This window comes from Pseudomonas rossensis, assembly GCF_039888995.1.
Taxonomy (GTDB): Bacteria; Pseudomonadota; Gammaproteobacteria; order Pseudomonadales; family Pseudomonadaceae; genus Aquipseudomonas; species Aquipseudomonas rossensis.
This window is the reverse complement of record NZ_JBBWCB010000048.1, coordinates 1-42,490: the sequence shown is the minus strand read 5'-3', so window position 1 is coordinate 42,490 and position 42,490 is coordinate 1. Positions and strand designations below refer to the sequence as shown.

General features: G+C 58.7%; 42 protein-coding genes and 1 pseudogene. 19 read left to right on the top strand and 24 right to left on the bottom strand.

The window, feature by feature from the left end; translation table 11 throughout:
* The 3 genes from WLY71_RS15025 to WLY71_RS15015 all read right to left on the bottom strand — a co-directional run.
* A partial coding sequence (locus WLY71_RS15025) for a LysE family translocator (protein ID WP_347804164.1) occupies positions 1-408 on the bottom strand: 408 nt, incomplete at its 3' end.
* A 252-nt stretch (positions 409-660) separates the two neighbouring features.
* Entirely contained in the window at positions 661-1,242 is a 582-nt protein-coding gene (locus WLY71_RS15020; protein ID WP_347804163.1) for a mechanosensitive ion channel domain-containing protein, read from the bottom strand.
* Entirely contained in the window at positions 1,242-3,152 is a 1,911-nt protein-coding gene (locus tag WLY71_RS15015; protein WP_347804162.1) for an ATP-binding cassette domain-containing protein, read from the bottom strand. Before WLY71_RS15015 ends, WLY71_RS15020 begins: the two co-directional genes overlap by 1 nt.
* A 50-nt stretch (positions 3,153-3,202) precedes the next feature.
* Between WLY71_RS15015 and WLY71_RS15010 the strand changes: the two genes are divergently transcribed.
* Complete coding sequence (locus WLY71_RS15010) at positions 3,203-3,667, top strand: TIGR02444 family protein (protein WP_347804161.1); 465 nt, start codon at positions 3,203-3,205, stop codon at positions 3,665-3,667.
* On the opposite strand, the gene WLY71_RS15005 is transcribed toward WLY71_RS15010, so the two are convergent.
* Positions 3,664-4,740 carry an AlgP family protein gene (locus tag WLY71_RS15005; protein WP_347804160.1) on the bottom strand — a complete coding sequence of 359 codons (1,077 nt, stop codon included), beginning with the start codon at positions 4,738-4,740 and terminating at the stop codon, positions 3,664-3,666. The genes WLY71_RS15010 and WLY71_RS15005 overlap by 4 nt on opposite strands.
* A 192-nt stretch (positions 4,741-4,932) precedes the next feature.
* Between WLY71_RS15005 and WLY71_RS15000 the strand changes: the two genes are divergently transcribed.
* Positions 4,933-5,598: an FKBP-type peptidyl-prolyl cis-trans isomerase gene (locus tag WLY71_RS15000; protein ID WP_149631204.1), complete on the top strand. Its 666-nt coding sequence runs from the start codon at positions 4,933-4,935 to the stop codon at positions 5,596-5,598.
* 62 nt (positions 5,599-5,660) lie between these two features.
* Here the strand turns inward: WLY71_RS15000 and WLY71_RS14995 are convergent, their stop codons facing one another.
* The 8 genes and pseudogenes from WLY71_RS14995 to WLY71_RS31355 form a co-directional block, all read right to left on the bottom strand.
* Positions 5,661-6,119 carry an Rsd/AlgQ family anti-sigma factor gene (locus WLY71_RS14995; protein WP_033053386.1) on the bottom strand — a complete coding sequence of 153 codons (459 nt, stop codon included), beginning with the start codon at positions 6,117-6,119 and terminating at the stop codon, positions 5,661-5,663.
* A 178-nt stretch (positions 6,120-6,297) separates the two neighbouring features.
* Positions 6,298-6,849, bottom strand: a complete 552-nt coding sequence (locus tag WLY71_RS14990; protein WP_347804159.1) for a disulfide bond formation protein B — start codon at positions 6,847-6,849, stop codon at positions 6,298-6,300.
* A gap of 344 nt (positions 6,850-7,193) precedes the next feature.
* A complete protein-coding gene (locus WLY71_RS14985; RefSeq protein ID WP_309676540.1) occupies positions 7,194-8,432 on the bottom strand; it encodes a heme biosynthesis protein HemY in 1,239 nt (412 codons plus the stop codon).
* A complete protein-coding gene (locus WLY71_RS14980) occupies positions 8,429-9,580 on the bottom strand; it encodes a uroporphyrinogen-III C-methyltransferase (protein WP_347804158.1) in 1,152 nt (383 codons plus the stop codon). Before WLY71_RS14980 ends, WLY71_RS14985 begins: the two co-directional genes overlap by 4 nt.
* A 16-nt stretch (positions 9,581-9,596) precedes the next feature.
* Positions 9,597-10,364: a uroporphyrinogen-III synthase gene (locus tag WLY71_RS14975; protein WP_347804157.1), complete on the bottom strand. Its 768-nt coding sequence runs from the start codon at positions 10,362-10,364 to the stop codon at positions 9,597-9,599.
* On the bottom strand, positions 10,361-11,302 hold the full coding sequence (gene hemC, locus WLY71_RS14970; RefSeq protein ID WP_129440084.1) for a hydroxymethylbilane synthase: 942 nt from the start codon (positions 11,300-11,302) through the stop codon (positions 10,361-10,363). Before hemC ends, WLY71_RS14975 begins: the two co-directional genes overlap by 4 nt.
* Before the next feature lie 137 nt (positions 11,303-11,439).
* On the bottom strand, positions 11,440-12,186 hold the full coding sequence (locus WLY71_RS14965) for a LytR/AlgR family response regulator transcription factor (protein WP_283182153.1): 747 nt from the start codon (positions 12,184-12,186) through the stop codon (positions 11,440-11,442).
* Positions 12,183-12,299, bottom strand: a pseudogene (locus tag WLY71_RS31355) (sensor histidine kinase); the annotation flags it as partial. The pseudogene WLY71_RS31355 and the gene WLY71_RS14965, both read right to left, overlap by 4 nt.
* A 346-nt stretch (positions 12,300-12,645) precedes the next feature.
* Between WLY71_RS31355 and argH the strand changes: the two are divergent.
* Positions 12,646-14,040, top strand: a complete 1,395-nt coding sequence (argH, locus tag WLY71_RS14960; RefSeq protein ID WP_347804156.1) for an argininosuccinate lyase — start codon at positions 12,646-12,648, stop codon at positions 14,038-14,040.
* Between the two features lie 119 nt (positions 14,041-14,159).
* Here the strand turns inward: argH and WLY71_RS14955 are convergent, their stop codons facing one another.
* The gene (locus WLY71_RS14955; RefSeq protein WP_347804155.1) at positions 14,160-14,819 is read right to left on the bottom strand and encodes a glutathione S-transferase family protein; all 660 of its coding nucleotides are present in this window, start codon (positions 14,817-14,819) and stop codon (positions 14,160-14,162) included.
* Positions 14,820-14,943: 124 nt separating this feature from the next.
* Here WLY71_RS14955 and WLY71_RS14950 point away from each other — a divergent pair, with 124 nt between their 5' ends.
* The 3 genes from WLY71_RS14950 to WLY71_RS14940 all read left to right on the top strand — a co-directional run bounded on the left by WLY71_RS14950 (position 14,944) and on the right by WLY71_RS14940 (position 18,755).
* Positions 14,944-15,240, top strand: coding sequence for a hypothetical protein (locus WLY71_RS14950; RefSeq protein ID WP_347804154.1), 297 nt, complete (start codon positions 14,944-14,946; stop codon positions 15,238-15,240).
* A gap of 216 nt (positions 15,241-15,456) precedes the next feature.
* On the top strand, positions 15,457-15,702 hold the full coding sequence (locus WLY71_RS14945) for a TIGR02647 family protein (RefSeq protein WP_008150272.1): 246 nt from the start codon (positions 15,457-15,459) through the stop codon (positions 15,700-15,702).
* Positions 15,703-15,908: 206 nt separating this feature from the next.
* Entirely contained in the window at positions 15,909-18,755 is a 2,847-nt protein-coding gene (locus WLY71_RS14940; protein ID WP_347804153.1) for a class I adenylate cyclase, read from the top strand.
* A 7-nt stretch (positions 18,756-18,762) separates the two neighbouring features.
* Here the strand turns inward: WLY71_RS14940 and rnk are convergent, their stop codons facing one another.
* Entirely contained in the window at positions 18,763-19,173 is a 411-nt protein-coding gene (gene rnk / locus WLY71_RS14935; RefSeq protein WP_309676548.1) for a nucleoside diphosphate kinase regulator, read from the bottom strand.
* A 741-nt stretch (positions 19,174-19,914) separates the two neighbouring features.
* Here rnk and WLY71_RS14930 point away from each other — a divergent pair.
* The 3 genes from WLY71_RS14930 to WLY71_RS14920 are packed head-to-tail and all read left to right on the top strand — an operon-like array spanning position 19,915 to position 24,130.
* The gene (locus WLY71_RS14930; RefSeq protein WP_347804152.1) at positions 19,915-20,769 is read left to right on the top strand and encodes a hypothetical protein; all 855 of its coding nucleotides are present in this window, start codon (positions 19,915-19,917) and stop codon (positions 20,767-20,769) included.
* Positions 20,766-21,890, top strand: coding sequence for an AAA family ATPase (locus WLY71_RS14925; protein ID WP_347804151.1), 1,125 nt, complete (start codon positions 20,766-20,768; stop codon positions 21,888-21,890). The genes WLY71_RS14930 and WLY71_RS14925 overlap by 4 nt, the downstream gene beginning before the upstream one ends.
* A complete protein-coding gene (locus WLY71_RS14920) occupies positions 21,887-24,130 on the top strand; it encodes an alpha-ketoglutarate-dependent dioxygenase AlkB (RefSeq protein ID WP_347804150.1) in 2,244 nt (747 codons plus the stop codon). The genes WLY71_RS14925 and WLY71_RS14920 overlap by 4 nt, the downstream gene beginning before the upstream one ends.
* A 222-nt stretch (positions 24,131-24,352) precedes the next feature.
* Here WLY71_RS14920 and WLY71_RS14915 read toward each other — a convergent pair whose 3' ends face one another.
* The gene (locus tag WLY71_RS14915) at positions 24,353-24,577 is read right to left on the bottom strand and encodes a DUF1289 domain-containing protein (protein ID WP_347804149.1); all 225 of its coding nucleotides are present in this window, start codon (positions 24,575-24,577) and stop codon (positions 24,353-24,355) included.
* 4 nt (positions 24,578-24,581) lie between these two features.
* Entirely contained in the window at positions 24,582-24,914 is a 333-nt protein-coding gene (gene cyaY, locus WLY71_RS14910) for an iron donor protein CyaY (protein ID WP_046045086.1), read from the bottom strand.
* 239 nt (positions 24,915-25,153) lie between these two features.
* Between cyaY and lptM the strand changes: the two genes are divergently transcribed.
* From lptM to WLY71_RS14880, 6 genes are read left to right on the top strand one after another with little or no spacing between them, the layout of a single operon-like run.
* Entirely contained in the window at positions 25,154-25,327 is a 174-nt protein-coding gene (gene lptM, locus WLY71_RS14905; RefSeq protein ID WP_075946461.1) for an LPS translocon maturation chaperone LptM, read from the top strand.
* Between the two features lie 9 nt (positions 25,328-25,336).
* Complete coding sequence (gene lysA / locus WLY71_RS14900; protein WP_347804148.1) at positions 25,337-26,584, top strand: diaminopimelate decarboxylase; 1,248 nt, start codon at positions 25,337-25,339, stop codon at positions 26,582-26,584.
* Positions 26,585-26,588: 4 nt separating this feature from the next.
* Entirely contained in the window at positions 26,589-27,419 is an 831-nt protein-coding gene (gene dapF / locus WLY71_RS14895) for a diaminopimelate epimerase (RefSeq protein WP_347804147.1), read from the top strand.
* A gap of 13 nt (positions 27,420-27,432) precedes the next feature.
* Positions 27,433-28,158, top strand: a complete 726-nt coding sequence (locus WLY71_RS14890; RefSeq protein WP_129440062.1) for a DUF484 family protein — start codon at positions 27,433-27,435, stop codon at positions 28,156-28,158.
* 2 nt (positions 28,159-28,160) lie between these two features.
* Positions 28,161-29,060 carry a tyrosine recombinase XerC gene (gene xerC / locus WLY71_RS14885; protein WP_347804146.1) on the top strand — a complete coding sequence of 300 codons (900 nt, stop codon included), beginning with the start codon at positions 28,161-28,163 and terminating at the stop codon, positions 29,058-29,060.
* Positions 29,057-29,764 (top strand): HAD family hydrolase, encoded by a 708-nt coding sequence (locus WLY71_RS14880; RefSeq protein WP_347804145.1) that lies wholly within the window; start codon positions 29,057-29,059, stop codon positions 29,762-29,764. Before xerC ends, WLY71_RS14880 begins: the two co-directional genes overlap by 4 nt.
* A gap of 185 nt (positions 29,765-29,949) precedes the next feature.
* Here the strand turns inward: WLY71_RS14880 and sutA are convergent, their stop codons facing one another.
* The 4 genes from sutA to glnK form a co-directional block, all read right to left on the bottom strand.
* Positions 29,950-30,270: a transcriptional regulator SutA gene (gene sutA, locus WLY71_RS14875; RefSeq protein WP_223429536.1), complete on the bottom strand. Its 321-nt coding sequence runs from the start codon at positions 30,268-30,270 to the stop codon at positions 29,950-29,952.
* A gap of 102 nt (positions 30,271-30,372) precedes the next feature.
* The gene (locus tag WLY71_RS14870) at positions 30,373-30,798 is read right to left on the bottom strand and encodes a secondary thiamine-phosphate synthase enzyme YjbQ (protein WP_007989493.1); all 426 of its coding nucleotides are present in this window, start codon (positions 30,796-30,798) and stop codon (positions 30,373-30,375) included.
* A 215-nt stretch (positions 30,799-31,013) separates the two neighbouring features.
* On the bottom strand, positions 31,014-32,351 hold the full coding sequence (locus WLY71_RS14865; RefSeq protein WP_347804144.1) for an ammonium transporter: 1,338 nt from the start codon (positions 32,349-32,351) through the stop codon (positions 31,014-31,016).
* 35 nt (positions 32,352-32,386) lie between these two features.
* Complete coding sequence (gene glnK, locus WLY71_RS14860; protein ID WP_002555808.1) at positions 32,387-32,725, bottom strand: P-II family nitrogen regulator; 339 nt, start codon at positions 32,723-32,725, stop codon at positions 32,387-32,389.
* A 418-nt stretch (positions 32,726-33,143) separates the two neighbouring features.
* Between glnK and WLY71_RS14855 the strand changes: the two genes are divergently transcribed.
* Both WLY71_RS14855 and WLY71_RS14850 read left to right on the top strand, forming a co-directional pair.
* Positions 33,144-33,404 carry an accessory factor UbiK family protein gene (locus WLY71_RS14855; protein ID WP_123365066.1) on the top strand — a complete coding sequence of 87 codons (261 nt, stop codon included), beginning with the start codon at positions 33,144-33,146 and terminating at the stop codon, positions 33,402-33,404.
* Between the two features lie 409 nt (positions 33,405-33,813).
* On the top strand, positions 33,814-34,335 hold the full coding sequence (locus WLY71_RS14850) for a BRO-N domain-containing protein (protein ID WP_347804143.1): 522 nt from the start codon (positions 33,814-33,816) through the stop codon (positions 34,333-34,335).
* An 11-nt stretch (positions 34,336-34,346) separates the two neighbouring features.
* On the opposite strand, the gene WLY71_RS14845 is transcribed toward WLY71_RS14850, so the two are convergent.
* On the bottom strand, positions 34,347-34,610 hold the full coding sequence (locus tag WLY71_RS14845; protein ID WP_347804165.1) for a HigA family addiction module antitoxin: 264 nt from the start codon (positions 34,608-34,610) through the stop codon (positions 34,347-34,349).
* 423 nt (positions 34,611-35,033) lie between these two features.
* Here WLY71_RS14845 and WLY71_RS14840 point away from each other — a divergent pair, with 423 nt between their 5' ends.
* A complete protein-coding gene (locus tag WLY71_RS14840) occupies positions 35,034-36,527 on the top strand; it encodes a YifB family Mg chelatase-like AAA ATPase (protein WP_347804142.1) in 1,494 nt (497 codons plus the stop codon).
* A gap of 6 nt (positions 36,528-36,533) precedes the next feature.
* Here the strand turns inward: WLY71_RS14840 and WLY71_RS14835 are convergent, their stop codons facing one another.
* From WLY71_RS14835 to WLY71_RS14825, 3 genes are all read right to left on the bottom strand, one after another.
* Positions 36,534-37,748, bottom strand: a complete 1,215-nt coding sequence (locus WLY71_RS14835; RefSeq protein ID WP_347804141.1) for an aldose 1-epimerase family protein — start codon at positions 37,746-37,748, stop codon at positions 36,534-36,536.
* Positions 37,749-37,859: 111 nt separating this feature from the next.
* Positions 37,860-39,836, bottom strand: a complete 1,977-nt coding sequence (locus WLY71_RS14830; protein WP_347804140.1) for a methyl-accepting chemotaxis protein — start codon at positions 39,834-39,836, stop codon at positions 37,860-37,862.
* Between the two features lie 183 nt (positions 39,837-40,019).
* Positions 40,020-40,940: a LysR substrate-binding domain-containing protein gene (locus tag WLY71_RS14825; RefSeq protein WP_347804139.1), complete on the bottom strand. Its 921-nt coding sequence runs from the start codon at positions 40,938-40,940 to the stop codon at positions 40,020-40,022.
* Between the two features lie 159 nt (positions 40,941-41,099).
* Here WLY71_RS14825 and WLY71_RS14820 point away from each other — a divergent pair.
* Positions 41,100-42,490, top strand: a 1,391-nt coding sequence (locus WLY71_RS14820) for a NorM family multidrug efflux MATE transporter (RefSeq protein WP_347804138.1), incomplete at its 3' end; no start/stop codon positions are given.

Sequence of the window (42,490 nt, the reverse complement as noted above, 5' to 3'; positions counted from 1 at the left end):
CGGCAGCACCGCGAGCATGAACACCAACGCCTTGGGGTTGCTGACGTTCACCAGGAACCCCCGGAACACCAGCGCCATCGGCTTGCCGATTTGCCGGACGGCAGCGTCGTCGCTCATGTCATTGGGCAGCGCGCGCCATTGCTTGACCGCCAGGTAAACCAGATAGGCCACGCCAAACCATTTGATCGCGTAGAAAGCGGTGGCCGACGCCGCGAGGATTGCACCGACACCGGCGGCGACAATCGCAATCTGTAACGCCAGACCCAGTTGCAGGCCCAGGGCGTTCCAATAACCGCGCCAGAATCCGTATCGCAGACCGCTGGACATCGACGCAATGGCGCCGGCACCGGGAGAGAGACTGATCACCCAGCAGGCGGCAAAAAACGCCAGCCATGTTTGAAGCACCATCGCACACCTCGACTCAGACTCGTGACAGACGTCTAAGCTAATGCGGCTTTGGGCCGATGACTACCGATTTTTTGCGGGACAGGGCGTCGGCCGACCAGCGTTTACAGCATTAAGGCCCCTTCGCGAGCAAGTCGAATCGTCGCACCGCCGCTCCCACAGTGGATCAGTGTTGTTCACAAATATTGTGTTCACTGAAGACCCAGTGTGGGAGCGAGCTTGCTCGCGATAGCGGTCTGTCAGGCAACAGAAGTCTTACTTTTCAAAACCGCTGGAAGGGAATACATCGCTGCCGCGCCAGCGTCGAACCGAGCGCTGGAAGAACAGGCTATTGGGCACTTGCACCATGGCGCTGCCGGTGCCGAGCTCTTCGGCTTCGATCAGCGTGGTAAAGAGCAGATTGATCGCAACGACCCGGCCTTTGACGCCGGGCTTGTCGGTGGTGTCCACCAACTCGACCACGTCGCCGAGGCGGAACGGGCCGACGGTGAAGATCAGGATTGCGCACAACAGATTCGAGAGCACGCTCCACATGGCGAAGAACGCCACTGCCGCTACCGCGACAAACCCGGACAACGCGGTCCAGAGCACCGTCGCCGACACCCCGAGGCGTTCCAGCACGAAGATCAGCGCGCTGCCCATGATCAGCCAGCGCAGACCACCGCGCAGCGGCATCAGCAATTGTGGCGGAAACGGATAACGCTCACCCAGGCGAGTCAGGCACTTGGCGACGCAGCGCTGGGCAACATATCCCGCCAACAGAATCAGCAGGATCTGCACGAAGAGCCAGATCGGCTCGATCCACACAGCAGGCAATGGCAGCTTGAAGGCTTCCATCAGGACAGCGCCTCCAGCTCCGCCTGCATGCTTTCGAGCAGTTCCAGCGCTTCCATCCAGGCTTCTTCCAGCTCGGCTTCACGGACCTTCAGCTTGGCCTGTTCGGCCAGCAGATCACGCAAATCGTTCTTGCGCGCGGGCTCGTAAATGTCGCTGTCGCCGAGGCTGGTATCGATCTTCGCCAGTTTCTCGTGCAGCTTGCCCAGCTCGGCTTCGAGCTTGTCAGCCTCGCGCTTGTGCGGTGCCAGTTGCTGACGTAACGCGGCCGCCGCCTGGCGCTGGGCCTTCTTGTCGGTCTTGTCCGGATTGACCGGCGTATTGCTGACCGGGGCGTTGCGCTGACGGTAGTCCACCAGCCAACGGGTGTAGTCTTCCAGGTCGCCGTCGAACTCCTCGACCTTGCCGTCCGCCACCAGATAGAAATTGTCGGTGGTGCTTTTGAGCAAATGGCGATCGTGGGAGACCACCAGTACCGCGCCACTGAATTCCTGTAGGGCCATGGTCAGCGCCAGGCGCATTTCCAGGTCCAGGTGGTTGGTCGGTTCGTCGAGCAGCAGCAGGTTCGGCCGGCCCCAGGCGATCAACGCCAGCGCCAGACGGGCCTTTTCGCCACCGGAGAAGTTCAGCACCGGCTCATCGATCCGCGCACCGCGGAAGTCGAAACCACCGAGGAAGTCGCGCAGCGTCTGCTCGCGCTCGGTCGGCGCCAGGCGCTGCATGTGCAGCAACGGGCTGGCCTTGGAGTCGAGCGAATCCAGCTGATGCTGGGCGAAGTAACCGACGACGGTGTTCTCGCCACGGGTCAGTCGACCGGACAACGGCTCGAGTTCACCGGCGAGGTTTTTGATCAGGGTCGATTTACCGGCGCCGTTCGGGCCGAGCAAACCGATCCGTGCACCGGGGGTCAGTTGCAGCTTGACCTTCTCCAGCACGGCTCGCTCGCCGTAACCCAGTCGGGCGTCGGAGAGGTCAATCAACGGGCTGGAGATTTTCACTGATTCGCGGAAAACGAAATCGAATGGCGAATCGACGTGGGCGGCGGACAGTTCTTCCATCCGTTCCAGCGCCTTGATCCGGCTCTGGGCCTGACGGGCCTTGGTGGCCTGGGCCTTGAAACGGGCGATGTAGCTTTCCATGTGCGCACGTTGCGCCTGCTGCTTCTCGTAAGCCTGCTGTTGCTGGGCCAGACGCTCGGCACGGGCGCGTTCGAAGGCGCTGTAACCACCGCGATACAGGGTGATCTTGCGCTGATCGACGTGGGCCACGTGATCGACCACTGCATCGAGGAAGTCCCGGTCGTGGGAAATCAGCATCAAGGTGCCAGGATAGCTTTTGAGCCATTCTTCGAGCCAGATGATGGCGTCGAGGTCCAAGTGGTTGGTCGGTTCGTCGAGCAACAACAAGTCCGAGGGGCACATCAAAGCCTGCGCCAGGTTCAGACGCATCCGCCAACCACCAGAGAAATCTCCTACCTGGCGATCCATCTGTTCATTGGTGAACCCAAGGCCGGCCAGCAACTTGCGGGCCCGGGCGTCGGCGGTGTAACCGTCGGCGCTGTCGAGTTCCGAGTGCAGGCGGGCCTGAGCGGTACCGTCATGGGCCGCTTCGGCTGCCGCGAGGTCGCGTTGCACCTCGCGCAGGCGCAGGTCGCCATCGAGCACATAGTCGACCGCCACGCGATCGAGGGTGTCGATCTCCTGGCGCATGTGGGCGATGCGCCAGTCCACCGGCAGAAAGCAATCACCCGAGTCCGGGTGCAGGTCACCCAGAAGCAAGGCGAACAGGCTCGATTTGCCGGCGCCGTTGGCACCGATGAGGCCGGCTTTGTGGCCGGCGTGCAGGGTCAGCTCGGCGTCTTCTAGCAGACGTTGCGGGCCACGCTGTAAAGTCAGGTTCTGAAGTCGAATCATAATGGCGGCGGAGTCTACCAGCTTCGCTCGCAACTGGCGCGAGTAGCACTATGTCCTCTGACCTGTGGAGCTTTTCCCTTAGTACTTACGCCCGTCCCGGCGTTGAACCCGTATGCCTGCAATTGCAGTCGGCGGGTATCAATGTGTGCTTGCTGCTCTGCGGGCTGTGGCTGGGAGAACGTGGCGTCGTCTGTAACGAACACCGATTGCAGCAACTGCGTAGCGTGGCCGAGCCGTGGGACGCAGACGTGGTGCGTCCGCTGCGAGCCTTGCGGGTGAATTGGAAAGTCGTCGCCGCCGACGATGGCGAACTGAATGCTTTGCGCGAGCAAGTGAAGGCACTCGAAACGGAAGCCGAGCGACATCTGTTGGTGCGACTGGAACGATCGGCGCAGAGTTGGCCGCAAGGTGAGGCGACCGATCTATCGGCCTGGCTGGAAGGTGTAACGGCTGGCGCCGCCCACCTGGACCGCGACGCGCTGCATCAGCTGCGCGTCGCGGTAAGCAGCACTTAGGAAGCGCTGGTTGGGGTGGTTGCTGCGATCGATGCGGCGGCCGGCGTTGGCGCTGGCGTGGCTGTCGAGGTAGCTGCTGCTAAAGCAGACGTTGCTGCCGGAGCCAGGTTGGCTGGCTTGGCAACTGGCGCGGCGGCCGGCTTGGCGGCAACCGGTTTTTTCACCGCTGGTTTTGCAGCCGGTTTGGCAGTGGCAGGTTTGGCTGCTGGTTTCGCTGCAGCAGGTTTTGCAGCAGCAGTTTTGGCAGCCGGTTTGGCTGCAGCTTTTGCAGCTGGCTTGGCAGCAGTTTTAGTCGCGACTGATTTCGCGGCAGGCTTGGCAGCAGGTTTCGCTGCGGCAGTTTTTGCCGCTGGTTTTGCGGCCGGTTTGGCAGCTGCTTTAGCCGCTGCAGTTTTCGCCACCGCCGGTTTAGCAGCAGCGGTTCTTGCAGCCGGTTTAGCGGCAGCTGTTTTGGCAGCGGCTGGCTTGGCGGCAGGTTTTGCTGCGGCTGTTTTAGCAGCCGGTTTTGCAGCGCTAGCAGCGACTGGTTTTTTTGCCGCAGGTTTAGCGGCAGGTTTTGCTGCGGCTTTCACCGGTGCTTTGGCAACTGGTTTGACAGCAGACTTGGCCGGTGCTTTTGCAGCAGCCGGTTTGGCAGCGGCTTTCTTGGCAGGAGCCGCAGCAGGCTTGGCCGAACGCAGGGACAACGCCTTGCTGACAGCCTCTTGTACACGACCGACGCCCTGGGCCAATTTCAGGCTTTCTTGAGCATCGCGCTTGAGTTGCAGAATGTAGCTGCGAGTTTCGGATTGACGATCCTTGAGGGCATCGAGCAAGTCCTCAAGCTCCTTCACCGCGCCCTTGGCTTTGGCTTGTGCCTTGGCCTTGCCGGCCGCCGCAGCGTCCTGCAATTTGGTACGGGACTTGTGCAATTTTTCCTGCGCTTTTCCGCGCTGCTTTTCCAGTTTGGCGAGCAGTTTTTCAGCATCAGCCAAGGCTTGGGAACAAGCGTTTTCCAGATGCTCGAGCAAGCTGCCCGAGAGTTGTTGGAGTAAGTGCAACGGAGTATTTACAGGCTTCTTGGTGGCCGACATGGTTTACCTCCTGGCTGACGTGGGTGCGGCTCATACTAGACCTCTGCTGTTACCGCCGCTAGGGCATGTTGACAGTATCCAAAGCGCTGCGTTGCAACAGATTGAAATTCTTCTGCGCCTGCGCAAAACCAGTTCACCGTAGAGCGCATTCACACTGGCATAATCCCCCGCATCTCAGGTCGGAGAGTGCCCATGTCGCGCTACCTTTTTTTATCACTGTGCGTGTTTTTTTCCGTGGCTCAGGCCGCCGAAAAAACCAAAGAAAATGACACTCATGATCTCTCTTACAGCCTGGGCGCAAGCCTCGGCGAACGCCTGCGCCAGGAGGTTCCCGATCTGCAACTTCAGGCGCTGATCGAAGGCTTGCAACAAGCCTATCAAGGCAAACCCCTGGCGCTGAAAGATGAGCAGATCGAACAGATTCTTGCCGAGCACGAAGCCCAGGTCGCCTTGCAACCGAGCACGCCGCAAAGTGAAATCGCCCTCGAAAAAGAGCAGGCCTTTCTCGCCGAGGAAAAAGCCAGACCGGGCGTTCGTGAACTGGCAGATGGAATATTGCTAACGGAGTTGGCGCCAGGCACTGGTGCCAAAGCTGGCCCCAACGGCAAAGTCCAGGTGCTGTACATCGGTCGCCTTCCCGACGGCACGGTGTTCGATCAGAACAGTCAGCCGCAGTGGTTCAGTCTCGACAGCGTGATCAGCGGATGGCGCAGCGCGTTGCAGCAAATGCCGGTCGGTGCGAAATGGCGCTTGGTGATTCCATCGGCCGAAGCCTATGGCGCCGAGGGTGCCGGCGACCTGATTGCGCCGTTCACACCGCTGGTATTCGAAGTCGAATTGCGCGGTGCCACAAGCTGAATACCGGCAACGAAAAACGGCGCGCATAGCGCACCGTTTTTGGAGGTCTTGCAGGAAGGGGCTCAGGCTTGAACCGGGTCCTCTTCCTTGTGAGCGGTGTGCAGCACTTCGATCAGGCAGTCTTCCAGTTCGAAGCGCTCGTGCAACAGGCCACCCAGCTCTTTGAATTTCTCTGCCACGCATTGACCTGCATCACACAGGTCATTGAACGCTAGCAGCTTCTCGGTGATGACATCGATGCGAGGGTAGATGGTCTCGGCCAACTCAAGCCCGCGAGTGTCACCAAACGCTTTGGCTTCACCGGTCAGCTGTTCGTAGATCTCGAAGTGCCCGGCAGACACGTAATCGACCAGCACGCCGCAGAATTCCTGCAACGGCTTACGGTTCTCACCCAGTGCCTCAGGCTTGGCGCCGAGAGCATCATAGGCCCGAACCAGCTCGTGACGCTCCTGCAACCAGCGATCGATCAGCAGATGCACTCCACCCCAACGTTCCTGAGCATTCTGACAACTTTCGAGCATGGTGATCTCTCTTCCCTTGTGGGTCATGCTGCCCTACACCCGTCGCACACTTGAAGGTCAAGTATCGGCCAGGCAGAGCGTCATTCGAGCAACATAATTCCAATGACACGTGCGGGCCAGATTATGCCCGCGCGACAATGGCTTCAAGGTACGCAGGAGATAAAGTTCATACAAGTGTTTAATCACCCGCCAGCGCCCGGTGCGACGAACCGCCGCTGAGCGGTCGCAGACAGGCTTTCCAGACAACGCGCAGCAGCTGATAAATTCCCAGAATTGTCATCGCCATGAAGAACAGCAAACTCCATTCAGGAATGCTCAGGTCGAACAGTGTCCAGGAAATCTCCGCGCACTCGGCCTCCCCTTTAAACATCTGCGTGGCCTGACACAACCAAGGCATATCCTCGTACTGAACTGCCAGATTGGGCGAGCACGTCAACAGCTGATGCATTGGATCGCTCTGCAGCAATACCTGCCGCCACGCCGTGACCGTACCCGCCAGACTGCAAAACAGCCCGAGCATCCAATACAGGAAAGAGCCAAAGCGGCCCGGCCCATGGACCGAAGCCACCAGGCAGACACCCGTGAGCAACGCGAGGCAAAAGCGCTGCAACAGGCACAACCCGCAAGGCTTGAGGCCGACCGCATATTCCAGGTAATAGGACACGCCCAGGGCCAGGGCACCTGCAATGAAAGCCATGAAAAACAAAGAGCGTGAGCAGGCCAAAGACATGGCATTTCCGTAACAGTAGAGACAGGCAGTTACGGTAGAGGAAAGCGCTGCAGCCTTTCAAGGCAGGCCAGCGGGGACACTTCAACAGAAGTGTAGGGAATTCCCGACAGGAACGAGACGATTAGGTGTAGTCCTCTGTAGGACTTTGCCGGCGAAGGATTACAACGCTGAAACAGTGGCGGATTCGAAGCGATTCCCGCCCCCTGTAGCAGCTGGCGCAGCCTGCGTTCGGCTGCGCAGCAGTCGTCCAAGTTTATGCGACTCGCCTGACCAAACCGTGGTGTCTGTTTTGCGACTGCTGCGCAGCCGAACGCAGGCTGCGTCAGCTGCTACAGGGGCAGGAATCACGCGTGAACAGGAACCGGCAACGGTGCCGCCAGCAAGCGCTCGTCCAGCAAGCCCAAGCCCTCCTGGAACAACTGATTGCTGCGCTCGGTGTCACCCAGCTGCGCCAGCAGCCGCGCCAGTTCCGCACAGGCTTCCGGGTTGCGCTGCACGCGCAAGCTGCTTTCCAGATAATCCCGGGCCTTGCCCCAAAGGCTGCTTTGCAGACACAAGCGCCCCAGGGTCAGCAGCAGGCTCGGGTCGGCCGGATGATCCTTGAGCCAGCCCTCGGCGGTGTGCAGTTGACGTGCCGGATCGCTACCGCGAACGAGTCCGTAGAGGCGCGCCAGATGACTGTCATAGTTGCGCTTGAGAGCCGTCCGCAGGATCTCTTCGGCCTCGACCTGAGCACCCAGTTGCCGAAGTTGCTCGGCATAAGCGAGCACCAGTTGCGGCTCCTGGCGTTGAGCTGAGGTCAACTGCTGCCAGGCGCGATTGAGCGATTGCAAGCCGACCGTCCCGTCTTCTTCCTGATGCGCCGCCAGGGACAGGTTCTCACCCCAGGCCCGGCGTTCCAGTTCGGCCAGTTCGGCCGGTGGCAGGACCTTGTCCTTGCGTAGCTCCGGCAGCAGACGAATCACGGCCGACCAGTCGCCCCGCTGTTGGTGCAAGCGCTGCAACTGGCGCAAGGTCTGGACGTTATGAGGATGACGCTCGTGCATGGCTTGCAGGGTCACCAGGGCGCCTTCGGTATCGCCGCGGTCGGTCTGTAATTGTGCGTGGCTCAGGGCAATTGCCAACTCTGCCTGAGGCTGTCGCTCCAGAGCGCGCTCCAGCAGGTTGTCGCTTTCCTCGTATTGACCTTGTTCGTTCGCGGCCCGGGCAGCGCCGAGGTAGTAAAGCAAAGGCTGGCGCTCGGCTTCCGCTGCCCGATGCAGATGACGCTGCGCACTGGCCCAGCGACCTTCGGCCAGATCCAGCTGACCGTGTTCAATTGCCACCTGCACACGGCGACTGCGATTGCGCCGCGACCATGGATTGACCACGCCACTGGAGGTCGTCACCAATTCGATCAACGCCTTGATGCCCCAGAACACCAGCCAGAGCACGGCGACCAACGCCAGGGTTGCCCACAGGCTCGATTCGTAACGGAAGCTTTTGTAGGCGATCAGCACGTAACCGGAATGCTCGGCAATCGCCAGCCCCAGCGCGGCAGCAGCGGCGATCACCAGGAACACGATCACATAGAGGCGTTTCATGGCGTCGCCTCCTGAGCGGTGTCCGCGGCAGGTTTGGCCATCGGTTTGATCGAGTCCTCGGCGTTGACATTACGCCGCTCCAGATACCCCTGAACCGCACTCAGCGTGCCGGTCAGGTCTGGCGTGACAACGGTGACCGGTTGCTTGCTCAACTCGCCAACCTGCTCAAGCATCACTTTGCTCTGAGGGTTGTCCGGGTTGAAGTTGCCCTTGAGCACGTCCCGCGCTTCGGCAAGCGCCTGGGTATAAACCGCGGCCTGGCCATTGAGCGCGGCCCATTGCGCCTGCTCCAGCGCCAGGCTCAGGGCCAGGCGCACCTGGCTCAGGCTCTGCCCGGCCAGCAACGGACGCACATTCTTGTCGGCGTTAAAGTCGATGCGGATGTAGCGCGAGACCTGATCCCACCATTGCGCCCAACGACTGGCGCCGTCGCCATCAGCGGTGAGACCCAACAGGGATTCACCCCGGTCCTTGTACTCGGGTGCCAGCTCGGTGAGGCTGATCACCTGATCGCGCAGCGCCCCCAGTCGCAGGAACAGACCGGTGCGATCCGGCTGTTGGGTGCTACGCAATGCCACCAGCGTTTTGGCCACTTGCTCGCGAGCGGCAAAGGAACCCGGGTCGTTCTGTTCGCGCAGAATTTCATCGGCGCCCTGCACCAGGGCCTGGGCACTGCTGATGTCCTGCAACGCGGAAAGACGCAGGCTGGCCAGACGCAGCAGGTGCTCGGCCTCGGCCAGACGCCAATCCTTGCGGCTGGCGCCGAGAACCGTTTCCAGACGTTGATTCAAGCGTTGCTGATCGCCTTGAAGTTGAGTGACCAAACGACTGCGCGCATCGAGCTCGTCGGCGGCAGGCATTTGTTCCAGGCGAGCAGTCAGGCGTTGTTCATTGAGCTTCAGGTCCTGCGCCTGATCGTTCAATGCCTGGACCTGACTCAACTGCAGTTGAGTATTGGCTTGCAGGTGACGCACCTGCCAGACTCCCCAACCGCCCACGGCGACACCGGCAGCGCCCAGCAGCAGCGCGACGATTGCCAGCCCATTGCCTCGGCGCTGCGCTGCAGCAGGCCCAGTTTCAACCGGTGCTTCAACCGGTGCATCGAGCACTGGCTGGACGTCATCTTTCGGCAAGGCTGTTTCGCTCACGTATCCATCCTTTGCATTAGAGAACGGGTCCGGGATGCTCCCGTAACGCCGTCAGCAAAGCCGCGGCACTGGCGCCACGACAATCCACAACTGTTTGGGCCCCGGCGGCACGTGCCAGCTCGGCGACCCGGGGGCTTGGAACAAACAACGGCAACCGCGCCAATTGCGGCCAGGCATCGCCGGCCAATTGATGCAGGTGCTCAAAACCCTGTCCACTGCTGACCACCAGCCCGTTCAAGCGTTCCGCTTCGATCCGGTCAGGCAGCGCTGCCGGCGGGTATTGCGGCAGGTCGCGGCGGTACAACTCAAGATACTCGACACTAGCACCAAGCTCGCGCAAACGCTCAGCCAGCAACTCGCGCCCGCCCTCCCCGCGCATGATCAGCACGCGCGGATCGGGCCGCGCGATTGCCTCGCGCAACTGAGGAAGTTCAAGCAAGGCTTCGCTGTCATCGCCATCCAACGGGAAGCGGATGTCCAACCCGCGATCCTCGAGGATCTGCGCGGTGGCTGCGCCCACGCTGAACCACTTCAAACGAGGGGGTTGCGGCCGATACCGGTCGAGCAGATCCACAGCAATTCTGGCGGCCGGTTTGCTGACCACGATCACCGCGCAATAGCGATCCAGACCCTGAATCACCTCGCGCATTGTGTCAGAGACAGGAATCGGCTCGATCTCCAGAAGCGGCAAACTGCTGCTGAAAATCCCCTTTTCGGCCAAAAGACTGCTCAGCCCCGCCGACTCATCCGCGGGACGCGTCAGCAGCAGGCGCCAGCCCGTCACTCGTGACCTGCCTCGCCGTAGACCGCTTTCAGGATGTCGTTGGCGCCTTGACTCAGCAGGTCTTCAGCCACTTGCACGCCCAAGGCTTCGGCTTCGCTACGTGGCGCACGAGCCTCGGCGCTGAGCAGCAGACCGCCGTTCGGATCACCAACAAGACCACGCAACCAGATCTGCTCGCCTTCAAGCACGGCATAGCAGGCGATCGGCACTTGGCAGCCGCCATTCAAATGTTTGTTGAGAGCCCGTTCGGCGGTCACGCGGGTGGCGGTGTCCTGATGGTGCAGCGGTGCCAACAGCGCGTGAATTTCGCTGTCGACGCTGCGGCATTCGATACCCACCGCGCCTTGGCCACCGGCCGGCAGACTGTCGTCGACGCTGATGGCCGAGGTGATGCGATCTTCAAAGCCGAGACGAATCAGGCCGGCAGCAGCGAGGATAATGGCGTCGTATTCGCCGGCATCGAGCTTGGCCAGGCGCGTGTTGACGTTGCCGCGCAGGAAGCGAATTTCCAGGTCGGGACGACGGGTCAGCAACTGGGCCTGACGGCGCAGGCTGGAGGTGCCGACGATGCTGCCTTGCGGCAATTCGTCCAGGCTGGCGTAGGTATTGGAAACGAAGGCATCACGCGGGTCTTCTCGCTCGCAGATGCAAAACAGACCGAGGCCTTCAGGGAAGTCCATCGGCACGTCTTTCATGGAGTGCACAGCGATGTCGGCTTCATTTTCCAGCAGCGCGGTTTCAAGCTCTTTGACGAACAGGCCCTTGCCACCGATTTTCGACAGTGGCGAGTCGAGCAACTTGTCACCGCGACTGACCATGGGCACCAACGTCACGAGCAGACCCGGATGGGCCTCTTCCAGACGAGCTTTGACGTATTCGGCCTGCCACAGGGCGAGAGCACTTTTACGGGTGGCGATGCGGATTTCGCGAGAGGACATGGATCAATCCGTACTGAATAGATACGGCGGATAATAACAGCTCAGCCAAATCCACTTTGACTTGTATCAGAAACCGCGTGGCCTCCCTGGCCTCAGACATCCAGCAACCGGGATGAAACCCGCCCGTAAATGGCGAATTAAAGCTGCTGCATCATCTTGCGCACGCCGGCCACATGCCGTCGGCTGACGATCAGGGCATCGCCGTTCAAGCCTTTGAGGAACAGCTGAAAATGCCCCAGAGGCGTGCGCTGCAGGCGTTCGATGCGTTCGCGGGCGACCAGCGCGTTGCGGTGGATGCGCACGAAGCGGTCGCCAAATTCATCTTCAAGGGCCTTGAGCGGCTCATCCAGCAGCACTTCGCCGCCTTCGTGGCGCAAGGTCACGTATTTGTGATCCGCAATGAAGTAGACCACCTGACCCAACGGGATCAGTTCGATACCTTTACGGGTACGGGCGCTGATGTGGCTGCGCGGGCCGCTGCCACTTTCGGCGGCGGGACGGGTCAGGGCCGCAAGCTGGACGCGATTGGGCCGCTCGGCTTTTTTCAACGCTTCATGCAATTGTTCTGTACGCACAGGTTTCACCAGATAGCCTACGGCGCTGGCCTGTAAGGCTTCCACGGCAAATTCATCGGGCCCTGTGCAAAACACCACGGCGGGCGGGGTTTCGCGTTCGCACAATCGTGCAGCCACTTGCAGGCCATCGAGGCCCGGCATGCCGATATCGAGCAGCACGATATCGGGTTTGTGGCTGTCGATCAGAGCCAACGCCTCATCGCCGTTCGTGGCGCTAGGCTCCAGGACACTGTATCCCTCGAGTTCGCCAACCATTCGGCTCAGGCGCTCGCGGACAAGGGGTTCGTCATCAACGATCAGGACATTCATATTGCGCTGGATTCCTGCGTGAGTCTCGCACAAGGATAGCGTAGACAGGTGAAGTGACGTCCGTCACCGCGATCCACGCTAAGACTAGCGCGAGGGCCAAAAAGTGCCGCCCGTCCGACGGCTAAATTTTCATCTGTCGTGCGTTTGGCGGCCCAGGCCCGCGTTGGCGAGGCATCGCCGTAGGGTTTGTTGATACACAATATGAACACCCCCTCTTCTTATAGTCAGCTGCAGCGTCTGGAAGTGCGCTGATCCTACTGTCCAACTGTAGACGGTTGCCGGCACGATATTGCGCAATTGAAAAATATCGTTGCGCAAATCCCCTCGGCGTTGATTCGAGTATGGACCGCCGCCTGAGAAAAAAACGTATCGACCAGTGTCAGCGACAGGATTGGCAACCCTGTTATTATTCGCGACAGCTTTCTACGCCATCTTTCTTCAGCCGACACGAGCGAATTCATGAGCACTGACAAGACCAATCAGTCCTGGGGCGGCCGCTTCAGTGAACCCGTCGACGCCTTCGTCGCCCGCTTCACCGCCTCCGTCACTTTCGACCAGCGCCTGTATCGCCACGACATCATGGGCTCGATCGCTCACGCCACGATGCTGGCCAAGGTCGGCGTGTTGACCGATGCCGAGCGCGACAGCATCACTGATGGCCTGAAGACCATCCAGGGTGAAATCGAGGCCGGCCAGTTCGACTGGCGCATCGACCTCGAAGACGTGCACATGAACATCGAGGCGCGTCTGACCGACCGCATCGGCGTCACCGGTAAAAAGCTGCACACCGGCCGCAGCCGTAACGACCAGGTCGCCACCGACATCCGCCTGTGGCTGCGCGACGAGATCGACCTGATCCTGAGCGAAATCACCCGCCTGCAAAAAGGCTTGCTGGAGCAGGCCGAGCGCGAAGCCGGTAGCATCATGCCCGGCTTCACTCACCTGCAAACCGCACAGCCGGTAACCTTCGGGCACCACATGCTGGCCTGGTTCGAGATGCTCAGCCGCGACTACGAGCGTCTGGTCGACTGCCGCAAGCGTACCAACCGCATGCCACTGGGCAGCGCCGCACTGGCGGGCACCACCTACCCGATCGACCGCGAATACACCGCTCAACTGCTGGGCTTCGACGCCGTGGGCGGCAACTCGCTGGACAACGTGTCCGATCGTGACTTCGCCATCGAATTCTGCTCGGCCGCGAGCATCGCGATGATGCACTTGTCGCGCTTCTCCGAAGAGCTGGTGCTGTGGACCAGCGCGCAGTTCCAGTTCATCGATCTGCCGGACCGTTTCTGCACCGGTAGCTCGATCATGCCGCAAAAGAAAAACCCGGACGTTCCAGAGCTGGTGCGTGGCAAGACCGGTCGCGTATTCGGCGCACTGATGGGCCTGCTGACCCTGATGAAAGGCCAGCCCCTGGCCTACAACAAGGACAACCAGGAAGATAAAGAGCCACTGTTCGACGCTGCCGACACGTTGCGCGACTCGCTGCGGGCCTTTGCCGACATGATCCCGGCGATCAAACCCAAGCACGCAATGATGCGTGAAGCAGCCCTGCGCGGCTTCTCCACCGCCACCGACCTGGCCGACTACCTCGTACGTCGTGGCCTGCCGTTCCGTGACTGCCACGAAATCGTTGGCCATGCCGTGAAGTACGGCGTGGAAAGCGGTAAAGACCTGGCGGAAATGAGCCTGGAAGAGTTGCGCAAGTTCAGCGACCAGATCGATCAGGACGTGTTTGCCGTGCTGACCCTGGAAGGCTCGGTGAATGCCCGTGACCACATCGGCGGGACTGCGCCGGCACAGGTCAAGAAGGCTGTGGCTCGCGGCCAGGAATTACTCGCCAGCCGTTAAAAGCATCGCGGGCAAGCCCGCTCCCACAAGGATCTCCGACTGGCCAAAATCTATGGCAGACAGAGAAACCTGTGGGAGCGGGCTTGCCCGCGATGACTGACTTCAGAGCACTACAAAACCTACTTTTTGGACGCGATCATCTCCAAAAACGCTGGCATTGCCGCGTCCTTGTCCTTCGCAATCCGCTGCACATTCGGATTTTGCCCCAGACGTTCCAACAGCGCCTTGGCCGCCGGCATCTCAGCCAGCAAATCCAGGTCAAACAGCTTCTGCGCCACCGCACAGGCCAGCGGCACGCTGTAGAGGAAATACAAATCCGCAATGCTCAGGCTGTCACCTGCCACATAAGGGGCGAACTTGCCGTGCCTGCCCAGTGAGGCAAACCCCAGCAGCAACTCGGCTTTGGTCTTGTCCTTGATCGCATCCGGCACAGTCATGCCGAAAAATGCTTCGGCATAGCAGGCACGCCCCGGCAATTCGATGTACAGCTCGATTTCCTTGGCCAGTGCCAGGACCTGCGAACGCTCAAAGGGATCGCTCGGCAACAGCGGCGTGCCTTTCTGGCTTTGTTCGAGGAACTCGAGAATCACGCTGGTTTCGTTGACGAAACCCTGTTCGACACCCAGCACCGGCACCTTCCCGCGCGGGCTGACGGCTAATGCCTCGGGGCTCGGCCCCGGGTAAAACAGTACCTCTTCAAACGGCAGTCCCTTCTCGAGCAGCGCCAGCTTGGCCATGTTGTAGTAGTTGCTGACGGAAAATCCATAAAGCTTGAGCATTACATAGCCTCCAGGCCGTGCGGGGTTGGCAGGTGCCTTTTATAGAACGCCGCGACGTTTCTTGCCAGCAGCATCACAGCGCTGAATGCAGGTAAACTGGCCGCCTTAACTTGAGGAGCCTGCCATGAGCGAGCCAACCCCCGGCACCAACAATGACGACATCGACGAAGAAGAATTCGCCGAAAACACCCTGGTCGAAGCCATCGAAAACCAGATCGAAAGCGACAATCCGCCAGCCGCCAAGGCAACCTTCAACAAGCTGACATTGGTGGGTTACGAGCGTGAAGAAATCCTCAATCTGATGGCCCACGTTCTGGCCGTGGAAATCGACGCGATCCTCGAAGAAGACCGCGCGTTCAACACTGAATGGTATGAAGCCGCGTTGCGTGCATTGCCAGAGTTGCCGCCGGAAAAGAAATAAGATCAAAAGATCGCACCTGTCGAAGGCTGCGATCTTTTTCAATTCAGGCAACCGTTTCTCAGACTCTGACTACACTGAATCCACCCCGCTGCCGCACCACCCACCGGGGAATGCTTCCCAAGGCGAAAAAACCCTGTCGCGAGCACTGGACATGCCGCCCGAGTGGGATCACCTTAGGGACGCTGTCGTCCAATTCCTAGAAAGTCTGGAGTCCTTATGTCGCTTACCCCTGAGTTGGTTGCCGAACTGGAAATCCTCGCACTCTTCAACCTGGACAGTTCCCAGGAAGGTTTGAAAATTCATCAGACCGCTGCCCCGAAAGCCATTGCCGCCGCCCAAAGACTGTTCGACAAAGAACTGATCACTCAGCCCGATGGCGGTTATCTGACCAGCCTGGGCCGTGATGCCGCGCAAAATGTGCAAACCGTTCTGACCATTCTCAACGTCCGGGAAACTGCCTGAGCATTGCCGTAGCGCCCACGGAAACCCCTGCTACGGGATTTCCGCGGGCACATTTCGTTACCTGCCTGTTACCTGCCGTCGCCCCGCGATAAAAATCTGACGCCAGAAAAAACAAAATCAGCTTAAAAGTCCTGGAGCCGAGGCGCTAAACTGCCCCTCATCCGCAGACACCCACGTCTGAGCCCCGCGAGCCGGTTTGAGCTGACATGACCCGCACCCATGAAATCCGCCCCGATCTGGACGAGGGAATCGACCGCAAGGTTCTCAGCCAACTGCGCGCACGTTTTCTGAAGCTCAATGAAGGCCGTATGGCCCGCGCCATGGAAGGGTTGTCGACCCGCCAGCAAGCGGTGCTGACCTTGTTGCCGCTGTTTTTCCACGTCAATCATCCGCTGTTGCCGGGGTACGTTTCGGGCAGCACGCCAGCTGGGCTGTCGAATTACGAACCCGACGCCAACGCCCTCGCCGAAGCCCAACGCCTGACCCGCTCGTTTTCCTATAAGCCCCGCCACGGCAGCAATCCGCCGCGACCGATTCACGGCTTGTTCCTGATGGGTAGCCTCGGCACCCTCGCTCAGGCCGACCAGAGCGACATGGATGTATGGGTCTGCCACGGGCCGGACTTGAGCGAAAGCGAGCTCACTGAACTGCGCAAAAAATGCCAGCTCCTCGAAATCTGGGCTGCCAGTCAGGGCGCCGAGGCGCATTTTTTCCTGATCGACCCAACCCGTTTCGTACGCGGCGACCGTGATACGCAACTGAGCTCGGAAGACTGCGGCACCACCCAGCACTATCTGCTACTGGATGAGTTTTATCGCACCGCGATCTGGCTGGCCGGACGCACGCCTGTCTGGTGGCTGGTGCCGGTCTACGAAGAAGCGAGCTACGACCGTTACACCCACACCCTGATGTCCAAGCGCTTCATCCGTGCCGACGAAACCCTGGACCTGGGCCATCTGGCCTATATCCCGCCGGGGGAGTTCATCGGCGCCGGACTCTGGCAGTTATTCAAGGGCATCGAGTCGCCGTACAAATCGGTCCTCAAACTGCTGCTGACCGAGGTCTATGCCAGCGAACACCCCAAGGTTCATTGCCTGAGCCTGCGCTTCAAGCAAGCGGTGCTTGCCAATCGGCTCGACCTTGACGAGCTGGACCCGTACGTCGTGGTCTACCGACGCCTCGAGGAATACCTCACCGCCCGTGGCGAGCCGGAACGGCTGGAGCTGGTACGCCGGGCGTTGTACCTGAAGGTCAATCGCAAACTCACCGGCAGCAGCAGTCGCACTCAGAGCTGGCAGCGTTCGTTGCTCAAACGCCTGGCCCACGAATGGCAGTGGGATCATCGTCAACTGGCCCTGCTCGATAGCCGCAGCCAGTGGAAAGTCCGTCAGGTCAGCTCTGAACGCAGGGCCTTGGTCAACGAGCTCAATTACAGCTATCGCTTCCTGACCCAGTTCGCCCGCAACGAACAGACCGTCAGCCTGATCAACAAGCGCGACCTCAACGTGCTGGGTCGACGACTGTACGCGGCCTTCGAGCGCAAGGCCGACAAGGTCGAGTTCATCAACCCTGGTATCGCCCCGGATCTGGCCGAAGACACCCTCACGCTGGTGCATGCGCCGAACAAAAAAGAATCGGGTCAACCTCAGTGGGGTTTGTACAACGGCAGTCTGACGGCCCTCGAGTGGGAGCATTTCGCACCGATCAAGCGCAGCCGCCAATTGCTGGAACTGCTGACCTGGTGTCACCGCAATGGCGTGATCGACAGCAGCACTCGCCTGGCCTTGCATCCCGGCAGCAGCGACCTGAGCGAGTTCGAACTGTTCAACCTGCTCGGCAGCCTGCAACAGAGCATCGTCCTGCCGCTGACGACCGTCGTCGAAGAACCGTTACTGCGCGCCAGTGTGCCGAGTGAAGTGCTGATTCTGGTGAACGTCGGCGTCGATCCACTCAAGCACCACCGCGACCTGAACATCCTGATGACCACCGAGCGCACCGACTCCCTCAGTTACGCCGGCGTCCGGGAAAACCTGGTGCTGACCCTGGATCAGGTCACGCTCAATAGTTGGAACGAAGTGCTGGTCAACCGCTTCGACGGCCCCCACGCACTGCTCGACTGCGTGCGCGATTACCTCAACAACCTGCCCGACGGGCTACAACAACCCACGTTGCGAGTTCGTTGCTTCTGCCACAACCGCGCACAGTTCATCGCCCGGCGGGTCGAAGAGATCCTCGACACCGCGCAGAACCTGCTGCTGAGCAAACTCAATCATCGCTACCTGATTCAGGTCCAGCAGCACTACCACGTGTTGGAACTGGTGCCTGGCCAGGTCAATCATGTCGCCCTCGCCACGCTGCCGGCGCTGGTCAATTACCTGGGCGAAGAGCTGGCAAGCTACAGCCCGCTGCACCTGGACCCGATGGCACTGGAAGACCACGACCTGGCGCTGGTCCTGCCGATGGGCCAGCCCGATTGCATTCAGGTGTTTTACCGGATCAACGAATACCGCGCCGACCTGTACGTACTGGATGAATTCAATGCCCTGTGGCAGCAGCGCTTGCCCTATCACGACGAGCAAAGCCTGCTGGTGCCGTTGCAACGTTTCCTGCAATCGATCCAGTACCGGCGCGACGCCTTGCTGTCGATGGACGTCGCCCAGCCGCTGAGCCTGGACACCTTGTACTACCAACTGCTGCCCTCCGGCCCTGTACGGGCGCGTCGGGTCGAATCCCTGCCAGCGCCGCAAACCCCGGTCAACAAACCGTTCTACGACGTGCAGGCGATTGTCGGCAAAGCCGCACCAGGACAGGTGCAAGTCACGTTGTATTGCAATCAGCGGGAGTTTTCAGAGCTGGAACATGGCGACCAACTGTTCAGCGTGGTCGCCCGGGAAATCGTCGAGCAGCGCCGTGAAACCGAACGCTATCGCTGCTACATCACCGACCTGGACCTGTCGGGCCTGCTCGGTGATGGTCAGAGTTCAAGCATTTTGTATTTGCGCTACAAGGCTGACCTGGAGCGCGCATTGAACGAGGCGCTCGAGCAGGTCTGAGGGAACGTCATTCCGGGAAGGCGCCGCCATTGGCAGGCTGCGATTCAACTTCCAGCAGCGTCAGTTTGAGCGTCTTGCCGCCCGGAGCCGGCCAGTCGATATGCTGACCCACCTTCAGGCCGAGCAAGGCACTGCCCACCGGCGCCAGAATGGAAATCTTGCCTTCGTCGGCATTGGCATCCTTCGGATAAACCAGCGTCAGGTGATAGTCCTTGCCACTGCCTTCTTCGCGGCAATGCACACGGGAATTCATGGTCACGACATCGGCGGGTACTTCATCGTGACCGACCAGGGTATCGGCGCGGTCCAGTTCGGTTTGCAGCGCGATAACGCCCGGCAGCGTGTCATCCAGGCTGTCGATCAGGCGCTCCAGACGTTGCACGTCCAGACGGGTAAGGGTAATTGAAGGTGCGGTCATGATTTGGGCAGACTCCTTTCTTCTGCACAGAAAAAGCAAAACCCCGCCAGAAAAAGGCGGGGTTTTCACGAGCCTCGATGAGTTGAGGCGTACCCGGACACTATCACAGCTCAATAAATATACAAGTCAGCACCGGACCGCTAGCGCAATTTCGCATGGCTCACCAGTAATGGCATTCAGTCGTAAAAGAATGGTCGGAGTGCAGGCTCGACACCGACATCACAATGCCCGTCGGACTGGTGGATTACGACGCCATCATTGAAACGATACGTCACCCGTTTCAGCCTGCGTCTACGCAAATGGCTAACTTCTGGATCACAAAGAAGTCAGGGGCCGCCGGAGCTGATCGACAAGGCAGGTGACGCCTTCGCCTCCTCTGCAAACAAGCATGATGATGCCGAGTCACTCGCTTCTCGCTTCTATGATGTGCTACGGAATGATCGACGCAGGTGATCGACCAATGTTATGCGGCCGCAACAAGAGCCCTGACAATGGCGCCCAGTAGCTTCGCTACCTACGACCTAAAACCAACCAGCTCAGCCTCCACTGCGCATACCGCCGGAGCATCCTTAAAAGATACTTGTCCACCTCAACCGCCATCAACACATAGCTGACCACTATATCTCCAGCGCGTAAGGGGCGCGAAACAGGAGCATCCCTATTTTTCCTCTAGCCCTCACATATGGCCATGTGCTATTTATGTAAAAATCGACGGCCTGTAGAAAAATAATAACGGAAGCTATGCTTCTCAAGGAGGAAAAATTGCCAAATAGAAAGCCTTGGCTTGAGGAACTTCGCTCTCAGCTAATTGTGCGCCCAATTCAAAATGACCCTCGCACCAGAAACGGTAAACTCCTCGGAAGAGAAATCAGCTGGCTTTTCAATCATGCGATCGGTGGAGGCCAAGCAAATTTTGATCATCCGATCCAAGATTTGACGCCTTTGGATAGAGTGATGCTTTATGCATACCTCAATCAGAAAGCACACGTTGATGAGTTAATCCATGCGTTTACCAAGCTCTTGCCTGATCTAGATAAATTCAAAAACGCAACAGTGATTGATATTGGTTGCGGACCTTTCACTGCGGGTCTAGCACTCGCAAATGTCGTTGGCAATAGCGTAGCCTTTAGGTATTTCGGCGTTGATCATTCATCCACGATGTGTTCATTTGGAAAACAGCTAGCAGAGTCTATTCAAGGCCTCGGGGAATTTAACCCGAGAACACAAATAAGCTTCTACCAGAACATAGATGAAATCAATTTTGGTCCGACGCGCGCATCTGAAATTACGATTTTTGTTCTATCTTACCTTTTGGCCAGTAGTAGCATTGACGTAAGTCTGCTTGTCGAACAAATAAAGACATCTCGAAAAAACGTCGGACTCGGAGCTGCGGTATTGTTATACACCAACACAGGTCGAGAAGGAGCTCGAACCTTATACCCAGCATTCAGTAAAAACTTAATTGCCGCGGGATTTGAAGAGCATATCGAGGCTACGGAGCTCTTTAAGGATTGCGATAAAGATCGTCTAATCCATTATGCACTTTTTGTAAGCCCTTCTATCTCAAAGATACCTATTGCAGAGTTTCAGCCATGAGACTGCCAAGCTTTAACGAATTAGTACCAGAGCAACACGCTGTTTACGACAGCCTTCCTGATGAATCAATTTTAGTTGTAGGCCCACCTGGTTCTGGCAAGACCTCCATGGCCATTTGGCGCGCCCGTCTCTTGGTAAGTCCCGAGCTACGACGTCGAGTTGTTTTAATTACACGGAACAGGCTACTCTCAGCCGTTGCAGAACAGTTGGCTAGGGAGAATGAAGGGGCCGAGATTCGCTCTACCACAATGCACTCCTATCTTTCAAAAGAGTACTACCAGCGTTTCGGTGAGTATGTACCGAAAGCATCCCGGTACGATCCTTACGAACCCGACTGGCAGGAAGTTTTTAGAAAATATGACGAAGTGCAAGCTCAACCTGATCTGGATCATTTGATCATTGATGAAGGGCAAAATTTGCCTGTTGAATTCATCATATGGGCAGTACGATATAAAGCTAGGGCTGTCTCCGTCTTCGCAGACGAACACCAATCGACGAGCAATGCTGGATGTCGTATTAGCGATCTGGCTGCTGCTGGGTTCAGAGAAGCTTTAGTACTGACTATGAATCATCGAAACACTCAAGAAATTGCCGACGTAATTGCACACTTTCATACCGACAGACTTCTGCCGACTGCAACACCCAGGAGGGGCAGCGGCTTTGATCGTCCAAATTTGGTGGCTATGTCTTCATGGGAAAGCTTAGCTGATACCGTTGCCACACGCTTGGAAAACAGGGCGGAATCTATCGGTGTGATTGTATTTAATACCCATCATGTCGAGCACTTAGCATACCTCCTGCGCCAGCGCCTGCCCCAAGCTCGTGTTGATTCATACATCAATTCAGACGCACCAGGGGCCGAGAGGGCCATTCAAATGCGAGATCACGGGATCACCATCCTCTCGGGAGAATCAGCAATCGGTTTAGAATTCGATACCCTCTACCTACAGGACCTTACCCGATCCTTACCTCCTCTGGAGCCGCTTCAAACACGGCGTCTCTACATGTTATGCGCTCGAGCGAGGGATAAATTGGTCTTGATTAACGGACCTGCCGGTGTGGGCGTCTTATCCGCAAGACAATTGACCTCGTTACCGCCTAACCCTATTCTTGAACAATGAAAAACTACCCCGATACTCAGCTGGATTTTCTGAACGATCCGGCACCCAAGACGAAGACGCCTAAAATTCAACCACCCCTCGTGATTGAACTGGATCATCGGTCCTGGATGCGATTTCTCAGCGAAGAATGGCTGTATCCAGACAAGTCAGGTGGAGTGTTGTTGGGAGTTGGCGAGCCATGCGAGACCGCTATTCCTTCAAACTTTACAGCGGTAGGAGTCTGCTTCGATCATGCGAAATTACCCGACTCAAACGTCATGGCTTGGCGTGAAGGTTCTTGGATAAGTGTCTCGCTGAGTAACGTGGGCCCCTCAGATAAAGCGATTCTTTGGAACGGCCCTTTACCTCTTTTTGCGGTTGGTCGTTTCACGATGCCTTCCCATGAGACTCGTGCTCACTTACTAGCACAGGTGCGTAATTTCGCGGATATAGAGTCACCTCAGCAACCCGTTGAAGTAATTTCTGGAAACAAAATTAAAGTTCCAACACCTGCGCGCAAAAACTTCCCGTTCGGGACCAAGCAATGTCCTGAAAATTGGAATTTATTTCGCGGTGCCGCAGCAATGGCACTTGAATGTGTTCCCGCTATAGGGCCTTGGTTACAAGTTCTATGTGACTCTCTTTCAAAAGATCAACCCATTGCGTCAGCGAAGATTGTTGATGCCCCATGGCTAGCTTTTACTCCGTGGACTCCCAACGACGACTCTGACGGTAGTCGGCCGTCTTTATGGCGCGCGATAATTGAGGTCTTTTCCTACCCTGAGACACGTGAAAATTGGAGATCAGACGTAGTACTACATACGGTGTGTAACAAAGCCCGATTGATGGGTGGTGATATCCAACGTCTGTCTCAATTGGAAGAGTCGACTGAAAAACTACTAAAAGATCTCGGAAATATTCGAGACTTGGGCATCAAAGACGATTTGCTAGAGCTGGCATTTCAGTTGATTTTACTACGACATACACCGGAACGTTTTGTAACTTGGAAAAAAGATTGGCCATCCATTGCTCCAGGCGCTTGGTGGACGGGAGCGATACTGGCTGGCTACCTGTGCGGGTTTCGATCTTTACCTCTGCATTTAAGAGGAAACTTTGAGGCCAGAAAATTCCTCGCCTTGCGCACTTGGCAACTTGTGGATGAAAAATCATCCTGCGATTGGAAGACTATAAACCAAGGCTCGGTGAACTGGCTTATAGAGGACGATCAATTCCATGTAAAAAAAGGTTCCGAAATAATTGCCTTGCACAAGGTCAGCAATCGAGGCCGATGGTATGAACTCGACTTCGGGATTCCCCTATATAGGGATAGCGCCGAAAATGTGGCAACACAATTTTGCCCAGAATTAATCAAAAGAACATTGGTTTTGGATGAAGGTAGCTATGACTTAGCTGGCGACAACAATTCCAGCTTAGATCTTTCCAAGGCCAAGCTGCAGGTCAATGGAAGATTTGAAATTATTCTTGGGCCGCAAGGAGAACTGAAGCAAAGCTTAGATATAAAGGCTTTCAGAAACTGGCTTGCAACATCATCGCTCCAGTCCCCTATACCCAATCCGCCAACAGTGGAAAAAACCAAAAAGCAAACAAACTTCGACACAATCGAAACGCCAGTTTTGAATCTAAATCCGAGGCAACCAATCTCTGCGAGAAACGCATCTAAGCGCACTGAAGTAATTTCGGAGACGCCACCTAAAGGCTTGCTAATTATTCAAGACTTTATTACACCAAAAGAAGAATCCTCTTTTCTTGCCTCTATCGAAAAGGCCCCTTGGGATTCTTCAATGACCCGCAGAGTGCAGCACTACGGCTGGCGCTATGACTATAAAGCTAGAAAAATCCTTCCCTCTGCTTATTTGGGCCCGCTGCCAAAATGGGCCGAAAGTTTGGGCAAGCGACTCGTTAAGGAAAAATACTTGTCGGAGCTTCCGGACCAAGTCATAGTAAATGAATATCTTGGCAATCAAAGCATATCGAAACACATTGACTGTATTCCGTGCTTTCGTGGTGCCGTGGTAACAATTAGTCTTCTCGAAAGCTGGGAGATGGTGTTCAGTCGTAAGACTAAACTCGATGCGGAAGAAAAGTATAAAGTGGTACTCAATCGTCGAAGCGCTGCAGTGCTAGGTGGAGAGTCTCGCAGTGATTGGTACCATGAAATCCCTCGACGATCCAAAGAAGCAGGAATACTAAGAGAACGTCGTATATCAATCACTTTTAGGAAAGTAGATACCGCACCTTAAAAATTTTATTCAATTTCTCCTGATAAGTCGCGCGAGAATTAAAGATCATCGAATGGCACATCGAACCGTACGACTCTTCACGCGTATTGTTATAAACCTACTTTTTATAGATACAGATATACCGCACTTCCACAAACAGTCTATGCAGGTAAGGCCTCACGTAATCAATTAGATGATACCAAATTAAAAACAAGACCCAGATCGCTTCTCAGATTGCCAATATCAAAACAGTCGAGTGGCTTTACGATTAGTGGCCTGCGCACAAATGACACGCCGCCGCTCATCATCGGCCGAGCGCCATTCGCGGATCTCTTCGACATGGCGAAAACACCCAAGGCAGACCTTCTGCTCATCCAGCCGACACACACCGCTGCACGGCGAAGCCACCGCCGGGCTGACATTGCTGTAGAGCGGTTTGGGCGGACGAACGGGCACAGGCTGGGTCACGATCTCACAGACCTTCGAAATCGAGCTCGGCGTCAGCTTGCTGCTTGACGATGCGTTCAAGCATTTCGCCCAGCTGCTCTTCGCTCTTGTCGCACATCCAGCGCTCGCTCTCTTCGTCGTAGTCGAAGTGGAAACCACCGGAAACGGCCGCCAGCCACAGCTGCCGCAGCGGCTCCTGACGGCTGAAGATCAACTGGCTGCCATTTTCGAACTTGACGGTGAGCACACCGGCCGAGCTCTCCAGATCGATATCCAGGTCACACTCGTCAAAAATATCCTCCAGCGTCTGCTGGGTGGCATCGACCAGATCGTGGAAACGGGCTTCAGTCAAACTCATTGCGGGAACCTCAAAAAGTGTCTACTCACGCTCAAGCGCCGCAAGATACGGGCGAGCCCCGGTGATTGCAAAGGATAACGACCAAGGGCCCGATAGCGTTACGAAATATCCGTGTACCGCGCAGGACAAGTTACCGCGCTACGGCCCAAGCCCCGCCGGACGGGAGCCCCGTCGCATAGGCAAGCTGCCGGGTGGCCGGTATACTCCGGCGCAATTAACGCATTTTCAAGGATTTCGCCATGAAGCGCCTGATCTCTTCCCTTGCTGCGCTCCTCGCGGTTGCCTGCCTTGTGTCGGCCTGCGGTCAAAAAGGCCCGCTGTACCTGCCTGACGATTCTCAGGATCCTGCCGAGCAGGCTCAGTCCTCGCAAAAGCAGCCGTCGAAAGCACACAAGCACGACGTCTACCAATAAGGGAACGCCATGGACGCTTTTAACTACCGTGACGGTGAGCTGTTCGCGGAAGGTGTTGCCCTGTCCGCCATCGCCGAACGCTTTGGCACACCGACCTACGTCTACTCCCGTGCACACATCGAAGCCCAGTACCTGGCTTACGCCGATGCGCTGGCCGGCATGCCGCACCTGGTCTGTTTTGCGGTCAAGGCCAACTCCAACCTGGGTGTACTGAATGTCCTGGCGCGTTTGGGCGCCGGTTTCGACATCGTCTCCCGTGGCGAACTGGAACGCGTACTGGCCGCTGGCGGCAGCGCCGACAAGATCGTGTTCTCCGGTGTCGGCAAGACCCGTGATGACATGCGTCGCGCCCTGGAAGTCGGTGTGCATTGCTTCAACGTCGAATCCACCGATGAGCTGGAACGTCTGCAACTGGTCGCCGCCGAGCTGGGCGTTCGCGCGCCAATCTCGCTGCGAGTGAACCCGGATGTCGACGCCGGCACCCACCCGTACATTTCCACCGGTCTTAAAGAGAACAAGTTCGGCATCGCCATCGCCGACGCCGAAGACGTGTACATCCGCGCCGCCCAACTGCCAAACCTGGAAGTGGTCGGTGTCGATTGCCACATCGGTTCGCAACTGACCACCCTGCCGCCGTTCATCGATGCCCTCGACCGCCTGCTGGGCCTGGTCGACCGCCTCGGCGATTGCGGCATTTATCTGCACCACATCGATCTCGGTGGTGGCTTGGGCGTGCGTTATCGCGATGAAGAGCCGCCATTGGCTGCCGACTACATCAAAGCCGTGCGCGAGCGTCTCGACGGTCGCGACCTGGCGCTGGTGTTCGAACCGGGCCGCTTCATCGTCGCCAACGCCGGCGTGCTGCTGACCCAGGTCGAGTACCTCAAGCACACCGAACACAAAGACTTCGCCATCGTCGACGCGGCCATGAACGACCTGATCCGCCCGGCGCTGTACCAGGCCTGGATGGACGTCACCGCCGTGCGCCCGCGCAATTCCGTTGCCCGTGCCTACGACATCGTCGGGCCGATCTGCGAGACCGGCGACTTCCTGGCCAAGGATCGCCAGTTGGCCCTGGAAGAAGGCGACCTGCTGGCCGTGCATTCGGCCGGTGCCTATGGGTTTGTCATGAGTTCCAACTACAACACCCGCGGCCGTGCCGCTGAAGTGTTGGTGGACGGTGATCAGGCATTTGAAGTGCGTCGCCGTGAGACGGTAGCCGAGTTGTTTGCTGGCGAAAGCCTGCTGCCGGAGTAAAACCATGCTGCTGCGTTTTACCAAGATGCACGGCCTGGGCAATGACTTCATGGTCCTCGACCTGGTCAGCCAGCATGCGCACATCCTGCCCAAACACGCCAAGCAATGGGGCGATCGGCATACGGGTATCGGTTTCGACCAGTTGCTGATCGTCGAAGCGCCCAGCAACCCGGACGTGGATTTCCGCTATCGGATCTTCAACGCCGACGGCTCCGAAGTGGAACAGTGCGGCAACGGTGCGCGCTGCTTCGCGCGATTCGTGCTCGACAAGCGCCTGACCGCGAAACGGCAGATCCGCGTCGAGACCAAAAGCGGCATCATCGAACTGGATATCCGCAGCGACGGGCAGATCGGTGTCAACATGGGCGCACCGCGCCTGGTGCCGGCCGACATTCCGTTCGACGCGCCGGAACAGGCCCTGAGTTATCAGGTTGACGTCGACGGTATTGCAGTCGAACTGGCCGCCGTGTCCATGGGCAACCCCCATGCCGTGCTGCGGGTCAGCGATATCAACAACGCGCCGGTGCATGAACTGGGGCCGAAAATCGAAAATCATCCGCGCTTCCCGGCGCGGGTCAATGTCGGTTTTCTCCAGGTCATCGACCGCAACCGTGCGCAGCTGCGCGTCTGGGAACGCGGGGCCGGGGAAACCCAGGCCTGCGGAACCGGCGCTTGCGCTGCCGCAGTGGCCGCGATCAGCCAGGGGTGGATGGATTCGCCGCTATTGATCGACCTGCCCGGCGGGCGTCTGTTCATTGAATGGGCAGGCCCTGGCCAACCGGTCATGATGACCGGCCCGGCAGTACGCGTTTATGAAGGACAAGTGCGTCTTTGAGAGAGTCGAATCCATGAAAGATAAGCCCCAGGTTCCCGCCCTACAGCCCGACGAATCCCCTTCCGAAAGCCTTGAGGCGGCGGCGATTGCCGCGTACCTGGAGGCTCATCCGGATTTCTTCGTCGAGCATGAAGAACTGCTCGCAACCTTGCGCATTCCGCACCAGCGCGGCGACACCATTTCGCTGGTCGAACGGCAGATGACCATCCTGCGCGACCGCAATATCGAGTTGCGGCATCGCCTCTCTCACTTGATGGACGTGGCCCGCGACAACGACCGCCTTTTCGACAAGACCCGCCGCCTGATTCTCGCGCTGATGGACGCCACCAGCCTGGAAGACGTGGTGATCAGCGTCGAAGACAGTCTGCGCCAGGACTTCCAGGTGCCCTTCGTCAGCCTGATCCTGCTGGGTGACAACCCGATGCCGGTGGGTCGCTGGGTGACCCATGCCGACGCGCAAACGGCCATCGGCGGCTTGCTCTCGGAAGACAAAAGCGTCAGCGGCAGCCTGCGTGAACACGAACTGGACTTCCTGTTTGGCGAAGAGCAGCGCAAACAGATCGGCTCCACCGCCGTCGTCGCCATCAGCTACCAAGGCATCCACGGCGTCCTGGCCATCGCCAGCCGCGACCCGCAGCACTACAAGAGCTCGGTGGGCACGCTGTTCCTCAGTTACATCGCCGAAGTCATGGGCCGCGTGCTGCCACGGGTCAACACCTCCCTGCGCTCGGTACGCTGATCGTGGAACGGCAACTGGACGCTTACTGCGAACACCTGCGCAGTGAGCGGCAGGTGTCGCCTCACACGCTGTACGCCTACCGCCGCGACCTCGACAAAGTGCTGGGCTGGTGCGTCAAACAGAACATCAGCAGTTGGGCGGCCCTGGACATCCAGCGCCTGCGCAGCCTGATCGCACGCCTGCACTCACAGGGCCAATCTTCGCGCAGCCTGGCGCGGCTGCTGTCGGCGGTGCGCGGGCTCTATCACTATCTGAACCGCGAAGGCCTCTGCGATCACGACCCGGCCAACGGCCTGGCGCCGCCGAAGGGCGAACGTCGGCTGCCAAAAACCCTCGACACCGACCGCGCACTGCAACTGCTTGAGGGCGCGGTGGAGGATGATTTCCTGGCGCGGCGGGATCAGGCGATTCTGGAACTGTTCTATTCCTCAGGTTTGCGGCTTTCAGAACTGACCGGGCTCAATCTGGATCAGCTGGACCTGGCCGACGGCATGGTTCAAGTGCTCGGCAAGGGCAGCAAGACCCGACTGCTGCCGGTCGGCAAAAAAGCACGCGAAGCGCTGGAGCTGTGGCTTCCGCTACGCGCCATGACCAACCCGGCGGACGACGCGGTGTTTGTCAGCCAGCTAGGCCGGCGCCTCGGCCCACGGGCGATTCAGGTGCGGGTTAAAGCCGCTGGCGAACGCGAACTGGGACAGAACCTGCATCCGCACATGCTGCGGCACTCCTTCGCCAGCCATTTGCTGGAGTCGTCCCAGGACCTGCGGGCGGTTCAGGAATTGCTCGGTCACTCGGACATCAAAACCACCCAGATCTACACCCACCTGGACTTCCAGCACTTGGCGACGGTTTACGACAGCGCCCATCCACGGGCCAAACGAATCAAAGGCGATGAGTCATGAGAATCCAATTGATCACCTTCGACCTCGACGACACCCTGTGGGACACCGCCCCGGTGATCGTCAGCGCCGAAGCCATATTGCGTGAATGGCTGACCGAACATGCACCAAATCTGGGCGCCGTGCCGGTGGAGCATTTGTGGGCGATTCGCGAGCGGATCCTGAGCAGTGAGCCGGGCCTCAAGCACCGCATCAGCGCCCTGCGCCGCCGCGTCTTGTTCCATGCGCTGGAAGAAGCCGGTTACAGCCATGATCAGGCCGCAGACCTGGCCGATCAGAGTTTTGAAGTGTTTCTGCATGCCCGGCATCAGCTGGAAATCTTCCCGGAGGTGCAACCGACCCTCGAGACGCTGGCCAATCACTACGCCCTCGGCGTGATCACCAATGGCAACGCCGATGTGCGCCGGTTAGGGCTGGCGGACTACTTCAAGTTTGCCTTGTGCGCCGAAGACATCGGCATCGGCAAGCCGGATGTGCGACTGTTTCATGAGGCGTTGCAACGGGGGGGGGCGACGGCTGAAACGGCCGTGCATATCGGCGATCATCCGGGTGACGACATTGCCGGCGCCCAGCAGGCGGGATTGCGGGCGATCTGGTTTAACCCGGCTGGCAAGGTTTGGGAAGCCGAGAAGGCACCGGATGCCGAGATTCGCAGCCTGAGCGAGTTGCCGGCGTTGTTGGCTAGGTGGAATACGACCTCAGCCTAATACAAAACCTGTGGGAGCGGGCTTGCCCGCGATAGCGGTGTGTCAGGCGACAACAATTGTGAATGTGACGTCGCCATCGCGGGCAAGCCCGCTCCCACAAGGATCACCGCAGACTTCAAATTTTGTTTCACCCATGAAAAAGCCCGCAGCGACGGCGGGCTTTTTCAGCAAGCAAGGGCAGGCGCTTAGATAGGCCGGCTGCCGTACTTGTTGTCAGGCTTCTTGGGCGGATCGGCGACCACATTGGCCTCCACTTCCTGCACCTTGCCGCCCTTGGCCAGGAACTCTTCCATGGCCCGCGCCAGAGCATCACGCTCCTTGTTTTTCGCTTCGACGCTCGGCAGCTCATCGACCGATACCGCTGCCTTGGCTTTGCCTTTGGCGGTCGGAACGGGCGCTTCACCGCCATCGTCGTCAGCAACGTCTTCCGCTGCTGTTTCCAGACCTTCTTCGGTTTCGTCGTCGCCTACTTCGAGGTCGTCGTTTTCCAGATCATCGTCGCTCATGTTCTACCTCATGACTTGCGAAAAGCAGATTAGTTATAGCCCAGCTTCGCCATCTGTCGATGGCCGCCGGAAAAAATTCAACAACCGCTGGCAACCAGCGGTTTATGCCCCTTCACCGTGCACGGTGGCGAGGACTTTACGGGCACCGCCATGATCACGGTGCTCGCCCAGATAAACGCCTTGCCAGGTTCCCAGCGCCAGTCGGCCTGCCGAAATCGGCAAACTGAGCTGACAGCCAAGCACGCTGGCCTTGAAGTGCGCCGGGAGGTCGTCCAGGCCTTCGTCGTTATGCTCATAGCCGTCTGTTCCTTGTGGGATCAGACGATTGAAAAATCGTTCGAAGTCGCGACGTACCGCCGGATCGGCGTTCTCGTTGATGGTCAACGACGCCGAGGTATGCTGCAGCCACAAATGCAAAAGACCGACCCGACATGCCTTGAGTTCAGGCAGGCCGGCGAGTAACTCGTCCGTTACCAGATGAAAGCCCCGGGGCCTCGCCCGCAGGGTAATCAGAGTCTGTTGCCACATACAGTTCTCCGCACGTTCGGGGCGCATTCTAGCGCGCTCTGGGAAAAAACAAAGGCCCTAATATTCCTTCAATCATGTAAGCCATTGGCCGCAGAAAAACGCCCGTCGTAAACGCCACTAAACGTGTACGAAAAAACCTTTCAGCAGTTCCTTCACTGACAAACTCCAGACAAAAAAATGCCCGGCAAGCCGGGCAAGTTTTTTTGTGCGCGTACTTACAAGTTGTAGCCGCGTTCGTTGTGCAGTGCCAGATCGATACCGACCGCCTCTTCTTCCTCAGTGATACGCAGACCCATGACGGCGTCCAGGACCTTGAGGATGATGTAGGTGACGATCGCGGTGTAGATCACCGTGAAGCCCACGCCTTTCATCTGAATCCAGACCTGTGCACCGATGTCGGTGACGGTGCCGAAGCCACCCAGGGCCGGAGCGGCGAAGACACCGGTCAGGATCGCGCCGAGGATACCGCCGATACCGTGTACGCCAAAGGCGTCCAGGGAGTCGTCATAGCCGAGTTTGCGTTTCAGGGTAGTGGCGCAGAAGAAGCACGCCACGCCGGCTGCCAGACCGATGACCAGAGCGCCCATCGGGCCCACGGTGCCAGCGGCTGGCGTGATTGCAACCAGACCGGCCACAACACCCGAAGCGATACCCAGAGCACTTGGTTTGCCGTGCGTGATCCACTCGGCGAACATCCAGCCCAATGCAGCGGCGGCAGTTGCGATCTGGGTCACCAGCATCGCCATACCGGCAGTGCCGTTGGCCGCAGCAGCGGAACCGGCGTTGAAGCCGAACCAGCCAACCCACAGCATTGCAGCGCCCATCAGGGTGTAACCGAGGTTGTGCGGCGCCATCGGGGTGGTCGGGAAGCCTTTGCGTTTGCCCAGTACCAGGCAGGCAATCAGACCGGCCACACCGGCGTTGATGTGCACCACGGTGCCGCCAGCGAAGTCCAGCACGCCCCAGTCCCACATCAGGCCGCCGTTACCGGACCAGACCATGTGCGCAATCGGTGCATAAACCAGGGTGAACCAGACGCCCATGAAGATCAGCATGGCGGAGAACTTCATCCGCTCGGCGAAGGCACCGACGATCAGCGCAGGGGTGATGATGGCGAAGGTCATCTGGAAGGTGATGAACACCGCCTCAGGGAACAGCGCCGCGGGACCGGTCAGGCTCGATGGCGTGACACCGGCAAGGAATGCCTTGCCCATGCCGCCGAAGAATGAGTTGAAGTTGACGACGCCCTGCTCCATGCCGGTGGTGTCGAACGCGATGCTGTAGCCATAAATGACCCACAGAATGCTGATCAGACCGGTAATGGCAAAGCACTGCATCATCACGGAAAGAATGTTTTTGGAGCGAACCATGCCGCCGTAGAACAGCGCGAGGCCGGGAATGGTCATGAACAGCACGAGGGCTGTCGAGGTCATCATCCAGGCGGTGTCGCCGGAGTTGAGGACTGGGGCCGCCACTTCGTCTGCCGCCATAGCCAGGCTGGGCATTACGAGGGACAACAGGGCTCCTAGCCCTGCGAATGTACGCAGAGTCATATTGTTTTCTCCTGGGGCGTTGGGTGTGTGGCGGCCTAGATTGCGTCGGTATCGGTTTCGCCGGTACGGATGCGAATCGCCTGTTCCAGATTGACCACGAAGATCTTGCCGTCACCGATCTTGCCGGTGTTGGCAGCCTTGGTTATCGCCTCGATAACCCGGTCAAGATCCTTGTCGTCAATGGCGACATCAATCTTCACCTTTGGCAGGAAATCGACCACGTATTCCGCGCCGCGATACAGCTCGGTGTGACCCTTCTGCCGACCGAAGCCTTTGACTTCAGTAACGGTAATGCCCTGCACGCCGATCTCGGACAGCGACTCGCGTACGTCGTCCAGTTTGAACGGCTTGATGATGGCAGTGACTAGCTTCATGAAAACTCTCTCCCGAATTGGTGGACTTGCCCCAGGAAAACAAACCCGACTCAAGTCTAAGCGCAGTGCCTGGCTTTGTAACGCATCGTCGGCCTTACCTGCCCGTCCGACGCCTGCTAACCACTCCGCACGAAACACTTCCCCGTTCCGCTTGGCGCACTGCATTCGTCGCAGCGACTGCATCAGTGCATGGGTCACTACCGACTAAGCAGAAAGCTTGCCATCTCGCCGAAACCCACTGATTTCAGGCCCTTGGCCGCTGCCGCAAGTTGCTTCGCTCCCATGGCTCGACGGATACGCACAACAACAGTGCGCGGCCGTCCATCCGCATGCGCGAAAAGCGTGCACCCTTGACTGCGAGATTGACTATAGACACTGCGTGATACACTGCCCGCCATTGTTTGACAGGACATTTCCCATGCTCGCGCCCAAAGACTTCCTCGATGCCCTGAGCGGCACCGCCTCCCGCCTCTTCAGCGGCGACACCCCGCTACCGAAAAGCGAAATCGAAAGCCAGTTCAAGGCTCTGTTGCAGAGCGGCTTCAGCAAGCTGGATCTGGTGAGCCGGGAAGAGTTTGATAGCCAGATGGTTGTGCTCGCACGGACTCGTGCACGGTTGGAAAGTCTTGAGGCGAAGGTTGCGGAGCTGGAAGCGAAGCTCAATCCACCTTCCGAATAACACCACATTCCCTGTGGGAGCGGGCTTGCCCGCGAATGGAGTCGCCTCGGTCTACCAGCCATCCCACACGAGACAGACCACCCCTGTAGGAGCTGCCGAAGGCTGCGATCTTTTGATCTTCCGCCCCGCCACATTCTCGGCAACGTCCTACAAAAATCACACCGCCGTCCGATTGCGTCGTAAGGCCTCCAGTTTCTATGCTCATCCCCAGCTGAATGTTCAGCTCTGGGTTTGGCGACCCGGAAGACCCCGACGTTCCCATCTCGAATTATGGCGGCTATGCGTGGGAGACCTTCGGGTCTGCCGGTTTTCGGGCGTCACCGGTTCGCCAACCCGCGCATGGCTGCCACCCTTTTCGTTTGGCGACGATCAGAGGCAGTTTTCTTCATTTGATCCCGAGAACTGCACCATGGAAGAAAACTATCTAATCCCCCAAGTCTTCACCCGCCACAAACTCCATCTCCACGCCCTGCTGTTGGAAAACCAGGCCTGGTTTAGCGCCCGAGATCTAGGCCGTCTATTGCGCCTCTACCTCGACGAACGCGCCGTCCGCAAACTCGATCCCGACCAACACCAAACATTACGAATGCTCATCCACGGCAGCATCGAAAACACCCTGATGATCAGCGAATCCGGCGTCTACGCACTACTCGTCTACCACTACTGCCCCGAATATCGGGCGCTGCGCGAATGGCTAACCCACGACGTCGTCCCAGCCCTCAGAGACGCCCAGCAACCCACCTCAATCGAACGCCCGATCCTGAGCCTGCTGAACTGGCCGGAGATATCGTTGAGTTTGTTGCACTGGAATAACCAGCCGTGGATTCGGCTGCAAGACGTTCCGCAGATGTTGCCGAGTGGCGAGCAGGCATCGCGTGCGGTCAATCTGCCGTGGTGGAAAAGAGCTACGCGAGCGCTGCAATCGCTGTAAGCATTCGAACCTCAACCACGCTCGATATCGGTCCTGCGCAGATCGTAGCTCGATTGCAGGTTCAGCCAGAACTCGGGCGTGGTCTTCAGGTGGATGGATAACCTCTTTGCAAGGTCAGGACCGACACCTCTGCTCTGCGCCACCAGGTGACATATCTCAACTTCGAACTCACTCAGCGAGCAAGCCAAACCCGCCGCAGTAATGCCCAACGGCTCAAGAAACTCCTTTTCAAGGATTTCGCCAGGATGAATCGGCCGCATTCCAATAGTGTTCATTTTTCCTCCGAGGACTCGATCAGTCGTGATCATAAGTAGCCCCTCGATCACACAATAGCGCTAGTGCGCTTTCACCGACCCCTTCATCCATCTCGGACCAGTCCTACAAAAACCAGCTCTCGTAACGCCTGACAAACAATGCCAGCCCCGACGCAACCTTTGTAGCAGCTGGCGGAGCCTGCGTTCGGCTGCGCAGCAGTCGTAAAATCAGAGCACGCGCTACGTCAGGTAAACCGAGCAATTCGGTTTCACGACTGCTGCGCAGCCGAACGCAGGCTCCGCCAGCTGCTACAGATCGCGTTACGGCTTTGGCCAGCAACATTCTGCGAAAGTTTTGCGCCTGAATTACCAAGCTCAAGCGCTACCTCACAACTACCCTTCAAAAACCGCAGGAAGCGGTGCTCTTCAGCTCAAGGAACGACCATGTCCCTCTCCATCGTCCACAGCCGCGCCCAGATTGGCGTGGATGCGCCCGCGGTAACCGTCGAAGTCCATCTGGCCAATGGCTTGCCATCGCTGACGATGGTCGGTTTGCCGGAGGCAGCAGTGAAGGAAAGCAAGGATCGAGTACGCAGTGCGATCATCAACTCGGGCCTGCAGTTTCCGGCGCGGCGCATCACGCTGAATCTCGCGCCCGCCGACCTGCCAAAAGACGGCGGGCGCTTCGACCTGGCGATTGCCTTGGGGATTCTGGCAGCCAGTGTGCAGGTGCCGACTCTGACGCTGGATGATGTGGAGTGCCTGGGGGAGTTGGCGCTGTCAGGCGCGGTGCGGGCAGTTCGGGGAGTGTTGCCGGCAGCGCTGGCCGCACGCAAGGCCGGACGCTCGTTGATGGTGCCGCGGGCGAATGCCGAGGAAGCGTGCCTGGCGTCGGGGTTGAAGGTGATCGCGGTGGATCATTTGCTCGAAGCGGTCGCGCATTTCAATGGCCACACGCCGGTTGAACCTTATGTTTCCAATGGATTGCTCTACGCCAGCAAACCCTATCCCGATTTAAATGAAGTGCAGGGCCAACTCTCAGCCAAGCGTGCGTTGCTGATTGCGGCGGCAGGGGCTCATAACCTTTTGTTCAGCGGTCCACCGGGAACAGGAAAAACCCTGTTGGCGAGCCGTTTACCTGGGCTTTTACCGCCACTGGCGGAGAGCGAAGCGCTGGAAGTTGCGGCGATTCAATCGGTCGCTAGCTGCGTGCCGCTGAGCCATTGGCCGCAGCGACCGTTTCGCCAGCCCCACCACTCTGCCTCAGGTGCCGCGCTGGTAGGCGGCGGTTCTAAACCGCAACCCGGCGAAATCACCCTCGCCCACCATGGCGTTCTGTTCCTGGATGAGCTGCCAGAGTTTGATCGCAAAGTATTGGAGGTTTTAAGGGAGCCACTGGAGTCCGGGCACATCGTGATTTCCCGCGCCCGTGACCGCGTGCGATTCCCGGCGCGATTCCAATTGGTGGCGGCAATGAACCCGTGCCCCTGTGGATATCTTGGCGAGCCAAGCGGCCGTTGCTCTTGTACACCCGACATGGTCCAGCGCTATCGCAACAAACTGTCGGGCCCACTGCTGGATCGCATCGACCTGCACCTGACCGTCGCCCGTGAAGCTACGGCGTTGAATCCAGCGTTGAAGGCCGGAGACGACACGGCCACTGCCGCAGTGCTGGTCGCCGATGCACGAGAGCGGCAACACAAACGCCAGGGCTGCGCCAACGCCTTTCTTGATCTGCCAGGCCTGCGCAAACACTGCAAGTTATCCACAATCGACGAAACCTGGCTGGAAACTGCGTGTGAACGACTGACTTTGTCGCTGAGGTCAGCCCATCGACTGCTCAAAGTGGCGCGCACCCTGGCGGACCTTGAACAAATCGATGGCATCACCCGCGAGCACTTGGCCGAGGCGCTGCAATACCGGCCGAGCACAAATTAGCAGGGATTATTCCTTGGTGAGATCCACCAACGGCGTTTGCCGCACCTCAGTCTGCCGCCCGCCCTGAATCTCGTTCACTCGCTTCAACGCGTTATCCACAGCCCCCTTGTCCGCCAGCAAGCTGTAGCTGATCTGGAACTGCTTCTGCTCCTTGGCAGCAATCGTTGGCACCAGATTCAGTGGCCGCTGATACCGGCGGTTGTAGGAAAAGCTCGTTCCTGGCTCAAGACCCGTGACATAGCCCTGCCCTTGGGTGTCCGTGTTTTTCCACAGGGAGAACACCGGCAACTGTTGAGTATTGAAACCCACCGAAACCCCTAGGCTGCCGGCCTTGTTATGCAACACGGTGAGCGTATCGCCCTTGGCGTCGGCATATGGCACAACGTTGTAAACCGTCTCGTCGTAGTCCTTGGTCGGTGCGCGATAGGTTTGCCAGTCCGGCAGATCCCCTTTTGCCTTGTCATTGAACGGCGAGACCTGTTTCACCGGTGCGGCGAATCGGGCGCCCTGCTCCAGGAATGGAGTGCTGAAATTGCTGTGGTACAACGCCTGATACTCCTTTGGATAATCGCCGTTGTTAGTGAGGGTGTCGTTGAGGGCGAATGCTGCGCTGCCGGGCTCGGTGACCAGTTCGGTCAGCACCGAGAAGTCGACTTTCTTGAACGCCTGCTCTTTCAGCTCGCCGCGCAGGCTGATGGTGTAAGGCGCTTTTTCATCGATGTGCAAAGTGACTTTGCTGGCCGGGATGTTGGCGGCGCGACCGTGGAGTGTCAGCAGTTCACCGTTATCCATGCCGGGGTGACCGACCCACTCGTAGCCGCAGCGGGCGACCAGTTCGTTAAAGCCCTCAAGCCAGCCCAACCCGCCGCGACCGTTGAGTTCGATGAAGGACGGATTGACCACATCCTTGACTGGCGAATCCCAACCCATGCGCACATTACCGACCGACGCCTGCAGGACGTTCATCCCGCGGGTCGGCACCACCGAGAGTTTCAGGGTGCCGTTATCGATGTCGACGATGCTGACGCCCTCCTGCCGACCTCCGTGCAAGGTGCGCAGGGTGACCGAGAAAGGTTTGTCAGTTTTGATGCCGAGTTGCTGACTGGTGATCTGCCAGTTCTGGGCTGCTTTGTCGGTGTCGAGCAATACGTAGTCCCAGGCCATGGCGTGGGAGGTAGCCGACAGCGCGCCGAGAGCGATGATGAGTTTGAGCGGAGTCATGACAGGAGCCTTTCTTGGAGTTGTGCCATTTTTATAGACTTGCTGAAACGTTTCATCAAGCTTAAAAACAACACAACTCAGCTCATGGCAGAGAAAGAATGCGGCGGTGCCTCAACGGAACCGGTCAACCTCATGCCGCAAATCCGCCGCCAGCTTCTCCAGCTCTTTGGCGGTGATCGCCAGATTGGACACCACTTCACGCTGCTCACTGTTCGCCAGGGCAATGCTTTGCAGGTTGCTGCTCAGCAAGGTTGCGGTACTGCTCTGCTCTTGAGTGGCGGTGGTGATCGCCGCGAATTGCTGACCGGCCGAGCGGCTTTGCTCATCGATCCGCGCCAGGGCCGAAGCCACGTTGGCGTTGCGCGACAGGCCTTCCTGCATCAACAGGTTGCCCTGCTCCATGGTGCTGATGGCGTTACCGGTTTCCTGCTGGATGCTTTGGATCATGCCGGAAATTTCGTCGGTCGCTTCGCGAGTGCGTGAGGCCAGGTTGCGAACTTCATCGGCCACGACGGCAAAACCACGCCCCTGCTCGCCGGCACGAGCGGCTTCGATGGCGGCATTGAGCGCCAGCAGGTTGGTTTGATCGGCAATCGAGGTAATCACACCGACAATGCCGCCGATTTCCTGGGAGCGCTGACCCAAGGTATTGATCACCGTCGCCGTGCTGTTCAGCGCGCCGGCGATTTGTTCCAGGGACGAGGACGCTTCGTCCATCGACGTACGACCGATCTGGGTTTGCTGTGCGTTTTCTTGAGCCAGACGCTGAGTGCTGCCCATGTTGTCGGCAATGTTCAGGGAGGTGGCGCTGAACTCTTCCACGGCGCCGGCCATGCTGGTGATTTCGCCCGACTGCTGCTCCATCCCTTCATAGGCGCCACCGGACAGACCGGATAAGGCCTGGGCACGGCTGTTGACCTCTTGCGACGCCTTGCGGATGTGCTCGACCATGGTCGACAGCGCCTGGCTCATCTGGTTGAACGCGCGAGCCAGCTGACCGATCTCATCGTTACTCGATACGTTCAGACGCACGCTCAAATCACCGGCACCCAAGGCTTCCGCCTGACGCACCAGATCACCCAGCGGCGCCAGTTTGCTGCGCAGCAACCAGACCGCCGAACCCACAGCGATCAACATCGCCAACAGACTGCCAATCGCCAACTGAATCCCGACACTCCAGGTCACGGCCCGAATTTCGGTTTTCGGCATGCTCGCCACCACCGACCACGGCCCGCCTTCAAACGGCACGGCAATGCTGTAGAAATCTTCGGACTTGTCGCTCCAGAACTCGCCCTTGCCCGGCGTTTTCGCCAAGCCAACGATGGTCGGAGTCGCCTGATCCAGCGCTTGTACGCCCGCGATCGGCACCAGCCATTTGCTCTGCTCATCCAGCAGCGCCAGGGAACCGGTCTGGCCGATACGGAAGCGCTTGAGGTTGGCGAACTGCGCGTTCTGCGCGTCGGTGTAGTCGAATCCTACGAACAGAACAGCAATCACCTTACCGCCGCTGTCACGTACGGGGGTGTACTGAGTCATGTAGGAGCGTTCGAACAGCAAGGCGCGACCGACGTAGGCCTGCCCCGCCATCAAGCGGGCATAGGCCGGGTTCGCGTGATCGAGCAGCGTGCCGATGGCTCGGGTGCCGTCCTGTTTGCTCAGGGACGTGCTGACCCGAATGAAGTCTTCGCCGCTGCGCACAAACACCGTCGCAACGCCGGCGGTCATTTGCTTGAACTCGTCCACTTCCTTGAAGTTGTTGTTCAGCACTTCGCTGCCCAGGTGCAGGCCCGGCGTCTGCGCGCCCGCTACCGACACCGGTTCATCCGGGTGCACGCTCAAACCGGCGCTGAAGCGCTTCTCGAACAGACCGCTCAGACGCTGGGTGCTTTCACGCAACGTGCCGTGAAAGGTACTCAACTGATCGGCCAGCAACCGAGCTTCACTGGCCAGGTGCTCTTCGCGGGTGGCGAGGTTGGCGGTGTCCAGCGAACGCAGGGCGAACACGGTACTGCCGCTGATGACAATCGCCAGTATCACGGCAAGCGCAAGACCAAGCTGTGAGGCGATCCGGGCACGAGGTTGAGACATGACAGCTCCTGGCCGAGCGACCGGATCCTCCTTGATCTGGCTGCACACTCAGCAAAATTCTAATAATGGGAATTGCGTCGAACCTGCACGAAGGTTCCACCTGCATTTTCGGCGGAAAATCGGAATACTTGAGTAATTAACCGGGATATGGCTCAAGGCCGCCATTGCGGCAGCTCTATCGATTCAGCCCAAGTGTTGAACATCGGGCAATACCATTGCTCGGGCTTCGCCTTGCAGGAAGTCGCTGAGCCTGCGCAAACGTTCACCTCCGGGGCGGGTTTTTGGCCAGACCAGGTAATATTTCTCACCGCTGGCGACGGCCGTCGGCCACGGCAGACTCAGACGTCCCTGAGCCACATCTTCCGCCACCATCAGCAGATCGCCCATGGACACGCCATAACCTCGGGCGGCGGCGATCATGCCCAGTTCCAGCGTGTCGAACACCTGCCCGCCCTTGAGCGACACCTGATCCGCCAGCCCCATGCGCTCCAGCCAACTGCGCCAGTCGCGACGATCCGGTGTCGGGTGCAGCAGTTCGGCATTGGCCAGCCGTGCAACATCCCACGGTTGATCCTGCAGAAGATTCGGCGCGCCGACTGGAATCAGCTCTTCCGGGAACAGGAAACTCGCCTCCCAGTCCGGCTGAAAATGTCCGTTGCTGAGGATGACGGCGCAGTCGAACGGTTCATGGTTGAAGTCCACCGAGTCGACGTCCATCCAGGCGCTGGTCAATTGCACCTCATTGCCTGGTTGCAGGTGCCGAAAGCGGCTGAGCCGTGCCAGCAGCCAACGCATGGTCAGGGTCGACGGCGCTTTCATGCGCAGGATGTCATCCTCGGCGCGCAACGTATTGCAGGCCCGCTCCAGGGCGGTGAAGCCTTCTCGAATGCCGGGCAGAATCAACCGCGCCGACTCGGTCAATTGCAGATTGCGTCCGCTGCGGTGAAACAGCCGACAGGCAAAATGTTCTTCTAGCGTACGAATGTGCCGACTGACCGCGCTTTGGGTGATCGATAATTCTTCGGCCGCACGGGTAAACGAGCTGTGCCGCGCCGCCGCTTCGAATGCGCGCAGGGCATACAAGGGAGGAAGACGACGGGACATTCGGAAAGCTCCTATAGCGGGATTCGGTCACCCTAGCAGAAACTCTCCAGCATGAGTTTGAATCATGAAACCCATCCTTTTTATCCCTTTGTGCAAACCCCGTAGAGCGCCGAGAATCGACGCTTTCCTGTCCCTCTTTAATTATCGAGCGTGATGACCATGCAGCATCCAGCACGTACCGAACTCTGGGCCATCCTGCGGCTGGCGGGGCCGTTGATTGCCTCGCAGTTGGCGCACATGCTGATGGTCCTCACCGACACCTTGATGATGGCGCGCCTAAGTCCAGAGGCGCTGGCCGGTGGCGGCCTGGGCGCAGCAACTTACTCGTTCGTGTCGATCTTCTGCATTGGCGTGATCGCCGCAGTCGGCACCCTCGTGGCCATCCGTCAGGGTGCCGGCGACATCGTCGGTGCCGCCAGGCTGACCCAGGCCGGGTTATGGCTGGCGTGGTTGATGGCATTGGTGGCCGGGCTGCTGCTGTGGAACCTCAAACCGGTGTTGCTGCTGTTCGGCCAGACCGAAGCCAACGTCCAGGCTGCCGGGCAGTTCCTGCTGATCCTGCCGTTCGCCCTGCCCGGCTATCTGAGCTTCATGGCCCTGCGCGGCTTCACCAGCGCCATCGGCCGGGCAACACCGGTGATGGTCATCAGCCTCGGCGGCACCGTGGCCAACTTCCTGCTCAATTACGCATTGATTACCGGCATGTTCGGCCTGCCGAAACTGGGGTTGATGGGCATCGGGTTGGTTACCGCTGTTGTCGCCAACTGCATGGCGCTGGCGCTGGCCTGGCACATCCGTCGGCATCCGGCTTACGACGCTTATCCCTTGCGCCAAGGCCTGTCGCGGCCTAACCGTCAGTATCTGAAGGAACTGTGGCGCCTGGGCCTGCCGATTGGTGGCACCTACGCGGTGGAAGTCGGACTGTTTGCGTTCGCCGCGCTGTGCATGGGCACCATGGGCAGTACGCAAATGGGCGCACACCAGATCGCCCTGCAAATCGTCTCGGTGGCGTTCATGGTTCCGGCGGGGATTTCCTATGCGATCACCATGCGCATCGGACAGCACTACGGCGCCGGGCAGCTGCTGAATGCACGTCTGGCCGGACGGGTCGGCATCGCCTTTGGCGCGGCGGCGATGCTTGCCTTCGCCATGGTCTTCTGGTTGCTGCCGAATCAGTTGATCGGTTTGTTCCTGGACCACAACGACCCGGCGTTTCGCGACGTCATCAACCTGGCCGTGAGCCTGTTGGCGGTCGCCGCGTGGTTCGAACTGTTCGACGGCACGCAAACCATCGCCATGGGCTGCATTCGCGGACTCAAGGATGCCAAGACCACGTTCCTGGTGGGGCTGGGTTGCTATTGGCTGATCGGCGCGCCGGCTGCCTGGTGGATGGCCTTCCATTTGAATTGGGGGCCGACGGGCGTCTGGTGGGGATTGGCGCTGGGGCTGGCGTGCGCGGCGGTGAGCCTGACGTGGGCGTTTGAGTGGAAGATGAAGCGGATGATCAAGCGCGAACCGGCGCCGGAGCAGGGCTTGCGGGTCGCCCAGAC

Coding starts and splice junctions, on each gene's coding strand:
- WLY71_RS14955 (WP_347804155.1), bottom strand. CDS start 14,819: ATGCTCAAGCTTTATGGATTTTCCGTCAGCAACTACTACAACATGGCC.
- WLY71_RS14890 (WP_129440062.1), top strand. CDS start 27,433: ATGAAAGATAAGCCCCAGGTTCCCGCCCTACAGCCCGACGAATCCCCT.
- WLY71_RS15020 (WP_347804163.1), bottom strand. CDS start 1,242: ATGGAAGCCTTCAAGCTGCCATTGCCTGCTGTGTGGATCGAGCCGATC.
- glnK (WP_002555808.1), bottom strand. CDS start 32,725: ATGAAGCTAGTCACTGCCATCATCAAGCCGTTCAAACTGGACGACGTA.
- WLY71_RS14855 (WP_123365066.1), top strand. CDS start 33,144: ATGCTCGCGCCCAAAGACTTCCTCGATGCCCTGAGCGGCACCGCCTCC.
- argH (WP_347804156.1), top strand. CDS start 12,646: ATGAGCACTGACAAGACCAATCAGTCCTGGGGCGGCCGCTTCAGTGAA.
- lysA (WP_347804148.1), top strand. CDS start 25,337: ATGGACGCTTTTAACTACCGTGACGGTGAGCTGTTCGCGGAAGGTGTT.
- WLY71_RS14925 (WP_347804151.1), top strand. CDS start 20,766: ATGAGACTGCCAAGCTTTAACGAATTAGTACCAGAGCAACACGCTGTT.
- WLY71_RS14845 (WP_347804165.1), bottom strand. CDS start 34,610: ATGAACACTATTGGAATGCGGCCGATTCATCCTGGCGAAATCCTTGAA.
- WLY71_RS14835 (WP_347804141.1), bottom strand. CDS start 37,748: ATGACTCCGCTCAAACTCATCATCGCTCTCGGCGCGCTGTCGGCTACC.
- WLY71_RS14830 (WP_347804140.1), bottom strand. CDS start 39,836: ATGTCTCAACCTCGTGCCCGGATCGCCTCACAGCTTGGTCTTGCGCTT.
- WLY71_RS14995 (WP_033053386.1), bottom strand. CDS start 6,119: ATGCTCGAAAGTTGTCAGAATGCTCAGGAACGTTGGGGTGGAGTGCAT.
- WLY71_RS14930 (WP_347804152.1), top strand. CDS start 19,915: ATGCTTCTCAAGGAGGAAAAATTGCCAAATAGAAAGCCTTGGCTTGAG.
- lptM (WP_075946461.1), top strand. CDS start 25,154: ATGAAGCGCCTGATCTCTTCCCTTGCTGCGCTCCTCGCGGTTGCCTGC.
- WLY71_RS14920 (WP_347804150.1), top strand. CDS start 21,887: ATGAAAAACTACCCCGATACTCAGCTGGATTTTCTGAACGATCCGGCA.
- WLY71_RS14870 (WP_007989493.1), bottom strand. CDS start 30,798: ATGTGGCAACAGACTCTGATTACCCTGCGGGCGAGGCCCCGGGGCTTT.
- WLY71_RS14850 (WP_347804143.1), top strand. CDS start 33,814: ATGGAAGAAAACTATCTAATCCCCCAAGTCTTCACCCGCCACAAACTC.
- rnk (WP_309676548.1), bottom strand. CDS start 19,173: ATGACCGCACCTTCAATTACCCTTACCCGTCTGGACGTGCAACGTCTG.
- WLY71_RS14950 (WP_347804154.1), top strand. CDS start 14,944: ATGAGCGAGCCAACCCCCGGCACCAACAATGACGACATCGACGAAGAA.
- WLY71_RS15010 (WP_347804161.1), top strand. CDS start 3,203: ATGTCCTCTGACCTGTGGAGCTTTTCCCTTAGTACTTACGCCCGTCCC.
- WLY71_RS14945 (WP_008150272.1), top strand. CDS start 15,457: ATGTCGCTTACCCCTGAGTTGGTTGCCGAACTGGAAATCCTCGCACTC.
- cyaY (WP_046045086.1), bottom strand. CDS start 24,914: ATGAGTTTGACTGAAGCCCGTTTCCACGATCTGGTCGATGCCACCCAG.
- WLY71_RS14840 (WP_347804142.1), top strand. CDS start 35,034: ATGTCCCTCTCCATCGTCCACAGCCGCGCCCAGATTGGCGTGGATGCG.
- WLY71_RS14965 (WP_283182153.1), bottom strand. CDS start 12,186: ATGAATGTCCTGATCGTTGATGACGAACCCCTTGTCCGCGAGCGCCTG.
- WLY71_RS14825 (WP_347804139.1), bottom strand. CDS start 40,940: ATGTCCCGTCGTCTTCCTCCCTTGTATGCCCTGCGCGCATTCGAAGCG.
- hemC (WP_129440084.1), bottom strand. CDS start 11,302: ATGTCCTCTCGCGAAATCCGCATCGCCACCCGTAAAAGTGCTCTCGCC.
- WLY71_RS15000 (WP_149631204.1), top strand. CDS start 4,933: ATGTCGCGCTACCTTTTTTTATCACTGTGCGTGTTTTTTTCCGTGGCT.
- sutA (WP_223429536.1), bottom strand. CDS start 30,270: ATGAGCGACGATGATCTGGAAAACGACGACCTCGAAGTAGGCGACGAC.
- WLY71_RS15005 (WP_347804160.1), bottom strand. CDS start 4,740: ATGTCGGCCACCAAGAAGCCTGTAAATACTCCGTTGCACTTACTCCAA.
- WLY71_RS14865 (WP_347804144.1), bottom strand. CDS start 32,351: ATGACTCTGCGTACATTCGCAGGGCTAGGAGCCCTGTTGTCCCTCGTA.
- WLY71_RS14880 (WP_347804145.1), top strand. CDS start 29,057: ATGAGAATCCAATTGATCACCTTCGACCTCGACGACACCCTGTGGGAC.
- WLY71_RS14985 (WP_309676540.1), bottom strand. CDS start 8,432: ATGAAACGCCTCTATGTGATCGTGTTCCTGGTGATCGCCGCTGCTGCC.
- WLY71_RS14990 (WP_347804159.1), bottom strand. CDS start 6,849: ATGTCTTTGGCCTGCTCACGCTCTTTGTTTTTCATGGCTTTCATTGCA.
- dapF (WP_347804147.1), top strand. CDS start 26,589: ATGCTGCTGCGTTTTACCAAGATGCACGGCCTGGGCAATGACTTCATG.
- WLY71_RS14940 (WP_347804153.1), top strand. CDS start 15,909: ATGACCCGCACCCATGAAATCCGCCCCGATCTGGACGAGGGAATCGAC.
- WLY71_RS15015 (WP_347804162.1), bottom strand. CDS start 3,152: ATGATTCGACTTCAGAACCTGACTTTACAGCGTGGCCCGCAACGTCTG.